At 54.2% G+C, this 57,671-nt stretch carries 50 protein-coding genes and 1 tRNA gene (1 of these 51 running past the window's edge); 28 read left to right on the top strand and 23 right to left on the bottom strand.

The window, feature by feature from the left end:
• The 5 genes from VGM55_RS03935 to ompC all read right to left on the bottom strand — a co-directional run.
• A partial coding sequence (locus VGM55_RS03935) for a pertactin-like passenger domain-containing protein (RefSeq protein WP_331634636.1) occupies positions 1–1,834 on the bottom strand: 1,834 nt, incomplete at its 3' end.
• Between the two features lie 422 nt (positions 1,835–2,256).
• Positions 2,257–2,445, bottom strand: coding sequence for a hypothetical protein (locus VGM55_RS03940; protein WP_331634637.1), 189 nt, complete (start codon positions 2,443–2,445; stop codon positions 2,257–2,259).
• A complete protein-coding gene (locus tag VGM55_RS03945; RefSeq protein ID WP_154188626.1) occupies positions 2,445–2,831 on the bottom strand; it encodes a hypothetical protein in 387 nt (128 codons plus the stop codon). The genes VGM55_RS03940 and VGM55_RS03945 overlap by 1 nt, the downstream gene beginning before the upstream one ends.
• 281 nt (positions 2,832–3,112) lie before the next feature.
• Positions 3,113–3,562, bottom strand: coding sequence for a GFA family protein (locus tag VGM55_RS03950; RefSeq protein ID WP_331634639.1), 450 nt, complete (start codon positions 3,560–3,562; stop codon positions 3,113–3,115).
• A gap of 127 nt (positions 3,563–3,689) precedes the next feature.
• Positions 3,690–4,781, bottom strand: a complete 1,092-nt coding sequence (gene ompC / locus VGM55_RS03955) for a porin OmpC (RefSeq protein ID WP_154188628.1) — start codon at positions 4,779–4,781, stop codon at positions 3,690–3,692.
• 832 nt (positions 4,782–5,613) lie between these two features.
• Between ompC and VGM55_RS03960 the strand changes: the two genes are divergently transcribed.
• From VGM55_RS03960 to VGM55_RS03985, 6 genes are all read left to right on the top strand, one after another.
• On the top strand, positions 5,614–6,750 hold the full coding sequence (locus VGM55_RS03960) for an SGNH/GDSL hydrolase family protein (RefSeq protein ID WP_331634641.1): 1,137 nt from the start codon (positions 5,614–5,616) through the stop codon (positions 6,748–6,750).
• Positions 6,747–6,869 carry a hypothetical protein gene (locus tag VGM55_RS03965; protein WP_331634642.1) on the top strand — a complete coding sequence of 41 codons (123 nt, stop codon included), beginning with the start codon at positions 6,747–6,749 and terminating at the stop codon, positions 6,867–6,869. The genes VGM55_RS03960 and VGM55_RS03965 overlap by 4 nt, the downstream gene beginning before the upstream one ends.
• 10 nt (positions 6,870–6,879) lie before the next feature.
• On the top strand, positions 6,880–7,998 hold the full coding sequence (locus VGM55_RS03970) for a membrane-bound O-acyltransferase (RefSeq protein WP_331634673.1): 1,119 nt from the start codon (positions 6,880–6,882) through the stop codon (positions 7,996–7,998).
• Complete coding sequence (locus VGM55_RS03975) at positions 7,995–9,428, top strand: AMP-binding protein (protein WP_154188630.1); 1,434 nt, start codon at positions 7,995–7,997, stop codon at positions 9,426–9,428. Before VGM55_RS03970 ends, VGM55_RS03975 begins: the two co-directional genes overlap by 4 nt.
• Before the next feature lie 18 nt (positions 9,429–9,446).
• Positions 9,447–9,668, top strand: coding sequence for an acyl carrier protein (locus VGM55_RS03980; protein ID WP_154188701.1), 222 nt, complete (start codon positions 9,447–9,449; stop codon positions 9,666–9,668).
• 122 nt (positions 9,669–9,790) lie between these two features.
• Positions 9,791–10,048, top strand: coding sequence for a hypothetical protein (locus VGM55_RS03985; protein ID WP_154188631.1), 258 nt, complete (start codon positions 9,791–9,793; stop codon positions 10,046–10,048).
• A 49-nt stretch (positions 10,049–10,097) separates the two neighbouring features.
• Here the strand turns inward: VGM55_RS03985 and VGM55_RS03990 are convergent, their stop codons facing one another.
• Genes VGM55_RS03990 through VGM55_RS04000 form a run of 3 tightly spaced genes read right to left on the bottom strand, consistent with a single transcriptional unit; the run spans position 10,098 to position 12,545 of the window.
• Complete coding sequence (locus tag VGM55_RS03990; protein ID WP_331634643.1) at positions 10,098–10,493, bottom strand: hypothetical protein; 396 nt, start codon at positions 10,491–10,493, stop codon at positions 10,098–10,100.
• 57 nt (positions 10,494–10,550) lie between these two features.
• Complete coding sequence (locus tag VGM55_RS03995; RefSeq protein WP_331634645.1) at positions 10,551–12,044, bottom strand: carbohydrate-binding protein; 1,494 nt, start codon at positions 12,042–12,044, stop codon at positions 10,551–10,553.
• Between the two features lie 3 nt (positions 12,045–12,047).
• A complete protein-coding gene (locus tag VGM55_RS04000) occupies positions 12,048–12,545 on the bottom strand; it encodes a hypothetical protein (protein ID WP_331634646.1) in 498 nt (165 codons plus the stop codon).
• 113 nt (positions 12,546–12,658) lie between these two features.
• Here VGM55_RS04000 and gspG point away from each other — a divergent pair, with 113 nt between their 5' ends.
• Genes gspG through VGM55_RS04060 form a run of 12 tightly spaced genes read left to right on the top strand, consistent with a single transcriptional unit; the run spans position 12,659 to position 21,745 of the window.
• Positions 12,659–13,078 carry a type II secretion system major pseudopilin GspG gene (gene gspG / locus VGM55_RS04005; RefSeq protein WP_331634647.1) on the top strand — a complete coding sequence of 140 codons (420 nt, stop codon included), beginning with the start codon at positions 12,659–12,661 and terminating at the stop codon, positions 13,076–13,078.
• 2 nt (positions 13,079–13,080) lie between these two features.
• Entirely contained in the window at positions 13,081–13,548 is a 468-nt protein-coding gene (locus tag VGM55_RS04010; protein WP_154188702.1) for a lytic transglycosylase domain-containing protein, read from the top strand.
• On the top strand, positions 13,545–14,714 hold the full coding sequence (locus tag VGM55_RS04015; RefSeq protein ID WP_154188635.1) for a type II secretion system F family protein: 1,170 nt from the start codon (positions 13,545–13,547) through the stop codon (positions 14,712–14,714). Before VGM55_RS04010 ends, VGM55_RS04015 begins: the two co-directional genes overlap by 4 nt.
• Positions 14,714–16,345 carry a GspE/PulE family protein gene (locus tag VGM55_RS04020; protein WP_154188636.1) on the top strand — a complete coding sequence of 544 codons (1,632 nt, stop codon included), beginning with the start codon at positions 14,714–14,716 and terminating at the stop codon, positions 16,343–16,345. Before VGM55_RS04015 ends, VGM55_RS04020 begins: the two co-directional genes overlap by 1 nt.
• Positions 16,329–17,036 (top strand): hypothetical protein, encoded by a 708-nt coding sequence (locus VGM55_RS04025; protein WP_154188637.1) that lies wholly within the window; start codon positions 16,329–16,331, stop codon positions 17,034–17,036. The genes VGM55_RS04020 and VGM55_RS04025 overlap by 17 nt, the downstream gene beginning before the upstream one ends.
• Positions 17,033–17,548: a hypothetical protein gene (locus tag VGM55_RS04030; protein ID WP_154188638.1), complete on the top strand. Its 516-nt coding sequence runs from the start codon at positions 17,033–17,035 to the stop codon at positions 17,546–17,548. The genes VGM55_RS04025 and VGM55_RS04030 overlap by 4 nt, the downstream gene beginning before the upstream one ends.
• The gene (locus tag VGM55_RS04035) at positions 17,532–18,050 is read left to right on the top strand and encodes a hypothetical protein (protein ID WP_154188639.1); all 519 of its coding nucleotides are present in this window, start codon (positions 17,532–17,534) and stop codon (positions 18,048–18,050) included. Before VGM55_RS04030 ends, VGM55_RS04035 begins: the two co-directional genes overlap by 17 nt.
• Positions 18,047–18,559: a hypothetical protein gene (locus VGM55_RS04040; RefSeq protein WP_154188640.1), complete on the top strand. Its 513-nt coding sequence runs from the start codon at positions 18,047–18,049 to the stop codon at positions 18,557–18,559. The genes VGM55_RS04035 and VGM55_RS04040 overlap by 4 nt, the downstream gene beginning before the upstream one ends.
• A gap of 2 nt (positions 18,560–18,561) precedes the next feature.
• Complete coding sequence (locus VGM55_RS04045; protein WP_331634650.1) at positions 18,562–20,445, top strand: secretin N-terminal domain-containing protein; 1,884 nt, start codon at positions 18,562–18,564, stop codon at positions 20,443–20,445.
• On the top strand, positions 20,445–20,921 hold the full coding sequence (locus VGM55_RS04050; protein ID WP_154188642.1) for a prepilin-type N-terminal cleavage/methylation domain-containing protein: 477 nt from the start codon (positions 20,445–20,447) through the stop codon (positions 20,919–20,921). The genes VGM55_RS04045 and VGM55_RS04050 overlap by 1 nt, the downstream gene beginning before the upstream one ends.
• Positions 20,908–21,270 (top strand): type II secretion system protein, encoded by a 363-nt coding sequence (locus VGM55_RS04055; protein WP_331634651.1) that lies wholly within the window; start codon positions 20,908–20,910, stop codon positions 21,268–21,270. Before VGM55_RS04050 ends, VGM55_RS04055 begins: the two co-directional genes overlap by 14 nt.
• Positions 21,257–21,745: a type II secretion system protein gene (locus tag VGM55_RS04060; protein WP_154188644.1), complete on the top strand. Its 489-nt coding sequence runs from the start codon at positions 21,257–21,259 to the stop codon at positions 21,743–21,745. The genes VGM55_RS04055 and VGM55_RS04060 overlap by 14 nt, the downstream gene beginning before the upstream one ends.
• A gap of 70 nt (positions 21,746–21,815) precedes the next feature.
• Here VGM55_RS04060 and VGM55_RS04065 read toward each other — a convergent pair whose 3' ends face one another.
• Complete coding sequence (locus VGM55_RS04065) at positions 21,816–27,917, bottom strand: Ig-like domain-containing protein (RefSeq protein ID WP_331634652.1); 6,102 nt, start codon at positions 27,915–27,917, stop codon at positions 21,816–21,818.
• 601 nt (positions 27,918–28,518) lie between these two features.
• On the opposite strand from VGM55_RS04065, the gene VGM55_RS04070 reads away from it, so the two are divergent.
• Both VGM55_RS04070 and VGM55_RS04075 read left to right on the top strand, forming a co-directional pair.
• Positions 28,519–30,477 carry a S8 family serine peptidase gene (locus tag VGM55_RS04070; RefSeq protein WP_154188646.1) on the top strand — a complete coding sequence of 653 codons (1,959 nt, stop codon included), beginning with the start codon at positions 28,519–28,521 and terminating at the stop codon, positions 30,475–30,477.
• Between the two features lie 201 nt (positions 30,478–30,678).
• Complete coding sequence (locus tag VGM55_RS04075; protein ID WP_331634653.1) at positions 30,679–32,571, top strand: lytic polysaccharide monooxygenase; 1,893 nt, start codon at positions 30,679–30,681, stop codon at positions 32,569–32,571.
• A 100-nt stretch (positions 32,572–32,671) separates the two neighbouring features.
• Here the strand turns inward: VGM55_RS04075 and VGM55_RS04080 are convergent, their stop codons facing one another.
• Complete coding sequence (locus tag VGM55_RS04080; protein ID WP_154188648.1) at positions 32,672–33,412, bottom strand: prepilin peptidase; 741 nt, start codon at positions 33,410–33,412, stop codon at positions 32,672–32,674.
• Between the two features lie 146 nt (positions 33,413–33,558).
• Between VGM55_RS04080 and VGM55_RS04085 the strand changes: the two genes are divergently transcribed.
• Positions 33,559–34,812 (top strand): MASE1 domain-containing protein, encoded by a 1,254-nt coding sequence (locus VGM55_RS04085; RefSeq protein WP_154188649.1) that lies wholly within the window; start codon positions 33,559–33,561, stop codon positions 34,810–34,812.
• A gap of 12 nt (positions 34,813–34,824) precedes the next feature.
• Here VGM55_RS04085 and VGM55_RS04090 read toward each other — a convergent pair whose 3' ends face one another.
• The 4 genes from VGM55_RS04090 to VGM55_RS04105 all read right to left on the bottom strand — a co-directional run bounded on the left by VGM55_RS04090 (position 34,825) and on the right by VGM55_RS04105 (position 38,355).
• On the bottom strand, positions 34,825–35,352 hold the full coding sequence (locus tag VGM55_RS04090; RefSeq protein WP_154188650.1) for a cytochrome b: 528 nt from the start codon (positions 35,350–35,352) through the stop codon (positions 34,825–34,827).
• Between the two features lie 74 nt (positions 35,353–35,426).
• Positions 35,427–37,019, bottom strand: a complete 1,593-nt coding sequence (locus VGM55_RS04095; RefSeq protein ID WP_331634654.1) for a glycosyl hydrolase family 18 protein — start codon at positions 37,017–37,019, stop codon at positions 35,427–35,429.
• A gap of 140 nt (positions 37,020–37,159) precedes the next feature.
• On the bottom strand, positions 37,160–37,639 hold the full coding sequence (locus tag VGM55_RS04100) for a hypothetical protein (RefSeq protein ID WP_154188651.1): 480 nt from the start codon (positions 37,637–37,639) through the stop codon (positions 37,160–37,162).
• Entirely contained in the window at positions 37,609–38,355 is a 747-nt protein-coding gene (locus tag VGM55_RS04105; protein WP_154188652.1) for a winged helix-turn-helix domain-containing protein, read from the bottom strand. Before VGM55_RS04105 ends, VGM55_RS04100 begins: the two co-directional genes overlap by 31 nt.
• A 495-nt stretch (positions 38,356–38,850) precedes the next feature.
• On the opposite strand from VGM55_RS04105, the gene VGM55_RS04110 reads away from it, so the two are divergent.
• From VGM55_RS04110 to VGM55_RS04125, 4 genes are all read left to right on the top strand, one after another.
• Positions 38,851–39,384 carry a response regulator transcription factor gene (locus tag VGM55_RS04110; RefSeq protein WP_154188653.1) on the top strand — a complete coding sequence of 178 codons (534 nt, stop codon included), beginning with the start codon at positions 38,851–38,853 and terminating at the stop codon, positions 39,382–39,384.
• A gap of 120 nt (positions 39,385–39,504) precedes the next feature.
• Entirely contained in the window at positions 39,505–40,101 is a 597-nt protein-coding gene (locus VGM55_RS04115) for a response regulator (protein WP_154188654.1), read from the top strand.
• A 1-nt stretch (position 40,102) separates the two neighbouring features.
• Entirely contained in the window at positions 40,103–43,456 is a 3,354-nt protein-coding gene (locus VGM55_RS04120; RefSeq protein WP_331634655.1) for an ATP-binding protein, read from the top strand.
• 84 nt (positions 43,457–43,540) lie between these two features.
• The gene (locus VGM55_RS04125) at positions 43,541–44,227 is read left to right on the top strand and encodes a LuxR C-terminal-related transcriptional regulator (RefSeq protein ID WP_154188656.1); all 687 of its coding nucleotides are present in this window, start codon (positions 43,541–43,543) and stop codon (positions 44,225–44,227) included.
• A gap of 122 nt (positions 44,228–44,349) precedes the next feature.
• Here the strand turns inward: VGM55_RS04125 and VGM55_RS04130 are convergent, their stop codons facing one another.
• Positions 44,350–46,296: a TonB-dependent copper receptor gene (locus VGM55_RS04130; RefSeq protein WP_154188657.1), complete on the bottom strand. Its 1,947-nt coding sequence runs from the start codon at positions 46,294–46,296 to the stop codon at positions 44,350–44,352.
• Between the two features lie 643 nt (positions 46,297–46,939).
• Here VGM55_RS04130 and VGM55_RS04135 point away from each other — a divergent pair.
• Entirely contained in the window at positions 46,940–47,515 is a 576-nt protein-coding gene (locus VGM55_RS04135) for a hypothetical protein (protein WP_154188658.1), read from the top strand.
• 642 nt (positions 47,516–48,157) lie between these two features.
• Here the strand turns inward: VGM55_RS04135 and VGM55_RS04140 are convergent.
• The 4 genes from VGM55_RS04140 to proB form a co-directional block, all read right to left on the bottom strand.
• A complete protein-coding gene (locus tag VGM55_RS04140; RefSeq protein WP_331634656.1) occupies positions 48,158–48,634 on the bottom strand; it encodes a WbuC family cupin fold metalloprotein in 477 nt (158 codons plus the stop codon).
• Positions 48,635–49,007: 373 nt separating this feature from the next.
• Positions 49,008–49,083 (bottom strand) — tRNA-Thr (locus VGM55_RS04145).
• 110 nt (positions 49,084–49,193) lie between these two features.
• Positions 49,194–50,447, bottom strand: coding sequence for a glutamate-5-semialdehyde dehydrogenase (proA, locus tag VGM55_RS04150; RefSeq protein ID WP_154188660.1), 1,254 nt, complete (start codon positions 50,445–50,447; stop codon positions 49,194–49,196).
• Between the two features lie 11 nt (positions 50,448–50,458).
• On the bottom strand, positions 50,459–51,562 hold the full coding sequence (proB, locus tag VGM55_RS04155; RefSeq protein ID WP_039290547.1) for a glutamate 5-kinase: 1,104 nt from the start codon (positions 51,560–51,562) through the stop codon (positions 50,459–50,461).
• Between the two features lie 299 nt (positions 51,563–51,861).
• Between proB and VGM55_RS04160 the strand changes: the two genes are divergently transcribed.
• Positions 51,862–52,959 carry a porin gene (locus tag VGM55_RS04160; RefSeq protein WP_154188661.1) on the top strand — a complete coding sequence of 366 codons (1,098 nt, stop codon included), beginning with the start codon at positions 51,862–51,864 and terminating at the stop codon, positions 52,957–52,959.
• A gap of 54 nt (positions 52,960–53,013) precedes the next feature.
• On the opposite strand, the gene crl is transcribed toward VGM55_RS04160, so the two are convergent.
• From crl to gpt, 3 genes are all read right to left on the bottom strand, one after another.
• Positions 53,014–53,415, bottom strand: a complete 402-nt coding sequence (gene crl, locus VGM55_RS04165) for a sigma factor-binding protein Crl (RefSeq protein WP_154188662.1) — start codon at positions 53,413–53,415, stop codon at positions 53,014–53,016.
• A gap of 57 nt (positions 53,416–53,472) precedes the next feature.
• Entirely contained in the window at positions 53,473–54,720 is a 1,248-nt protein-coding gene (gene frsA / locus VGM55_RS04170; RefSeq protein ID WP_154188663.1) for an esterase FrsA, read from the bottom strand.
• Positions 54,721–54,998: 278 nt separating this feature from the next.
• Positions 54,999–55,457, bottom strand: a complete 459-nt coding sequence (gpt, locus tag VGM55_RS04175; RefSeq protein WP_008457349.1) for a xanthine phosphoribosyltransferase — start codon at positions 55,455–55,457, stop codon at positions 54,999–55,001.
• A 255-nt stretch (positions 55,458–55,712) separates the two neighbouring features.
• On the opposite strand from gpt, the gene pepD reads away from it, so the two are divergent.
• Positions 55,713–57,170, top strand: a complete 1,458-nt coding sequence (pepD, locus tag VGM55_RS04180) for a beta-Ala-His dipeptidase (RefSeq protein WP_331634658.1) — start codon at positions 55,713–55,715, stop codon at positions 57,168–57,170.
• A 127-nt stretch (positions 57,171–57,297) separates the two neighbouring features.
• On the opposite strand, the gene dinB is transcribed toward pepD, so the two are convergent.
• Positions 57,298–57,671, bottom strand: the 3' end of a protein-coding gene (dinB, locus tag VGM55_RS04185; protein WP_154188665.1) for a DNA polymerase IV. The gene runs 682 nt beyond the window's last position; 374 of the gene's 1,056 nt are visible here — the last part of the coding sequence; the start codon falls outside the window, past its right edge — the gene reads right to left on this strand; its stop codon occupies positions 57,298–57,300.

Here is a 57,671-nt window from a genome sequence, read left to right on the forward strand (position 1 = left end):
AGGTCGCGGTAAACAGTGTGCCACGTGCTTTACCGTCTGCAGTTTCAACCACCGTCAGGACTTCATGACCGGTTGTATTGAGGTCGCCGCGATTGAGCACCGTTAATAAATGGTTTCCGGAACTGGCTCCTGTCACCACCAATTTGTCACCGGCGTTATTAACGCCGTTACCTTCACCGACAATATCGGTACGTAAAACAAAAGTACCCGCCCCACTGAGCGTACCCACCTGTAGAGTATAATAATCATCAGTCAGCGCGGCGCTCGAAAAATCAACGGTACTGTTGTTAAGCGCCAGATTGTCCAGGTTAGAAGCGCTCACGAGATTCCACCGGCTGTCATTCATCGAGAGATTTAGTGCGCCGCCATTAACATTGTCGCTAAAGGCGTTTCCGGTCCACACCGAGCCTGAGGCCATATCGATATTGATAAGCCCCCCTTTTGACTCAATACCACCGTTTATCGCCATCTTTCCGCTGGCATTAATGCGGCTTGCCGCAGATCCCTCACTGTGTTCGGTCGCGATAGCGGTCTGCCTGGCGTCAGCCATGGCTATCGCAAGCGTGCCGGTCAGGTCGACCTGACTTCCAGTCTCGGCATAAATACCTCGAGTGCCCTGCGCGCCATTGATCGCAATATTCTCACCGGTAATCATGGCTGAACTCTGTGCCCATAGCGCGGTCGATAATTCCCCCTGGCTGTCGACGGTAATATCGGTGTTTTTGAGGTTGATGTTAGCGTCTTTCCCTCTGGCCAAAGCCCCCCATGCTCCTCCGGAAAAGAGGCTATTGCGGTTATCCTGCGTGCCGAAATAGTTAAGGGTGACGTTAGTCACAGGATTACCGGCACCCAACGACTCCGTATTGGCAACCAGGGCACCTGCCGACTCCGAGCTGACGTGACTCCCGGCACCGATACGGGCGGTTCCGTCCAGAATTTCAATCCCGTGAGAACCCTTACCCCGGGTGAATACAGTCAATGCATCGGCGTTGACATCGCCAAAGCTCCAGATGCCAAATGCATATTCACCGTCTGTTGTTATCTGGCTGCCCTGGCCCAAATCGACGATGGAGTTTTCCTGGATATTCATGCCATAAGCACTGTTTCCCTGAGTATCAATGGTTAGCCGATCGGCCGTAAAAACTGCCGGACCGTAGGCGCTGTTACCGTTGAGTCCTCCCACATAAACGCCAAAGCTGATGCGCCCGTTCGTTTTAATCGTACTGCCGCTGCCCAAATTAGCCTGACTGCCGTAGTCATCTATCCTCAGGCCTATGCCATTTTCACCCTGTGTTTCTATCGAGAGGCGGTCGGCACGTAATGTGGAGCCCGCATGGAGTTGAATGCCGGTCGCTCGTCCTGAATTCGCCTCACCGGTTCCTGTCACCTTAATCTGGCTGCCGCTCCCCAGGTCAGCCTGTGCCTTATCTCCAGATAACACCAGGCCGACAGCCCTTTCACTCTCAGCGTTAACGGTGAGACGATTAGCCGTTAATTTGCTTTCATCACCGAGAATAAGTACGCCTTGTGCGTTACCTGTCGGGGCAGCGGCGGTCACCGTGACGTCATTACCCAGATCCACCGTTCCGGTATTAAAATCAGGATTCAGCACGCCATACAAAATGCCATTGGCGTCGGTAGTATCAGCGATGATGCGATCGCCATTGTTAACCTTGATGGCATTTCCTTGTTGACTGCCCAGGTTAGCAGCCAGAACAGGCTGTAGAAAACAGACTGCGCCGAGCCCCAGAATACCTGCTTGCTGAAATACACGCTTTATTGGATTAAAAAGAAAATGTCCCTGAGATCCCTGATTATAAAACTTAATATCCATAAATACCCTTTAATATTCCTGTCTACTGTCCAGAAAACCGTAATCTCTATTAATGCCACGCCGATTACGACAGGTAAACCGCAGCCAGTAACGCTCCCACGCCCACCCGGTGCCCACTCATTGTTTTATCACATCAAAATATTCTGATAAGACAACAATACCAATGCGGAATGCCTCGCACTAAAAAAAGACGAGACAATAAATACATTAATATTATTATAGCGATAGAATCCCGACGACCTCTTCCCCGGCACCACTCAGACAAAAAACCTGAGTAATTAATGAGTATCTGCAAAGCAAGGACGGGCGAAAGCAGAGACGAAATTTACCTGATATAAATCACACCAGTAAAATATGATATTTATTGATACATTGCATTTTCGGAAAGCGCCGCTGAATATTCAACAACCCATAAAAGCATTTTAGTCTTTCAGATGCTCGCGACTCTGTTTTCTGTGCAACGGTTTATGCTGTACCCATTCGTGATAGCGATGCCCAATACGGCGGCTTAAGCGCCCGCTGTTCCCCGACGCATGGCGATGCTGGAGGAAGACGGTGTTGCAGCAGATGATTCCTGGGTTCAGTGCAACACAGCCTTCTGATTTCTCCATCACGTCTGATGGCATTGTGTGGCCAGTAGGCCCGGAAAAATTTTTTTCGCCACCTGTTTATCAACCATAATACGTATACTTTCTGTGTTTAATTCAGCACGGATAGTTGCTGTATTGATTTTTATACCATTGATATACGTGTTCAGGCTTTGATTCATATAATTGCGTGAAACCTGCGTCAGTTGAATGCGGGCTGCTGGCTGTAATTTAATATTCAGTTCGACGTAATCAGAATTAACGTCGCCTTCCCCTCGGATATTCACCGTCAATTCTTTAAAATCACAGGATGAGTTAAAATGAATTTCAGCGCCCTGCATGGTGGCCATACTCTGAAACGTCAGCAGCAGTGCCCCCACCAGGGTTGAGAGACGGGTAAATAACGACATAATAAACTCCTTTTACGTCAAACTAAGCAATACTTCACGTTCCGGCGCAGTTCGCCACCGGTGATACATGACGGCACACCGCCCGCCCGGTTATACCATGCTCCCTGCACAAAATACCAGCCGGGCCTATGTCTTCCCCATTGCCACCATCGTCGTCTTGCCTTCCCATAATATCTTCAGGCAATTGAGAAGATCTGGGCTATCTTCAAATTTTCCGGGAAATAGTCTTTATAAAGATAATACCCAAAGCCGCGATAAATGCGGCATCTTCAGGGGTTACTCTACGTATTGTCAGGCTTTTCCCATGTGCTCATCAGTTTGGTTTCAAGAAAATCCTGACCCGTTAAGCGAGTATATTGCCCCGTCAGCCCACAAAATGGGGGTTTATTTTCGATATATACCTCCGCAGCCAGCAGCAACTGGCTGGCCTGATTTTTGGAGAGCAGCAGGCTGGGGTAACTGATTAAAAAACGTTTTTTGTCAACGATATGGTAATAGAGTGAGCCACCGCAGGCCGGACAGAACGCTCGCCGCTCGGTATGAGAATACGTGAATATGGCAGGTTTAGATTCGCCGCAGAAATCAGGCTCATCTGCTGACGCAATATAAAGTGCAATGCCGCCACTCCATTTCTGGCAAGCGTTACCGTGGCAGGCAATCACGTCCAGCGCAGGGAATAAAATATTAAATTTTATTTTTCCACACAGACAAGAACCTTTGCATTCCAACATTGGCATTTTCCAGTTAGCCAGAATAAATTCTTTCCCCCTTTGGTGAGTAAGCACAGCGGCGGGAAAAGCGAGAGTGTCGTAATAAAAAAGCCCGGTTAAATTAACCGGGCTTTGGCAGCTATGGAGATTAGAACTGATAGGTCAGGCCAACGGCAACCACGTCGCCGGTATGGATCCCGGACGCACGGTGGAAACGGTTATCGTCCAGCAGATTGATTTTATAATCCGCATAGGTCGACATATTTTTGTTGAAGTAATAGGTCGCACCGAGTGAGACATACTCCACCAGCTCTTGATCGTGACGGGTACCGAGATCTTTGCCGGTAGATTTCAGGTAAGCGATGGATGGACGCAGACCGAAGTCAAATTGGTACTGCGCAACGGCTTCGAAGTTTTGGGTCTCATTAGCAATGATGTCGTTCTTACCGTAGGCGGTCATATTGCGGGTTTCGGCATAGGTTGTTGCCAGGTAAATGTTGTTGGCATCATATTTAAGACCGACAGCCCATACTTCAGCTTTTTCACCTTCGGCATTAACACCTCTGGAGGTGCGGCCAGCCGCAACCTGAGCATCGGTACGATCGGAGGCCGCGTAAGCGGCACTAATACCAAAGCCTTCATATTCGTAGCTAGAAGAAATACCCCATCCATCGCCATGTTGTTTATGAAGATCACGAGAGCTGGCATCTTCTTTTCCCTGGTACTGAACGGCAAAATTCAAGCCATCGATCAGGCCAAAGAAACCGGTATTACGGTAAGTTGCAACACCGGTTGTACGTGCGGTGGCGAACACGTCAGTTTGCGTCCAGGTATCACCGCCGAATTCTGGCAGCATATCGGTCCACGCACCCACATCGTAGGCTACGCCGTAGTTACGCCCATAGTCCAAAGAACCGTAATCAGCGAATTTTAAACCTGCAAAGGCCAGGCGCGTTTTGTTCCCTTTCGCCCCATCAGATTCCGCGTTATTAGCACTGAAATTATACTCCCACTGGCCATATCCAGTGAGCTGATCGGCAATCTGGGTTTCACCTTTAAAACCTAAACGGGCATAAGTTTTATCGCCATCTTCACCGGTATCATTAGTGAAATAGTGAAGCGCAGTTACTTTTCCATAAAGGTCCAACTTATTACCGTCTTTATTATACACGCCTGCTGCATTTAACGTGCCTGCCGCTAATAAAGATGAGACGGCCACAGCTACCAGTTTTAAGTTCATATTATTCGTCCCTAATGATTAAAAAAACACTTCAACTCACTGAAGTGCAATCATTATTAATAACGAAAATGCTGGTTACAAACAAAAGTTCTCAAATAACCATCTATTTTTACTTATCGTGATCGCCGTCGTCGTTGTTAAATGATAAATATCAATTTATAAGGCCTACATTTTACAACTCACTAAAAAACAACAAAAACACCTCATACAACAGAAATTAAAACCCACCAACCACGCCAATGAAAAAATAAAAAACCAACCAATACATACAACACATGTTTTTGAAAATCAAATAAAATATAAAAAACACACTAAAATACAAATGTAATACCAAAAAACATTCACTGAAATTATCAATTTATAGATAAAAACACAATAAAATAAAAATCAAAACTCATTGAAAACATAATGAAAACATTCATCCCCACCTCACAGTGCGGCGGAGATGGCCCTGGCAATACAAGTAATGACACTCGATTTACCGAACACCAGGATAAAGATTAAGACTATTCTCGTGAAATAAAGTTATTTAGTCACCCTCTGTTTTAGCGAAAAGCGGATTTGCTTAGTGAAAAAGATACGGTGTTAGCGGGAAGACTGGCTGACATAAACCGCAATGAGAAGCGCTACTCGGCTAGCCGAGGTTTACTCAACTCGGGGATGGCGGCTTGTTATTACGGTGCGTCGTTCATTGTACATACCGTTACACAGCAACGCTCATCATCGAAGGGGAGCCTGGTATATAGTGCTGCTATACACAGGGATGATTTGTTGTAGTGATAAAAACTAACAAATTTTAAACAAATGGCCGTCATGTAACCTTACTTTTATAATGAAAATCAAAAATACTCTCTGCCTACATATCCTGATGGCCTTGCTTGCCATCCTGTTCCTATGCGTTCCTCCCCTGGTGACGAGCTTCGATCCGCCGCTAACGTTTCAGCCGTTGATTAAAACAATGGAGGGAACACCAAAAGATCAAAAAGAGAAAATAGCGACAATTTCCCATGCATTACAAGGTAATGCGCTGTTCTTCCTCGGGGCATCTGAGGTTTCCACATCTGAAGATGAACATTACGCTGTATATAATTACTTTAATAAGCAATTACATCAGCCGGTGGTGGCCTATGGTGATAGTTATGTTGATAACATCACTCAGTTCCTGCTGCTTTCGCGTTTTAAAAATGACCTTAACGCAAACAGCAGAATTGTCCTGTTGTTTGCGCCAGATAGCTTTTATTTCGACAGCATTCCTCCGGCCATTTTTGCCGACCATTTCCCATCCGCTATTTTTAATCCACTGATGGCAGATGAAAAAACACGTCCCTTCCTTGTCAATTACTTACACCACATTAATGAAGAGGATATAAGCCATTTAACCTTCGGCGAAATGAATGTTTATGGCTGGCATCCGCAGGTGATTTGGCAGGAAGTTAATTATGAGTTTGCTAACTTCTGCACGATGGTAAAAAACGACTGGCTGGCAAGGCTGCATATTGTTCCTGAGTCACCTCGCCCCTGGCCGCATCCTGCAACAAAAAGCATTGCGCCGGACTGGAATCAACAGCTGGCTCAGGCTCAGGTGCTGAACCAATCCCGCCACGAAAGCGCAGCCACACTGTGGATGGATAAAAGTGTCTTTAACGACGAAAAAACGCCGGAAGAGTGGTACGAAACCCCTGCGGTAAGCCGCCAAATGCAGGCTTTCCAGGCCACGATCGAACTGCTGAAAGCGCGCCATGCTCAGTTTGTTGTGATTGTCGACCCGCTAAACCCCTGGGCGCTGAAAAACACGCAAAAATTCCGGCCGATCGACAGCCAAATCAGGGCGTATCTCGAGCAAAACCAGGTGCGCTATTTCGATATGTACGCGCAGCCCTATCAGAATGGCTGGAACTGGGACCGGCTGCACCCAACGGAACTGGCATGGGTCGCCATGGACCGCTTTATTGCTGAGAGCTTTAGATGATGAAAACCGCAGTTCGTCTTTTTGTTCTTTACCTGCTGCTGGCGGTCACCATCGTTGCGTGGTCTTCGGTTGACGACAGCATGAATTTAAAAGTGCATTTTGAATATCAAAAATTTTGAAGGATGAATGATGTACAGTTCCGGAACATTTTTTTTCTTTCTGTTTTCATCAGCACTGCTGTTCGCTCTGGTTAACCGGGTATTACATTACCGGCTAACCTATTTAGCGGCTTTTTCTGTGTTAGCGGCGTTAGGCTGGGGATATATCTTCCAGGGCGACTATATTGTTCCGGTGGCGGTATTCTTTGCTTTTTATATTCTTGTCACATTAAAAGAGAAAGGCTGGTTAAAAACGTGGCAGGCGGTGAGCCTGACACTGCTGCCGTTATTGCTGGTGAAATTACACCTCAATAACCATTGGGGCATGATTGGCCTTTCCTTTATGACCTTCCGTGCTATTGACGTGCTGCTGTACCGCAGCAAAAAAGATGGGCGGAACTTCCTGCATTACTTCTGCTATCTCTTTATGCCCTTTATTATCCTGGCCGGCCCAATGTACCGCTGGAAAACCTGGGTTAACGATATCAACAAACCGGTATTCAGGCTTGAGCGCGCACAATTTCTGCTGGCCGTGGATCAAATCGTGACCGGCGTTGTGCAGAAGTTCTTATTCGCGATGCTGATCGACAACCTGGTGATTGAGTCCTGGAGCCATCGGCCGTTTACCTTAACCGTTGGCGTGGTGATGTCTCTGGCTTATAGCGCCTACCTCTATTTTGATTTTGCCGGTTACAGCAACATGGCTATCGGCGCCGGCCGCCTGTTTGGCCTGAACATACCGGCCAACTTCAATATGCCGATTCTGGCTAAAAATCCGCAAGATTTCTGGCGCCGTTTCCACATCAGCCTGTCCGAGTGGCTGCGCGACGTTGTCTTTATGCCGATTTACATGAATCTGATGAAGCTCGACTTTTTCCGTCAAAACAAAACGCTGGCACAGAACGTAGGGATCTTTTGCACGCTCTTTTGCATGGGGGCATGGAACGGGCTTGAACGACATTACGTCATCAGCGGCGCGCTGTTCGGCGCCATTTCCGTTGCTCACAACATGCTGCAGTGGTCAGCCAAACGCAGCCCGGCACTGGGCAACTGGCTACGTTATCCGATTATTGTGTTTTTTGGACGAATTCTGACGCTGGCAAGCGCCGCGGCCTCCCTTTACATCTTTAGTGGAATGTCTCCTCTATGAACCTTCACCCCGAGCTTCAGGAACTGCAGGATTTTCTGCGTACGGCATTACTCAGCCCCGCGCGCCCACATCAGTTAGCCATTAGCGGCAGCGATGACGCACTCACCTGGCTGCAGCTTTCCGTCGCGGCTACGGACTGGGCGCAGCGCTATCAACAATGCCAGCAGCCCGCCGGAACACCGGTCGTGTTATACGGGCACCAGCAGGCTGAGTTCGCCGTTGCCATCTACAGTTGCATGCTACATAACATCCCGTATGTTCCGGTGGACTGCATCTATCCTAAAGAACGGCTGAAAGAGATCTGTCAGTTGGCTAACGCCCCCTACTATTATGATGTCGTCACCAGACAATTCATCGCTACCGGCGAAGCGGGAAGCGTGCTGGACGAGCCGAACCTGGCTTACATCATGTTCACGTCTGGCAGTACCGGAAAGCCTAAAGGCGTGCAGATTGGTCGTGAAAGCCTGTGGCACTTTATGAAGTGGGTGCGCGAAGACTTTTCATTGCCTGATATCCCTGTACTGATGAACCATGCGGTCTTCAGTTTCGATCTTTCGCTGATCCCCTTGCTGGCGAACCTGGCTACCGGCGGCCATATTGTGCTCAACGCGAAAGAGGATATCGCGGCGGAAAACTGGCTTGAGCGCCTGAAAAACAACGGCGTTTCCGCCTGGGTTTCCACCCCTTCATTCGCCTACCAAAAGCTGCTCTCCCCTCAGTTCAGCAGTGATTATTTGCCCGAACTGAGCGTGTTTGTGTTCATCGGTGAAGTGCTGAATAAAGCGCTGGTAAAACAGCTGCGTCGTCGTTTCCCTCAGGCCAAAATCCTTAACTCCTATGGCCCAACGGAAGCGACCATCGCCACGACAGTGATTGAAATCACCGATGAGATCCTGCACAGCGAAAACGACCTGCTGCCGGTCGGTACCATGATGCCTGAGTCGAGAATGGAGATTACCGCTGAAGGCGAGCTAATTATCTGGGGTAAAAACGTCATGCGTGGCTACCTCGGGCTGCCGCAGGAAAACGCCGAAAAACTGCTGAGCCATGAAAATGAGGCCTACCGCGGCTACCGAACCGGCGACCTCGGTTACGAAGACGGGCTGCTTTACTGCCAGGGCCGCAACGACAGCCAAATCAAGCTCAACGGCTACCGCATTGAAATCAACGAAATTGAAAACCGCCTGCTGGCAATGTCCGGCATTAGTGAAGCCGTAGTCCTGCCCCTGATGAAATCCGGTGGGGGCGTGCTGCGTATTGCGGCGTTCTGCGTAACGGGTTTAGCCCCGGAAACCATCAAGACTTCGCTTTCAAAGGTGATCCCGCCTTATATGGTGCCGTCTCAGATCATTATTAAAGATACGTTACCGCTTAACCCTAACGGCAAAATCGACCGCAAGCTGCTGGATACCCAGGCTCGCACGAACTAATTACCCCAGGAAAAAATGATGGAACAAGATATTCTCGCCCTGTTTGAAAAAGTGTTATCCCGCAAAGTGGGTTTTAACGATGAACTGATTGAGTCTGATATTCTCGACTCGATTCTGGCCGTAGATTTGGTGCTGGAAGTCCAGGATATTTACGGCTGTACAATCCCACCGACTGAAGTGGCAAATGTCCTGAAAACGCCTGCGGAGCTAGCCCGCTACATTGAAGAAAACCGCGGGTAAACCTTAACGAGGCCCGGTTTAAAGACCCTGGATGCTCATGCCTCCGGGGTCTTTTTGTTTCAATGCCGCATCGCCGATGATTCATTAATAACTCGTGGGAACAGGCAGATGATAAGAAGTAAATGCGTGTAGAAGAACGCCTCAGGGCTGACGACGACTCGCCAGCGACACAGCGCGACACGCAAACGACGATGCAAAAAGACCTTGTCTACCGAACCTGCTCACTGAAAACCGTTCAGCTTGCGCAGGACAAAGGGTTAGAAGAAGAGCATCACGACTACAGCCACTATCCGGATAAGCTCGCGTTTACGCTCAAAACGAGCGCGCAAATTTATAAAAGCACTGGATTCGGGGGTAATTTCACTTCGCGGCACCTTTAATTCAATCACGGGGCTCCCGTGATTGAATTGATTGGGGCGCGCTTAGAAGCTACTCGCTTGCATGATGAATCGGCAGCACCTGTGGCTGGCTGCTTTTTCCCGCTGGGGTAACGACGACTTCATTTTGTCGCGGCAGGTGCTCAGGGCAGGCACCGTATACCTGCATTGTTTCCCCCGGCTGAAGCGTCGTCTTTACTAACGTTAACGGCATCTCATCAGGCATGAGCTTTACGTCGCGCTCAAGATCAATCGCTGATTTACCGGTGTTGGTTACCGTTAGTTCGTTTCCCTTCGCTTTCCAGGCCAGCGAGCGCAATGTCTCAGGCTGATGTGCAGAAGCACTTTGCTGCGTGTCTTTCGCCATCACCCCGGTGGCCTGTGCCAGAGAGCAGGAAAAAAACAGGATCAGCGGCAAAGCGGGAAGTATCCTTAGGGCGTTGTTCATCGTCATCTTTCTCGTTATGGCCTCTGCACGGAGGCAGAGGCCAGCGGGTTTACAGCGTTAGCGAACAAGCTGCCAGAGTGCCGGTACTTCGGCCGGAGACCAGTGCGCCATTGACGGGTGGCCCTGCAGGCAACGGTACTCTTTGCCTTTATAGGTCACCACATCGCCCGGCTTATAGTTCACGCCGGTTTTCCATTCACCTTCCGGCTCAGGCGTAACAATGCTGTCCTGGGTTTTGGCCTTCAACACTGCGCTTGCCAGTGAGGTTTGTCCTTTAGCGTTTTCAGCCACAACCGTGTAGCTGTAGGTCGTCGCAGCCGTCAGGCCACTGTCGCTAAACTGAGTCCCCGTCACCGTATTAACCTTCACCCCGTCACGCAGAACATGGTATTTCACAGCGCCAGTGACGCCGTTCCACTTAATGTTCAGGTTCTTTTCCCCGGCGGAAACCAGGCTAAGACCCGTTGGGGCTGCCGGTGCGCTTTCAGACACTTCAGCCGTTTTCACCTCTACCGTATTACTGGCATCAGACAGGTTGCCTGCCGCATCTTGTGCTTTCACGGTATAGCGGTAAATCACGCCGCCCAGCTCCACGTTGGAATCCGTCCAGCGGGTATCGCTTGCAGAGCCGACAGGCACGCCGTTACGCAAAATGGAATAGCCCGTCACACCCACGTTATCGCTCGAAGGCTGCCATGCCAGCGTGATGGTTTGAGCGTTTTCCATTACCTTCAGGCCAGCGGGTGCGGTAGGTGCAACGTCATCGACGTCCGGGCGATCGCCAGACATCTGGTCAGCCCGCTGCTTCATCTCGTTAAAGTAGTCCACCTGCTGAGAAAGGGACTGCTGCTGATCGTTGGCGCCGAGCGTCCAGATAAAGAAGCCGCCGTAGCCCTTTTCAGCCTGCCAGCCCGCACGGTTAACGTTAGTCTGGCGGCTCTCCACGAAGCGCCCTTCTGGTCCCCACTGGGAGTTAATGGTCTGGCCCATTACGATTTTGCTCTTATCACCAACGGCGCGAGCGTAGTTGGCCATCGCCACGTCGTACTTAAAGCGCGGGCCAGCGTCATAGGCCATGACGTTAAAGAAATCGAAAACATCTTTACCTTTGGTCAGCAACGGCAGCACTTCACCGTGGTGGCCAGAGCGTGCGGCCTCAACAAAGGAGCAGTTTTCCGTCACCAGGTTTGACTGGCAGGCTTCCGGATCCGCACCCACGTGGTAAGTGGTCAGGCTGATAAGCTTTTTACTTCCGGAGGCGTCCAGCAGCTCGCGCACGCGTTTTGCCACCGCCAGTACGTTGTCATTCTCCTCCGGCGTCAGGCGCGCCACTTTTTCAAAATCAAAGTCGATACCATCAAGCTGCACTTTGCCCGCAAGCTGGTTAACGCCCATATCGCACTTGCCTTCCCAGTTGGTGTGCAAGCACTCACCTACCATCTCTTCCGGCTTCAGGTTCTTTTTATAAACCGGGAAGTCGGTATGCAGCAGTTTGACCAGGTTCTGCGCCAGATTTTCACGCGTTTGTGGCGTTGCCAGGTAAGCCCACATGGACTAATAGGTTTCACCGCCGAAGGCAACCATCATTTTTTTACCCGGCTGAGCCAGCTTTAACTGGCTCCATGCGCTGTAGGCGGATGCCTGGATGTACCACGGATCGTAAGTCGGCATGGCCACAATATTGTCGGAGCTGGAAATTTTACCGCTCGCATCCCAGCCGCCGAATGAAAGCAGAAGCGTATTGGCCGTGACGTCTTTTAGGGTCTCAACTGAGTCGGCAGTAATTCCGCCCCAGGAGGTAAAATAGGAGACTGCACGCTGGGTTTCAGCTGCGAAAGCCGACTGCGCCAGCAGGGCTCCACTAATCAACAAAGGTAAAGTTAGTTTTTTCATTGCGTATCCTTGTAAGTTATTTTTAAAACAACATCCGTTGCTGTTTTCATTATTCTCTTTTCCTGTCAGCAAAGCTTTGGGGATAATGACATTGGCTTTCAGGAACGCCCCTTCATCAATAAGAAATATCTTTGGATAACGCAGCGAGATATTTCTCAACGCAACGTCCCTCGTTCGCAAACAATAAAAGAGCCAACGCCTGTCTCATCAACATGATTTCAGGAAAAATTCATCACTTTCACATGACATTTCTCTGATGAAGGAGGCTTTTAATGAAAAATCACGCACGGATGATGCGCACCCAAGGTGGCTTCACCTTACTCGAACTGCTGGTAGTGCTGATGATCATCGCGCTTCTGGCGGGCTTTGTCGGGCCAAAGGTCTTTTCCAACGTCGACTCGGCAAAAGAGAAAACCGCGCTGCGCCAGATGCGCTCTCTTGCCGACGCTATGGCGCAGTATCGCCTCGATGTTGGCCACTACCCTAATGAATCCGAGGGGTTAAAAGCGTTGACGGAAAAACCATCTTCGGCACAGAACTGGAATGGCCCGTATCTCAGTCAGCAGGTACCAATGGATCCCTGGGGCAATGCTTATCAGTGGCATAATCCGACCAGAGAAAAAGATTCTATTAATGAAGTGGGTATTACCTCCAGCGGCAAAGAGGGTAAGACCATTATTTATGGTTTCTGATGATGTTACGCGCCTTATTATTATTTTCGCTCACGCTTCCGTTATTTTCAGCCCAGGCTAACTGCTGGCTGGATGCGGGAGCACGCTACGGAATTGAACCTGAATTATTACAGGCCATCGCCATCGTAGAGTCGAATGGCAATACCGCCGCCATGAATAAAAACCGTGACGGCTCTTTCGATGTTGGCCTGATGCAAATCAACAGTAGCCACTTTGGCGCTCTGCGCAAATTTCGTATTAGTCAAAAAGATCTGCTTAACGACCCCTGCCAAAGTGTCATGACCGGCGCGTGGATCCTGGCAGGTCAGATCCAACAGTTCGGGTATACCTGGGACGCGGTCGGTGCCTACAACGCCGGAACGGCAAATACGCCTAAACGCCGCGCGCTTCGTCAACAATACATAAAAAAAGTGGCCCCCCAGTATGCCCGTCTTAAGAGGCATCGGGGCCACATACAGTCGCCGCAATGAAATCTTATACCGTTACCACCCTCATGGAGGGTAAACGCGTCAACCAGACGGTGCTTGCCACCTCGGCTGACGATGCCGCACTCCGCGTCACCGCCCTGGGCGGAATTGCGATGCAGGTGCGTGAACGCCCTGCACGTCGGGATAAACGCTTTCCCTTAAATTTATTCTTACAGGAACTCATCGCCCTGCTCGAAGCCGGGCTTGTGGTGGTAGAAGCCATCGAAGCGCTACGTGAAAGCAGCCGCGATAACACCGCAACGCTGGTACTGGAGACGCTGGTTAGCCGCCTGTACGAAGGCGCTCAGCTTTCTCAAGCCATGTCGGCGCTGCCTGCCCTGTTCCCACCGCTGCTTATCAATACCGTCGCGTCGTCAGAACAAACCGGTCATCTGCCGGTAGCCCTGGCTCGCTTCCAGTATTACGAGTCCCGGATGGAGGCGCTGCGCAAACGCATCAAAGCAACGATGCTTTATCCCACCATCGTCATCTCCGCCGGGGGAGCGATCCTGGTGTTTTTGCTGGGATTCATCATTCCCCGCTTCTCCGTGGTGTTCGAAGGAATGAAGAACCCTTCCTCCAGCGCCCAACTGATCCTCTGGTGGGGAAAACTGACACAAAACCACGGTCTGCTGCTGCTTACCGGCTGTGCCGCAGCCGTTGCGGGGATTGTGATGGCAGTACGAAGCCCACGCCTGCGCCAGCGTTTACTTGGCATGCTGCTGAGACTTCCACAGCTGCGCCAGCAGCATCAGCTGGCGGTGCTGGTTCGATTCTACCGAACCCTCGGCCTACTGTTGCAGGGCGGACTGCCTGCCCCCCAGGCGCTCACCCTCAGCCGGGATGTCCTCCCGGCGAGCCACCGCCCGCAAATCGAGCAGGTCATCCGCGACGTTGCGGCGGGGGAATCACTTTCCCGCATGCTGGAAGCCCAGCAACTCACCACCCCGGTCGCCACTCGCTTGCTGCAGGTAGGCGAACGCAGCGGTGAGCTACCGGCCATGTGCGAGCGCATTGCCGCGTTCTATGACGAGTCGCTGGAACGGGCCATCGAAACCTTCAGCAAAATTTTTGAACCGGTTCTGATGATGATCGTGGGTGGCATCGTCGGGCTGGTGGTCTTTTTACTCTATATGCCCATCTTCGAGCTGGCAGGAGGACTGCAATAATGACCCATTTACCTACGTTCACAGGCAGCGTCGACACGCTCATTACGCTGCCTGAAGAAGCGCGTTGTCAGGCGCTGGCTGAACTCCTGGACAGTTTTCCCGATAGCCTCCACGATGCCGCCGAAGCGCTTGGGCTGATCCCTCTGCCGGAGGGCAGTTTCACCGAAGAAGACGAGGACTTCACCCATCTTCCCCTGACCGAAGCCCTCAGCCAGCGGGCGCTGCCACTGTATCTTGGTGAAACGCTCCACGTTGCGCTGGCCGATCCGTTCTCACTGTCCCAGCGCCAGTGGGCGTACGGCATGAATGCCCTCCCCGCCCTGGCTCCGCTTTCCAGGTTGAATACCCGTCTGGGCGAACTGGGTCGGCAGCAGCGTACGCTCGATCAACTCGAACAGCAAAGCAACGACGAAAGCAGCGAAACGCAGTGGCTGGAAATTACGCCTGCAGCCATCGCCAGCGAGCCACATGCGGTGATCAAGCTGGTGAATGCTACCCTGTTTGACGCCCTACAAAGCCGTGCCAGCGACATTCATCTTAGCGCCGTTGCCGACGGGTTAATGGTCAAATACCGTATTGACGGTGTACTGCACGCCATTCGCCATTGCGCGGGCGTACAACAGGCCGAACAGGTTATCTCGCGCCTGAAAGTACTGAGCTGCATGGATATTTCCGAACGACGAATTCCCCAGGATGGCCGCTTCAAAGCGTTGATACTCCAGCGCCCGGTAGATTTTCGCGTGTCTATTGTCCCCGGTATTCACGGCGAAGATGCTGTGCTGCGCGTACTCGACAAATCCCACGACCAGAACCTTCGCCTTGAAACCCTTGGATTCGACGAACACACCCTCAGCGCTATCCGCCAGTTGACTCATCTTCCTCACGGCATGGTACTGGTTACCGGCCCTACAGGCAGCGGCAAGTCCACCACGCTTTACTCCGCGCTAAGCGAACTGAACGGCGGCGAAAGCAAAATTATCACCATCGAAGATCCGGTGGAGTACCAGCTAAACGGGGTTCTGCAAATCCCGGTCAATGACAAAAAAGGGCTGACCTTTGCCAGAGGCCTGCGCGCCATTCTGCGTCACGATCCGGACATCATCCTGGTCGGTGAGATCCGCGATGGTGAAACAGCGGGCATTGCCGTTCAGGCCTCGCTCACCGGCCACGTTGTGCTCTCTTCGGTGCATGCCAACGATGTCTTCAGCGTGCTGGAGCGCTTTCTTTATATGCAGGTTGAACCTGCCAGCCTGATAGCCGCCCTGAACGGTGTTGTCGCCCAGCGGCTGGTCCGCCAGATCTGCCCGGAATGCGGTGAAGACGCGCCGCAGCCGGAGGCAATGCCTGCGGCCTGGCAGTCTGAACAATTGAGTTCGATAGCGCCCCGCTGGCGCCGAGGGCGAGGCTGCGAGGCCTGCCGTCACAGCGGCTATCGCGGCAGGCTGGCGCTGGCGGAAGTTCTGCATTTTAGCGATGGAATCAAAGAAGCGATGCTTGCCCGAGCGCCGCTTCGTCGCCTGCGGCAGGTCGCGCTGGATGACGGTTTTGTCCCGCTGACTACCATTGCCCTGCGTGCCGTTGCAGAAGGGAAAACCAGCCTTGAGGAGGTGAACCGTGTTATCGCTCACTAACGCCTGGGAATGCGACATCTGGCCCCATGCGCTGCGCCTGCGCCTGGGTAATCAGACAATCGTCAGACATGAACGCACGGCCGGTGAAACGCTGGACTCCGCCCTCGTCGCGCTGCTGCGCCTGCGTTCGGCTTCATTCCCATGGCGCGATAGCGTGGCGTTTCATCTTGATACTGACGATTTGACGCTGATGGTTCAGCCCTGGCTGCCCGGCGTGACAACGCCGCAGGAGCTATTGCGGCTGGCACATCTTCAGGTCACCCGGCACGACAACGGCGCGCGTCGGGGCGCCGGCTGGCAGGTACGTTTTGAATCCGCTGACTGGCAGCAATCGGCGCTGGTTGCAGGGCTACAGCAGCCCTGCTGGGAGATGCTGCGTACGTTAGCTAAACGTGAACGCCTGCGCTTTCGCGGCGTTGCCACGCCCTTTCAACCGCTGCTGAAGCACTGCGGGCGGACGCTGCCGGAAAACGCGCTGTTTGTCACCATCAGCCCACACCACAGCCGCATCGCCAGCCGACTGAATCACGCCTGGCATGAGGTCAGTACCCTTTCCTTGCCTTCGCAAGAAACGCACGCCCAGCTGCGCGTTATTGCGCGGTTAAGCGGCATGGCCGACTGCCCTCGCTATGTCATGAACACGGAAGAGGGCCAACCGCAGGTCATTACGCCACAGGAGAACAGGGTATGACGCCTTTGTTTTCACCTTCTGCCCCCTGGGCGGGGCGGGCGCTGCTGTTAACCGGCCTGCTCCTTCTGCCGGTCGCCGGCGTCGTTATACGAGAAGCGCTACACCATCAGCATCTCGAGTATCAAATCTCACAGACAGAGCAGCGGTTTGCCGACCACCAGCGAACATTGCGTCGGCTGCAGGAGGCGCAGCAGCGCCGTCAGCGTCAGTCTCATCAGCTGGAGGCGATTCCACCCGCCATCCGAATGATGGATAGCGTCGGGAGCGCGCTGTCACCGGAGATTGCACTGTTAAGCATCGACATCACCCCCATGGGGCGCGACGTCCGCCTGACGGTAAATGCCACCAGCCTGAATACCCTGCTGGCTTTCAGCGAGCGTTTACAGCAATTGCCCGCCCGCGTTGTGCTGGAGAACCACCGTCCCTCGACGAACGACGATCCGGACTGGCCGTTAGTCGCCAGTCTGGATGTGCATTTCAGCGCGGAGGAACAGCATGAATCTGGAAGATAAAGGCGCGGCGCTGCGCTGGCGAGCCGCCTTGTTTGCCGGACGCACAGGCCGCCTCCCGCTGCTGCTGAGCGCCGTGCCGTGCGGGCTTTTCGCCTTTTGGCTGGGCGTAATGGTGCCGCACACAGGCGCCCGGCAGGAAAGTCTGGAGAAAATTCAGTCTCAGCTGCGTATTCCGCTGCCGCTGGATAGCCAGCAGCCCGCGCTACAAAGCCGCGTGAGCCCAAGCGAATATCAGCAGGTAGGGCTGGTGTTCGACAGGCTCAATCAGAGTGGCCTGAAGGTCGAGGCCAGCCGCTATCAGCTGGAGAAAAATGCGGAGAAACCAGCCCTGCTGCTGGATATTCCCCTGCAGGGAGAGTACCTGCCGCTGGTGGAAGCGCTTGAGTCGCTGGCCCGCACAATGCCGCTCGATATTGACCAGATAACCCTGCGTCGCACCGCGCCGGCGGAAAACCTGCTGAACGTCACTCTGCGGCTTCGCCTGCAAAAGGAGAAGTCATGAAGCTTCCCCGCTATCTGCAGGTTGCGCTTCTGGCGACGGCTGGCGCTGTAGTCTGGAGCCAACTTAGCGATGACGAACCCGCATCCGTTGTACCTCAGGTGATGGAATCCGCGCCACTGCGCCCGGCAAAGCCTAAAGAGGCCCCACCTGGTGCGCCTCGCCCCGCGCGTCCCAATCTGTTTCCGCAGCCGTTGGCTGACACCGGAGCCGAGCAGACTGAGGCAGAGCAGCACGTGGAAGCTGAGCCGGTCACACCCGAGCTGCCGCTTCAGGCGCTGGGGGCGTGGTGGAGCCAGCACCAGCGCGTCATTTTACTGACCGACGGCGTCGAGACCTGGCCCGTCTGCAGTAAGTGCAAGGCGGAAGGCAAAATCTGGATCGGTAACGAACCGGTCAGCGGCTGGCAATTAAAAGCGGTGGAAAAAGACCACCTCCTGTTTGAATGGCGGCTCACCCATACCCAGCGCAGGCTGGAGCTGGGTGAACTGCAATCGGAACCCACACGATAATCATGAAAATTAATATTACTCTCGCTTTCATCCTGCTGTGTTCACTGCTGAGCGGCTGTGCGCAGAAGACGCCAACACCGACCAGGCCGTCCATCACCGCCCCACCCGGCGTTTTGATCCAGCGTCTTAAAGAGATTGATCGCCAGCGCATTGCCGCGCCGCAGGATGTCTCCCTGCGTGCTGAACAGGCGGATATCACTAAAAAACTGGTCAATGACTACCTGAAAGCCGCCGATTTAGCCGTACGGCAAAACAACTACACCCTGGCTTCACAGCAGTGGCGCGATGCCCTGAACTACGAGCCGGGTAACCTGCGCGCCCTGCAGGGGCTGCGTAAAACCAACGCCCGCCGTGCGCTGGACAGCCTCTACAAGGAGGCCAGCAGCAGCAGCAGCCGCGATCCAGAGCGGGCTTTGCAAAAGATCCAGCAGGTGCTGGAAGAAGATCCCAACTGGCCGCAGGCACGGGCGCTACGCGACCACCTGCTGCGCGAGGTTGCGCGGATTAATCAGCCGGAAAATCGGCTCAATCGGGAGCTACAAAAGCCCGTTTCGCTGAAGTTTCGCGAGCACAACCTTATCTCCATCTTCAACACCATCAGCCAAATGACCGGAGTGAATATCATCTTTGATAAAGATGTCCCTCCCGGCACAACGGCCAGCCTGATTGCCAAACGTACGACGGCGGATGACGCGATTAACGTACTGCTGCTTTCTAACGGTCTGCGCAAGAAAGTGCTGAACAGCCATACGCTGCTGATTTACCCCGCGACACCGCAAAAAGAGAAGATCTATCGCGATATTGTGGTGAAAACTATCTTCCTTGGGTACGCCAAAGCCAAAGAAGTCAACGTCGCGCTGCGCAACATGGTGAAGCTCAAGGACGTTCACGTCGATGAGCGTACCAACTCCGTCACCCTACGCGGTTCGAAAGAGAGCGTGGAGAAAGCCGAACGCCTGCTGGTCACCCTCGACCGCCCGGAGGCCGAAGTCACGCTTGCCGTTGAGGTACTGGAAGTTAACTCCAACGACATTGAAGCACTGGGTATCAACCTGCCGCAAAAAATCAGCGCCGGTTTCGGTAAGAACGAAGGGGAAAAGGGTGAAGCCAGCGGCTTACCGATTAAAGACATCAACGGGGGTAATGTCCGGGTCAATATCGACAACATGTCCATCGACCTGAAAAAAGTGCTGGGTAACGCCCGGGTACTGGCTAACCCACGCATTCGGGTCAAAAACAACAAGAAGGCGCAGATTGATATCGGCGAAACCATCCCGGTTCTGACCAGTAATGTGAATGAAGGCATTTCCCAACAGAAAGTCGAGTATCAGGACGTCGGGCTGAAGCTTGAAGTGACGCCGGACATCAGCATGGACGACAACATCTCCATGGACGTGAAATTTACCCTCAGCAGCCTGGGTACGTCAGAGAAAGGCGAGAACGGCGCGGTCTACTACCGCACCAACAAACGCGAAGCAAACACCACGTTAAGCAGCCTGAACGGTGAGACGCAAATGCTGGCGGGGCTGATTAAACAGGACGAAACCGATTCCGACAGCGGCACACCGCTGCTGAGTGACATTCCCGGCCTCGGCAGGCTGTTTGGCAGCAAATCGCACAACAAGCAGCGAACCGAAGTGGTCCTGCTGATAACGCCGACCATCGATCGCAATCTGGACCTGCCGGGCAGCCACATCAGCACCATTGAAATGGGGAGTGACGATCTAACCGGTGACAGCATCCAGCTGCGCGGCCTGACGCAGCCGGACAGTGAGCCAGGTTTCAGCGCGCCGGATCTTGCGCCACCTGCGCACTTCCCGCCTCGTACCGCAACCTTGCCGCCTCCGATACTGGATGACACGCTACCGCTAAACGGAGCACCGTAATGCACGGCCAGCGGGGTTTTACTCTGATAGAGATGATGGTGACTCTGGCGATTCTCGGCACCTTAGCCGCTGCCGCAACGCCGCTGGTACGTCACTACCACCAACAGCAGCAGGAGATGGAGCTACGAGAGTCGCTGCGTAGCCTGCGCAACGCGATTGACGCCTATCACCAGGCTGGCCTGGACGGGAAGATTGAGAAGAAAGCCCGCGAGTCGGGCTATCCCCCGACGCTTAAACAGCTGATTGAGGGCGTGACTGATACCGCTAACCCTAACGGCGGATTAATTTATTTTCTGCGCCGTATTCCCAGGGATCCGATGTGCGACTGCCCGGGACGCAGCGACGAGGAAACCTGGCGTCTACGGGCGTCAACCCAGCCACCAGGCGACTTTAGCGGCGGGGGTAAAGATGTTTTTGACGTCAGCAGCAGCAGCACCGCCAACGGCCTGAATGGAGTGCCCTATGCGAAATGGTGAAAAGGGTTTTACCCTGATTGAACTGCTGGTGGTGATGGCGATCATCGCCACGCTGATGACGCTGGTCGCACCGCGTTTCTTTCAGCATGCCGACCAGGCCAAAGTGGTGGTGCGCGATCACAACCTGAACACGCTGCGAAGCGCTATCGACCATTTCCGTCGCGACCGTATTGTGGGCCCCTACAGCCTGGACGAGCTTATCGAGGCAGGTTATCTGCGCGAAATGCCGCTGGATCCGGTCACTAACCGCCGCGATATCTGGGAGGCAAAAACCGACGATGACGGGCAGATTGTTGATATTGAAGCGCCACAAACGTTCCCCCGGCAGCCATTTCATGCGCCTGACTGAACGGCAGGGCGGCTTTACCTATCTGCTACTGTTGGTCGCCCTGTCTGCCTTAGCGCTGTCGCTGCTGAAAAGCCAGGACAGCGTGCAGATGAGGTATTGGGAGCAACAGGAGGCAGAACTGTTGTTTCGCGGCGAGCAATACCGTGCGGCTATTGCCGCCTATCGGGCCGTGGGCAACGGCTGCTTTCCCGTGCGTGTTGAACAGCTGACGCTCGACAAACGCGGGCCAACGCCGCGCTATCATCTGCGCCAGGCCTGGGTCGACCCGCTGACAAACGATAAAACCTGGGGAGCTATCTACGATCCGCAGGGGCGCTGGATCGGCGTGCGCAGCCTGGGCAAAGGCAAACCCCGCCGTAAAGTGGGATTCAGCCACGATATAGAGACGTTTTCAAAAGCGAAAAGCTATTACGACTGGACGTTTAAAGTGGAGGGCGATCCGCAGGCTCCCATGCCAGCGGCTTGTGGGCGATAAAAAATGAGCCCTGCCTCGTGTAAACGCAGCAGGGCTCATTAACGATCGGCTCATCAGGACCTTAATAAGGTTAGTTCTGGTTTACCGTCGTTCTCCAGTCTGAAGGTGCGTCGTACCAGTCTTTGTTACCGTCACCCATATAAACAGAGGTGCCAGGCATTTTACCCGTGGAGCAGATCCAGGCCCTGAGATGCAGTTTTTGCGTCCCGGTTCCGGTCACTTTCTCGTACCCCGTCACGCCATCACTGCCGGTTGTTTTACGGAAATCGGCCTGTGACGGTGGGATAGGCATGCCATCCGGTGTTGGGATCGAGCCACGGTAAACCTTGAAGCAAACTTCTACACCAGAAACAGGGTTTCCTTTATTGTTTTCCACTTTGACCGCCGGTTCATAAACCCATGGGGCAACAAAGTTATAGAAGTAATAATGCTTAACCCGAGTAATGCTATAAGTCACGGGATCCTGAACACGCTCCGACTGATTAGAGCTATTACTTCCCGATCGCCCCGTACTCGGGCTAGTGGCTTGCAGCGTTAATGAAAGACCATATCCGGTGTCTCCGGACTGAATACGATATTGACTCGAGGTCGCCCCGGAAATCGCCGATCCATTACGCTTCCATTGGTAAGACCAATTGGTTGCTCCGCCGCCATTCTGGTTTACACGGGTATTGGACGAATCAATACTTATCGTCATGCCCGGTTTAAGGTTCGACATTGGCGTAATAGCAACATATTCCACAATTGGCGCCCCTTTAAGCGAAACCGTACTGGAGTCCTGATAACCATTAACGCTGGCATAAACCTGCAGATTCCCACCCGTTTCACGCGTCGTCAACGTATAGGTTCCTTGCCCCTGGGCATTCGTGACCGTTGATTTCGCTCCTGCGGTAACCAGGGCTGGTGTGTTGATAGACCAGACGATCCCCTCTCCCGGCACCACAACGTTATTTTTATCGTATGCCGTCACGGTATACGTTACGGTGCTGTTGCTGTCCGCATTGACCGAGCTTTTATCCGCTGTAACCGCTACACGACTGACCTTACCAATTACTTTGGCCGTTTTAACGGAGGACGCATCCCCTGTCTTGCCCGCGGAGTTTCTCACAGTCACATAGGCATAAATGCTGTTTCCCGCATCAGCGTCAGTCAAGGTATAGGAGTCTTTATTGGCCCCACCAATGCCTCCTGAAACCGTCCCTGAATCTCTCCCCCATTGATAGGCTTTAGTGACGCTTCCTCCGCCACGCTCATCGACATCAACCCGGGTAACCCTCACGGTGTCACCGACTTTCAACCCGCTGGTTTTATCTAAGGTCACGCCTGTGACCACAGGGATACCGTTAATCTGAACACCCTCACTCCCGTTTTTTCCTCCCGCCGTTGCGGTTACCGTAATGGCACCGCCCGTTTGAGTGGTCGTAACGGTCATCGTTCCTTCACCTTGATTATTTGTCGTGCTGCTCGTTGCTCCCTGAGTCACTAACGAAGGTTTATCAATAGACCAACCGATCGCTTCGTTTGGAACGGCCACATTTCTCTTGTCCGTCGCTTTTGCTGTGAAGATCAGTTTACTGTTGCCGTTGGCATCCACAACATCAGCACTGGCGGTAACCAGAATATTCGCAACAGTCCCAATGACCGCATCGGTTTTATCAGAATGTCCATACCCTGAATTCCCCGCGGCGTTGGTCGCGTAAACGTCAACGAAGATCATCATCCCGGTATCAGCATCCGTCAGTGTATAGGTTGCTCCCGTTGCACCACTAATTCCTCCTGATACTGAGCCACTATCACGTCCCCATTGATAGGTATAGGTTACGTTACCGCCGCCATTTTGATTAACGATCAGATCGTTAATACTGAGCGTTTCACCGACTTTCAGCCCTGAAGTTTTATTCAACGTGACGCGCTCAATGGTTGGGATCCCCTTCAGCGTCACGGCTTTTGTATCCTGCTTAGCACCAATAGTTGCGGTAGCCATGACAACACCGCCCATATTCAGCGCTGAAATCGCCATTGTCCCTTTCCCCTGGGCATCGGTTTCTGCCTCCGCCTCGCCCTGAGTGACCAGCGCCGGTTTATCGATGCTCCAGTGAATAGCCGACCGGGGAACGGCAACACCGTTCTTATCTTTCGCCTCTGCAGTAAAGATCACACTACTGCTGCCATCGGCGTTTATGGCATCAACATTGGGCGTTACGGATACCGTCGACACCACGCCAATCACAGACTGTGTTTTCTCCGAACCGAGAGAACCGGTATTTTTAACCGCGTTGGTTGCCGTGACGTAGACAAAAATCTGTGCACCGGTATCGGCCTCGGTCAGCGTATAGCTCGGGGCTTTTGCCCCAGAAATACCGCCGGAAACGCTGCCGGTATCACGCCCCCACTGGTAGCTGTAGGTCACTGCACCACCGCCGTTTTCTTCGACCGCAATATCCGACACGCTCACGGTATCACCCACTTTAAGCCCGCTGGTTTTATTCAGCGCAACGCGGGTGATAACCGGAATGCCTTTCAGCGTGGCGTCATAGCCGCCGGTTTTGCCGCCAATGGCTGCCGTTACGAGGAAATCGCCGCCGGTGTGTCGGGCTATCAGCTCAAGCTTACCTTTCCCCTCAGCGCTGGTTTCGGTGTCGCTCTCTTTTTGCGTTACCAGCGACGGTTTATCTACCGTCCAGCCGATCGTTTCTCCGGGAACGGCCACGCCTTTTTTATCCAGCGCCAGCGCCGTAAAGGTCAACGTACTGCTGCCGTCGGCGTTCACGCTGCTGGTGTCAGACGTCACGATGACCTGATTCACAAGACCAATAACCTTGTCGGTTTTGTCCGAGGCTTTCCCCCCTTTGTTACCCGCATTGTTGGTCGCCCAGGCGAGAACGGCGAGCTGCGTGCCGGTATCCGCCTCCGCTAACGTGTAGCTGTCGCCGTTGGCTCCGCTAATAAGATTGCCGTCGCGGGTCCACTGCCAGCTCATCTCTACGGCACCGCTGCCGTTTTCTTCTACCTGATAATCTGCAACGCGAACGGTCTCCCCCACTTTGAGGGTTTTCGTTCTGTCGAGCGTCACGCTTGTCACAACCGGGATGCCGTTCAGCGTCAGATCGGCCCGATCGCTTTTCCCCTCGATCTCTGCCGTGACTTTTGCCGTACCGCCGAGCGTAGCGGTAGTCAATATCGCCGTCGCGTTACCGTCCCGATCGGTAGTGTTGACCTGATGGCTCAGCGTGCCCAAATCAGGCGTTTGCGTTGACCACACGACGGCCGCATTTTGCACCACGTTGTTATGCGCATCCCGCGCCGTAGCCGTCAGGGTTGCGGTATTACTTCCGTTCGCGTTGAGCGTATCTGGCGAGCTGGTAAGCTCAACGCTGTCCACCTTACCGACGACGATCTGCATCGTTTTCGATGCCTTCCCTGCGCTGACTTCAACGCTGGACGGTGCCGTTTTTGGAATGGTCACTTTTGCACTCACCCTGCCCCCGGCGTCGCTGTCGCCGCTGGCCGGACCGCTGAAATCGCTCCCCGAGATCTGCCAGTCAATGGCCTGTTTACGGAGCGTCACGGGATTGTCAAAGCGATCGAAAAGCCCGGCGCTGACTTCAGCATCGCTGCTGCCAGCTACCGCGCTGTCCGGCACATCAAGATCGACCCGCGCGACGGCGCCCGCCTCAAGCGCAATCGCAGGAGCAGAGGCCTTCGCGTCGCCAACGTCTACGCTAACATCCCAGCCATCCGCGACTTTTTGCGGCGCGGTCAGGGTCATCGAAGCGTGCCCCTGATCGTCGGTCATACCGCTGTGGATTTCTCCGTTGCTTTTCCAGGTTACCGCCGTCGGAACAATCATCGGGGCGCCATCCTGATCGGTTACGTCGAGGATAAACTCCTGGTCTGTGGCAACTTCAGCCTGTTTCGGTGAGCGGGAGAAGTGAATAGACAGCGCGCGTGAGAAGTCTACATTGAGCTTCATCGTCTCTTGCTGAGACGAATTATCCCCGGCGGCGGCGCTGCTGAACTCTGCAACCGGCGACATCAAAGAGGCCACTATCTGATCCTGGCCGTCGTCCATGATCCCGGTTATCTTCACCAGCGCCTGGCCATGGGCATCCGTGCGAACACTATTCTGTGACAGCACACCGAGCACATTCTGGCTTTGCCAGTACACGCGCTGGTCCTCAAGAGGGGTACCTTTGCCGTCGGTCACCTGCGCCAGCAGCAATAATGCGCCATCGTTTTCGGCGAAGAATTTCACGCTGCCGTCCTGGCGAATTTCCCCCGGAGTCAACAGGTGATCGATACGCAGCAAGGCGATCTCGGCACTGCCGGTCACTTCCGCCGCACCCGGCTCACCCGCAACGCCTTTTTTATTAACCGGCGTCACCTGGAAGATAAGCGTTTTGCTCATATCTTCCGCACTGACCTGCCAGCTGGCGCTGCCTTCTTTAAGTAACTTACCGCTGGCTTTATCAAACCAACGCAGCTGCGTTTGGGTCTCGTCTTCATCCTCCCCTTCGTTGCTGACGTAGGTGTAACTCCCCGTCAGCGTTTTACCCGGCGACATTTCACCGTCGATAGTCACCCCGGTTACGGAAGGTGCAAAATCACCCGGCATCACGGTGAGATGGTAACTGGCAGAGCTAAATACCCGCTCGCTGTCCGTTGGAGCCGTTTCGGTCGCGGTGATGATGACATCGCCACGCTGCTTCGGATTGACCTGGCCGCTCGCTTCATCCACGGAAGCCACCGCGGCGTTCGACGAAGCATAACGAACGACGCCCCCTTGCCCCCCCTTCACCGCATGCAGCAGCGGAACGCCAACCTGGGTAGCCCGCTCCGTCGGCACGAAGTACAGACGCCAGTCTTTTTCTTTCTGTTTGTAGGCCAGCACGATATTGTTATTTCGGGTGACAAACTCGGTGCGGGATTGCATCAACGACGGCATTGCCGTGGCATTTTCAGCCGCCAGCATCTCTGATAATTTGCGCCCAAACTCCCAGTGGAAATTAACACCCACGGCAAAGTTATCGCTCTGACCACTGATAAAGTGTTGCTCGGCGCTTATGCCAAGCAGCGGCACGGGTTGCCAGTTCAGGCCAAGATTCAGGCCGTGTGGGTTGCGGCTGGCTTCGCTGCGGCTGCCGTTAACGTCGACTTTCTCACCGTACCACTGGAACCAGCCAACGTTTGCGGAGACGTGCTGAGACAGCGCAGTTTCAACATTGATGTCCCAGCCACGGGCCGCACGCTCGTAGAGTTCATAGCGTGCGGGGTCGTCATTAAAGACGTTGTCGTTCGAATGACGCCAGCCGCTTAGCGGGACATAGTAGTTTGCCGACGCGCGCATTCTGTCGCTCCACAGCTCGCCCCCCAGTCCCAGCCGGTTATGATGACGGGTAATATCCTGGTCAAAAAAGACGTTGCCGCCCGCCAGCAGGTGCGGCGTAAAGGTATGCCGCCAGCCGATGCCGAGATTGAGCATGTTGCGATCGTTCCAGCGATGGGAACTCATCTGGGTAAACAGAATGTCGTCCTGCCAGATTTTTACCGGCCAGAGGAAATCCAGGCCAAAATCACGGCCGTCGTTTCCGGCCAGGCCAACATCCGCCGTTACCCGGGCTTTGCCGCCCGTCTGTTTCAGCCAGTTCTCGACCTCCTGAGTTAACGCAGCGTTTACCGTACTGTTGGCGGTGGCGCGCAGCGCATTGCCCGCGCCGTTTTGCTGAGCGTTCCCCCATGTCGAGGCCATCCGGTCACGCAGTCCGCTCTCATCATTACCGGCTGCCGCGGCGTCGGACGTGCGTGTATCGTGATCCTGAGGCACAATTATCCACTGGCCTGCCAGGGTTTTAAGCTGCTCCGGGGTTTTTACCCGGCCATTCAGCGCCTGTAGCGCGTCAAGGGAGATGTGATAATGGAAGGCAACATTCGTGATGTCCTCATCTTCTCCGACGTTCACCAGCTTCACCGCCGGATAACGCCGGGTCTGCGGGCCGGTATCCGGCAGCAACAGCCATTCGTTAAGGGTGAGCCCATACTGCTGCGCCAGCTGTTGTTGTTGTTGCTCAAGATTGTCGATTTGCGGGGCGATTTCCTGCTGGATTTGCTGCCAGCTTTTATGCGCCGTGTTATGATAAAGGATGTAATTTTGTGTGTGTGTTTCGGGTAGCATTTGCGCCCGAACGCCTTGAGGAATAGTAAAAAGACATAACGAAAAAATATAGTGCGATAATATTATCCAGACGGAAAAACGCTGGCGCACAGAATATTGTTGTGTGCTGGTCATAATTTTCTACCTTGAAATGACATCTGCGTTTTAGTAACGCTTTCAGGCAGGAGTAGACACGTAACGTCTCGCGGACTCTATAGCGTTTTAAGGAGTTATTCCTGAATATTCACGTAAGCCTCAGCTTTTCCAGATCATGATTTTTAATTACGTAAAATATCTCACACCATAAAAATCAGTGCCTGTCATATCAACGACTTCGCGAGAGTTAAAACGCTGCCTACTGCAAATGAGAATAAATTCCTTCTCGCCACTGGCCTGCAACGCACTCCGCCACCCCGAAGCGAATGTCTGTAACGCCTCAGGAAACTCACAACAACTGTCTGAACTTCATCCCGCCGTGTATTTTCAGAGCAGGTAACTCCAGGCCTCGACCGAGTCTTTTCTTATTCTGTGAAGGGGGTTTCTTATTCTTTTATTTTGACCATTCAGGCTAGGGTATCCACGAAAGTTAGCATTATGGATATTTAACTACGGATGGAATTTCATGAATAAAACGGCATTAGCATTACTTATTTGCGCCTCATTCAACTTTTCAGCGCTGGCGGAAAGTCATGCCGAGTATGAAAAAGCGTGGGCCGGCACCTCTTATATCTCGGTAATAGTGAAATTAAAACCCAATAATAACCTACAGATTAAATCAGCCTTTCCTGAATTACGGAATAATACCTTAGCGATTTCCCCACTGTTTAACGCCTCCGGGCTGCGGGGGGCGCAGCTGAGCGAAATGACGACGCTGAACGAACGTTATGGTTTTGACCGCTATCTGCGGGTCGAGCTGCCAGAAAGCAAACAGCATGATGTCGACTACATCAACGGCATCATCGGTAAACTTGCGCAGCAGGACAACGTTGAGCTGGTCTACCCTGAGTCCATTCCTGTATCGCTTGAGCGTGGGCTTGAAAACGCTGAGCGCCCGCAGGAAAGCGGGCTAAGTTACGCATTAAGCACCAGCCCGAAGGCCAGCGTACCAGACTTTCGATCCCAGCAGGACTATGCCAACGCGCCGGGTGAAAAACGGCCAAACTACGCGATGGGCGGCGTGAACCGTGCAAGCGTGAGTCAATATGCCGGGCATGACGGCAGCGGCGTGTCGCTGGTTTCGATGGAAAACAACCCGTGGAACAGCAGCCACGTCAATCTGCCGGAAGTGAGCTTCCATGAAGGCGACAAAACCTACACCGGGGAAGATCACGACACCAGCTCGGTCGGTATTATGGCCGCCAAAGATATCGGCACCGGCATACGTGGCCTGAGCTGGAATGTCCGCATGGGCTATTCGAAGTGGCAGGCCAATAACCTCTACAACATGATCCCACGCCTCAGCGCGGGCGATGTGGTGCAGATAGGGATGCAAACCGGCGGCGGGGATATCACCGGCTGCACCTCCAGCTGTTACGTCCCGCAGGAAAATGCCGCCGCCTACTACGACGTGATTAAGGCGCTAACCGACAAAGGCGTGCATGTCATTCAGGCCGCAGGCAACGGTAACATTAACCTCGATCACGCGGCGTTTAACGGCAAGTTTGACGTGAAAAAGCGTGATTCCGGGGCAATTATTGCGGGTGCATTTTGCGCGAACAACGGTAAAAAAGCCTCCTTCAGCACCTGGGGAGCCCGCGTCACCAGCGCCAGCTGGGGCTGTTGGGATGTGGTAACCACCGGCTACGGCGGTCTGCACAACGCCAAAAATGCGGAATACACCGGCTCGTTCTCCGGCACCTCTTCGGCAAACCCGATTATTGCAGGCGTGGTCGCCAGCCTGTCGGGCATCGCTAAAGCCCACGGCATCACCGTTTCACCGGTTCAAATGCGCCAGATCCTCCAGGAAACCGGAACCGCTCTTGTCGCCGGAGACTCCGCTAAAGTCGGCACACACCCGAACATGGCCAGGGCGGTTGAGAAAATCATGGAGCTTAAAGATGACGGCGGTCAGGACAAACCTGTTGCGGTTGCCGGGCAGAATTTTAGCGTTACAGCCACCAGCGACGCCTCACGTGCTTACGCGCTTGATGCCAGCGCCAGTCAGAATGCCGTCTCGTACCGCTGGACCATCAGCAAAGGTGCAGGCACATTCTGGCTGCAGGAAAAGCACGCCGGAGCCTGGGTTCGCCAGGTTGACGGGCCAACCGCACGCGCGCTGATCCCGGCTAATACTGAGGGGGAGGTCACTTATCGCTTAACCGTCAAAGGTAAAGACGGCAGTGAAGACACCAGCGAAATCACCGTAACGGTAAATAAAGCCACCATTCCGGATATCCCGGAGGAAGATGCCGATGCCTATAATCCGCGCATTGCCTACCCGGTGAAATGTACGCGCGTCAGCCACAACGGCCAGACATGGTTCAACCAATGGTACGTAAATGCGGGCCAGGAAGAGCCGGGTAAAGGCGGTATGTGGGGCGCATGGCGCAGCGCAGACGCGGCAAATAACAGCTGTAAATAAGCAATTAAACCTCGCCCGGCAAATGCCGGGCTTTGGCCTTTTAACAGCAGAAATTTCTTAGTTAACCTCAATTATAAACAAACCATTTTGCGAAAAAGAATTTTCTCAACCTCTTATGCTGCAATCTCATACCGCTTTGCCCCCGGGATCGTTAACGTTACTGCGTCATTTTCGATGCACTTTGAACAAGGATAAACGTTCATGATCTTACCTCAGAAAAAAATCCTGGCTGTCGTCATCGGTAGCCTTGCCATGTCCTCCCTCTCCGGCCCGGCCTTCGGCCACGGCGCCATGGAGAACCCTAAAGCCCGTCAGTGGGAATGTCATACCCAGGGCGGCCACTGGAACCCTGGTTCAATGAAGAGCGCCGCCTGTAAAGCCGCGCTTGAAAACAGCCCGTCGGCTCAGGCAGCCTTCGACAACTGGAACGGCTTTACCGGTTTTGCCAAAGCCCCTCACACCGTGGAGCAGACCGATGTCCGTGATGGCATGCTGTGCAGCGGCAGCAATCTGGGCTTCGCGGGCTTTAACCTGCCGCGTTCAGACTGGACCACCACCACCGTTCAGCCGGACGCGCATGGCCAGGTCGGCATGACCTACTACTACACCGCGAAGCACACTCCGTCCTTCATTGAATTCTATATCAACAAGAAAAACGTGGACCCAAGCAAAAAAGCGCTGGGCTGGAATGACGTAGAGCTGCTGAAGAAATTTGATATCGCCTCTGGCGATCCAAGCGTTCGCCACACGGTGAATGTGACCATCCCGGAAGACCGCGTCGGCAAAGCCGTGATCTTTACCCGCTGGCAACGTATTGATGCGGTAGGTGAAGGTTTCTATAACTGTAGCGACGTGAACATCAAATCACGTGACGGATCAGAAATTCCTGGCGGCGGCGGTGAAGAGGAAGAAGGCGGCGAAAGCGGCTGGACGCAAAAAGGTGACTTCATCACCAACGCCCACAAACCGGCCGTTGGCGAAAAAGTACGCTTCCGCCTGATGGGCGGCACCCGCGGCGATAACCTGATCGATGTCAGCCTGGCGATCACCGCGCAGAACATCAACAACAACCAGTGGGTTATTGAGCTGGGTAAACAGCTTAACCGTGACCACAGCAATGAGCTGCAGATTGGTCAAAAGCAGTCTGACGGCAACATTAGCTTTAACGAACAGATGCCGCGCAACAACCAGGTCTTCGTGAGCAATAGCAGCTACGGCTATGCCATTGAAATCGTCGCTAACGCGGAAACGCCAGTGATTAGCCTTGACCGCTACACCCTGGATCCGATTGCTACCGCCAGCGCCACTTACAGCTATGCCGTCACCGGCAGCAGCGACAAGTCCGGCGTAACCTGGCAGTGGAAGCAGGTTGCAGGCGATACCCGCATCACCGCAAGCCCGGCAAACCAAGCGAAAACCCAGATCCGTGTACCTGGCGGCGTGAACGGCGGCGCAACGGCGACCTTCGAACTGACCGGCACCAGCGCCAATGGCCCTTCCGGAAAAGCCACGCTGAAAGTCAGCGTGCTTGCTCCGCAGGTGTCACCAACCGGCCCGGCAAGCATTGCTGCGGATAAAGGTGGCAAATTCACCGCCAAAGCCAACTTTGACTACAACCAGGGCAGCGTGAGCTACCGCTGGTCCCTGCTCAAAAATGGCACTGAAGTCACCGGCATCGACCAGAGCGGCAATGTGAAGAGCGGCCTGGCTGCGGGCGATTATCAGGTGAAAGTGACCGCTGAACTGGATAACGGCGAACGTAAAGCCACGGGGACCGTCAACCTGAAAGTCACGGCAAAAGATGAGCCTGGTACCGGCGACTACGCCACCTGGGTTGCCGGTGACACCTATACCGCAGGCAATACCGTCAGCTGGAAAGGGACCAACTACATCGCCCGTAACTGGACAACTGCCGAACCAGGCAAAGGTGCCGACTGGAAGCTGCACAACAACGCTAACCCGGTAGCGTGGCTTTCCACGATGGTTTACGACGGCGGCAACGTGGTCAGCCATGCAGGCAAAACCTGGAAAGCCAGCCAGTGGATCTCCCAGAACAATGTCCCGGGCCAGAGCGGTCTGTGGAAACAACAGTAACCCACCAAACACCGCCCGCATGACGGGCGGAAAATAAAACCTTGCTACCCTTTGACACCGGCTGCGCCCCTTGAGCCGGTGTCTTTTTTTGCCTGACGTTTTAGCGCCCCATCAGAAGCCAGGCCAGCGCGGCAATAATGGGATAAGGGCCAAAGGGAAACGGCTCACCAGGCTTCACCCGCAGCAGAACCAGCGCCGCGCCAAGCGCCAAAAGCGTCGATGCAGCAACAACATCCAACAGCGCCTGCGGCCCCAGCCAGGCACCTAATGCAGCCAGGAGTTTCATGTCTCCCCTTCCCATCCCCTCATGCCCACGCAGCAGGTGAAATAACAAAGAGAGTACCCACGGCACACCAAACCCCAGTCCGGCCGCAAGCAGCGCCGAAGGCAGCGTCACGGCACCGTAGCCGCTGGCGGCAAGCAACAGGGCCGCAACGAGCAGCGGCAGCGTGAGTCGGTCCGGCAGTAGCATGGTTTGCAGGTCGATAAAGAAAAGCGGTACCAGCAGCGTCACCACCAACAGGTCAACGCCGCTTTGTGGCGTTAAGCCCTGCTGCCAAACGATGGCCCCGTAAAGGAATGCCAGCAGCGCCTCCACCAGCGGGTAGCGCAGTGAAATGGGCTGCCCACACCCGGCACAACGGCCTCGCAGTAGCAGCCAGCCGAAAAGGGGAATATTGTGGCGCACCTTAATCGGCTTTTTGCAGTGTGGGCAATGGGAAGCGGGCCAAGACAGCGAGAGCGCCGTTTCGCCGTAGAGCATGCGCGGCAGGCGGTAAATAACAACGTTACAAAAGCTGCCGAGAATGGCACCTGATAAGATAAAAAAACTGACCAGCATAGGTTCCTCTGAACGCACGATTGCAGGATGGTTGAATAATCTTTGCTGATAATGCCCGCGGAAAATCACGCTCCGCTCCGGGGCTTCCCCCCGGGCATTATCAACTACCCTATAAATGAGATAGCAACGGCAGGAGAACGACGCTGATGACCCGCACCATTATCCGCTGGGTGCTTTTTTCAGGCCTGTACAGCCTGCTAGCGCTGCAGAGCTTCCACAGCCGGGACGCCTGGAGTCTTTCAACAACGCTGTGGTTTCCCGCCTCGCTGCTGTTTGCCGTACTTTGGTTAACGCCGGTTCGCGACTGGCCGCTATGGCTGCTCACCGCCGGGCTATTGCATATTTTTGCGGGCGTATGGATAGGCCGCCCACTCTCGCTCGCAAGCCTGTTCGCCGTGTTCGATGTTGTGGTGTTCCCGCTTGCTGTCATCACTTTTCGCTCCAGTGCACCGCTGCTATGGGCCCCCTCGGCCCAGCACCCTATTGCCCGTGAACTGGCGTGGGTATCACTGCTGATCCTGTGCACCTTCTGCGGAAGTGCTCTGCTCAGCGCCTGCCTGCTATTGGCGGGTTACCCGGTCGCCCCGCTGCATCTGCTGTCCTGGGCGCTGGGCGCCCTCACGGGGGTGCTGGTCATGCTGCCGTTTCTGCGCGAACACAGTGAATCACACCTTTCGCTTCGCCAGTCGCTGGGAAACCGGCAGACGCTGGTGGTGATTGCCGCTAATGCAGCATTACAACTCGCGCTATTTTTAACGCCACTCGGGCATCTGCTGATGGGGCTTAACTCTCTGTTTATTCAGCTTACCCTGCTGCTATTGAGCGTTTTTACGCTTTCCGGTCGCGGCCTTGGCGTATTGCTGGTGGTGCAATACCTGATCGTGGTGCTGGCCACTCAGCAGCGTGAAGGGATCTTTTTCGCACTGACGCCGGCGGTGCTACCGGCTATCTGGCAGGCACAGTGGTACCTGGTCTTTTCAGCCATGCTTGCCGGCTGCCTGCATCAGTACCAGCGCTGGATACGCCGCCAGCAGCGGCAGGCGAAAAGTACCGATACCCTGCTGGCCCGCTTTGCCCTTACCGGCAGCGGAATACTGTTCCGCCTGGAGATGTCGCAGAGAACGCTGCACTGGCAGAGTAATACCGAAGTCCTTTTTCCCGGTGAAAGCCAGAGCATCAGTACGCTTGAGCTGCTGGAGGCCCATTGCGATGAACCCTTTATGTCAGCATTTCTCCACTGGCACGCCGGGAGTGAGGAGCCGATGTTCGAACAAGTCCTCACGGTACAACGGCTTAATGGCCAACAGGCGCGTTGCCTGTTGGCCATTCTACGGATCCCCGGCGAGCCGCATCTTACGGGTGGAATAAGCCCGTTTTACCCGTCGCTTCCTCACCGGTAAGTCACGGCCGGTTTACAGCATGCGCCGCAGGATCTCCGGCTTGCCGCTAAAGGTATATTTCAGTACCGCAGCGACATGCATCACCAGGATAGCGCCCAGCAAAATGCAGCTATAACGATGGATAACGAAGAAGAAGTGGTTGATTACCGGAACATCGATAGGACGCGTGACGGGCAGTAAACCAAACAGGTGGTAATCCTTTTGCAGCATCAGGAATCCGCTCACCAGCACCACCATGATGGTCAGGTAGAACACTTCATGAATAAAAACCACCATCTGCTTTTTGCGCTGAGAAATGCTGTCAGGCCAGGCCACAGAGGGCCGGAAAAAGCGCCAGGCAAAACGCACCAGCATAATAGGCGTAGCAATAGTGCCCAGGGACATATTCAGTACGGAGAAAAAGGTGAACCACCGCGTGCCTTCCAGCGCGTGCAGAATGTACCCCATGCACATCGCGTAGATAATGACCGTCGCGACAACCCAGTGAAGGATACGTGTGAAACGATCGTAGCGTAGGGCAGTTGCCGAATGAGATTGCATACTCTGTAACCTTGTAAAAATTGGCGTAATCAACAAAACGGCCCCGTTATCAGGGGCCGGACGTCGTGCGAGACTTACTCAGCGACCCACAGGCTCAGAGCCTGATCCGGCGCCCAGTGGCTGGCAGCGGTATGGGCGCTTCGACAGCGATAAACTTTACCGCCGTACAGTACCTTGTCGTCCACCGCATAGGCTTTGCCCGGCGTAAAGGCCGCTACGCCACTTTCCTGTTCGTCGTCATCGTTATCGTCCCAGTCCCCCGGTAGCGTCACAATGACGGGCTGGCTCGGTGCCGCAAAATTATTGGCCGCATCATAAGCAATAACCGTATAGCGATAGGTTGCTCCTGGTTCACCCTTCGCATCACGCCAGTGCGTATCCCGGGTATCTGCGATTTGCTCCAAATCGCGCCAGACGGTATAGCCTGCCACACCAACGTTATCCTGAGTAGGCTGCCAATCCAGCGCCACCGTGCTGCCCGTTAACGTCGCTTTCACGCCCTGGACCTGATCCGGGGATTCGGTGTCTTCTTTTTCATCCGGCAGCGAGCCATCGAGAATGCTCTGATAGCGGTTCAGGAACTCATAGCCATAGTGCTGCCCGCTTTTGGTGGTGCCGTTATCCCAGTTCACTGACCAGGTCATCAGCCCCTTCACCGGCTCATTGGCCGCTTCCAGCCTTGCCAGCGCGTTGTAGACGCTATGGGCGTCCTTCACATATCCGGAGCCTGCCGCATCGGCATTGGCCGGCAGACCAATCACCAGTTTACTGGCCGGAATTTTTACATAGCCACGGCTGCCGTTTGCCAGGCTGTCGGTCAGATAGTAGAGGAACAGCTCTTTCTGCCGGGCATTTGACCCCCCCTGCACGTCCTGTGGCAGCCACCAGCCGCCGACTTCCGCCACCTCTTCAGGGGTGCTCATGTTTACGCCGTCACCGGCCTGGTTGTAATACTGCGGGGCGATAAAGTCGTAGGCACCGGCCAGATTCTGCAAATAGGCCTTATAATTCACGCCGCGATCGGCCTGAAGATAAGGAAACTCAGGTGCCATACTGATAATGAAGTGCTTACCCTGCTGCTGATAGTGAGCGCGAACCTTTTTCAGCGCCGCCGGGATGACGCTGCTGTTGTCTGCCGCGGTGATGGCCGACTGTTCCAGGTCAATATCCAGCCCGTCAAAGCCGTAGGTTTCAACAAGGCGAATAATTTCGTCCGCCAGGGCTTGCTCCTGCCCCTTGTGCAGCTCGATGTGCGCATCCGCACCGCCGAGTGAAATCAATACCGCCCGCCCCTGAGCATTGAGCTCGGCGACTTCGGCGCGAAACGCCTCATCGCTGGCGTTATAAGGCTTAAACGTTGGGATATTGCCGCTCTGCCCGGCCATCACCTTCATAAACGACACGTTCACCACGTTAAAGCCTTTCGGCACTTCACGCAGGCTCATATCCGAAGGCAGACCACCCTGGTAGCCACGCGCCTTGTCTATTTCTTCCGGGTTAGTTCCCCAGTTATGCCAGTAGCCCACGAGGATTTTTTTTTGGCTGATATCAGGCATTTGAGACGCGGCGTCTGGTGCAGCGGCAAAGCTCATTGCGCTCGCCAGCAGCCCGCTTAATACCAGTCCAAGGGTAATGGCATTTAAGCGGCTGTTTTTTTTCTTCAACATAATCGTCCTGTAATGTTGTTAATGAATATTCTCCCTGAGGGTATGAAATTCATCTATAGCAAAACAGGAGAATGGCTGAGACCTTCCGCAGATATTAAACGTATTCACCTGGAAAGGTCTTATCACCACAGGCCGGAAACTTATTTGTACTCACACATCATGACCCAATTATCATTAATCATCATCAGCCAGCGCCCCTGATTAATAGGTTTAAATAACAACGCCAGATCTTGATTACTTTCACTTATCAAAAACATTTTCTTAGGTAACTGATCGCCAGGTGCAATATTTAGTTCAGCGACGCGTCCGTGCACCACACTTCCTTTTCGCTTCACCCCTTGTAGCACCAGTGAACGATTGAAAACCTTGTCCCCCGCGGTGTCTGACTTGATACCAAACAACGTTAATCGGGACAGTTTTGGCCACCAGGTAATCACGCCATTAAAACGGTAGTGCTCAAGATTTTCATCAATAAAACGTCCATCATGAATGACGCTGCTGCACGGTTCAGTCGGTGTTCTTTGGGCATCAAAATAGCCCCAACTCATATAAGCCAGAGCCCCACCAATACACAGAGCAAACCCCGCTATCAGTACGAAGAATAGTATTCGTAGCTGCATTTTCCCTCCTTCGTCAATTCCCCCTCACACTGAGCAACAAAGACTTTTGGCCCGTTAGAGGCAATGTAGACGTTATTAATTCCCTCAGGTAACGCGTGCCGCTTCTGTACCAGCACAGCACGGTCAACGCTGCGCCGGGACGAGAAATGAAAGGTTACGCCGTCAAGAAAGACTTGCTCCTGAAACGCCCGGGGCTTCTCCATCAAAAACGGCACGATAACCGGCGGGAGGAGAATCAACGCGACACAAAAGACCGCCAACACCCGGGAGTAAAAAGGGCTAAACGGCGGAAGCAGCGCACGCGTCCCGGTGGCAGGCATGCTTACTGGCTCCTCGCCGAGGCAGTCATCTACGCATTCGACTTCACACGCCACGACATCGTCATCAATGACCTCCGGCGGTGATTCACAGGGCACCAGCACAATCCCATAACGTGGGATCGTTTTAATGATACTCCCCGGTAGCCCCGCATACTGTAGCTTGCGGCGCAGCATTTTTATCAGCTGGTGATAGCTGGATTCACTGACGATGGTTCCCTGGCTATGCCATATCTCCTCGAATATGGTTTCCTTTTTGCATTTACCGCTGATAATCAGCTCCAGCAGGCGTCGCTCATTGGGCGTAAGATGAATATCGCCATATTCCCGGCTGGCCAGGCATGATTTCTCCGGTACGAACGTCACGGTAGCTGAAAGAGATATTTCTTCGCGATTCACGGGAAAGGTCCTGGATAATTATCGGGCTAACGGTTTTATTGCGAATACCTGAATTCGTTCAGCCTGAATAAGACATAATTTGTCTGAGTACCGCATTTTTTCTCTCTACGGCTCTGGTGTGAATATTGATGACGTACCGTAACAATATCCCCACATAAATGATAGAGCCTTTATCCTCACCCCCATTTCCATCAATGAGTTTCCTGAGAATACCTGGTCTTCACCCTGATTTTATTATCAGTATTTCATGAGTAATACCTGATTATAATCCTGTTCCTACAAGAATTAATGAATTTCAATGAAGAAATATCTCAGTCCGTCCTGCGAGTTCTCGCTCTGCCACGAGACATTCCCCATGCTCAGATAAAAATCCGTCTGGCATAGTGTGAGAATAGCGTCGCCCCGCCTGCAGCAAGTTATATCTATGTTATGTTTATGCACGAATGAAATATTGCCACGCGTTTAATATTCCAAACTAAGGATGATTGGGGTTCTATGGCTATTTATCTTTTTTCAGACGACAACTATTTTGCCGTCGGCCTGAATGGGCTCATCCGCAAAGAGAACATGACCCTGTGCGCGTACGGCTGGGAAAAGTGGGAACCGCATTTTGTCTATCGCCAGATATTCCCCGGCGATATATTGTTGCTCGATGGCAGCAGTGAAAAATTCATCAAAAAGAGCCTCTGCTTTCCGTTGAACCAGCAGCTTGCCAAAATCTTCATTTTTTACGACAACCGCAAAAAACTCATCCCCGCATTTAGCTGCTGGTCACACGGCGCCAGGAGCATGAATCTGGAAAGTCTGGGCATAACGCTTGACCGGCTCCACCAGCAAGCAACGCTGCAAAGCTACCATCCAGGGCTGTTGACCCGAAGAGAAAGCCAGATTATCGGCCTCATTTGCCGGAGCTTTCCTATCTACCGCATCGCCCAGGAGCTGTCGGTCTCGATAAAAACCATCAGTAATCATAAAAACAATGCATTGAGGAAACTCGGCGTTGGCAGTATTAATGAACTGCTCATCTGAGCAAGCCATCTGTACAGCGGCTTCCCCGTCGGTCTAAACTGTAGTGAATAACGCACCTGACCCTGTTCAGGATCAGCCTTTTATCATTAAGGCACTTGCCTCTTTCCCGGATCGGATGTGATGCAAAAAACCGTTCTGATTGCCGACGATCACCCCGTTTATTTACTGGGCTTACGCACGCTTCTGCAAACGCGCAGCGACCGCTATCGCATTGTCCATGAAGCACTCAACGCTGATGAGGTGATGGATAAACTGGCGCAATCCCCCGTGGATATCATCATCACGGATTTAAGTATGCCCGGAGAGCACTACCCGGACGGGTTAACGATGATCCAAACCCTCGCCCGTCGCTATCCGGAAAGCATGATTGTCGTGGTAACCATGATAACCAACCCTGAACTACTCGCTTCGCTGCGCCGCTGCGGGGTGCACGCCGTTCTCAGCAAAAATAGTCTGTCGACTAACCTGGTACAGACCCTGCACAGCACGCGCCAGGGACATGTGGCGCCGGTAAAACCAGAAGTCCAGCTCACCCAGCGGGAAACCGAAGTTCTGCGCCTGCTGCTGCGCGGCCTGACGGTGAACCAAATTAGCGAGCAGCTTAACCGCACCAAACAAACCATTAGCACGCAGAAAAACAGCGCCATGCGCAAGCTCGGGGCTTCCAGCGACTTTGAGCTGTTCCAGTGTGCTCAAAGCCTTGGGCTGGACAGTTAATATGCGTAAAGGAGGGCCGATCGCGCTGCTGCTCGTACTCCTGATAAACACGCAGGCCGTGGCGGCCGCGCTGAGAATCGGCCTGCTGCACGCGGCGCCTCCGTTTGTCTCGCAAAACGGCACGCCGGGTATCCTTGATGACGAACTAAGCATTCTGTTCAGCAACGCCCCCGAACCGGAGATCCATCGCTTTGCCTCTGCATCTGAAGGCACCGAAGCCCTTAACCGGCGGCAGATTGACGTACTGATAGCGGACCACTCCCCGGCGGAATATCTGCACCCCAGTGAGCCGATGCTTACTTTTCCGCTGGCCTCTCTGACCATGAAAAACGGTGCCGGCGGAACCCTGTGCTTTCCCGAACTACCGGTTAATTTAACGCCACCCTGTACGCTGGCGGCATCCGCCGCCACCGGGGATAACATCCAGCGGCTGATACTTGGGGAGGCCAGACGCTTTATCGCGCCGGAATTTATCCTGCGAACCTGGATTACTCGCGCCCCCGCGACCACGCTGCTGCTGGAACCACAAGAAAACCTGGCGCCGCTTCACTTCCGCGGCTGGGCGCTGCCCGACCGCACCGACGCGCTGGCTGAACTCAACGCCTATATTCGCACCCTGAACCCGGAAGATGCCCACTGGCTTGAGGAGAAATGGCTTTTACCCGCGGGCAGCGTATTCAGCGCAAGGAACCCACCCGCCAGCGAAAATGCGCCTCGTCTTGCTTTACAGGTTCTGCTTCCTCCTGCGCCCGCACCGCTGATGCAGCTGACGGCTGACGGGCATATTCACGGTGTCTGGTACGATCTTCTGCTTAGCCTATTTCCCGCCAATCACTTTAGCCTCTCTTTTGGGGTCGACCCGCCTTTAACCGGCCTGCCTGCTAAAGGCGAGCGGACACGATTAAAGATTGTTGCCAGCCAGACCTCACCGGCACCGGGCGCGATTGCATTTGACGCGCTGAGCTGGGGGCTGGTTAGCCCGCTGGATAAAGCGCTTCCCGGAGCCTTACCGGCGCTGCGTAGCCGGCGCATTGCGGTGATTCGCCATTCTCCACTGGCCCCTCTACTGGCCCAGCAAATACCGGCAGAAAACCTGGTTCTGGTGAAAGATCTTTCTCAGGGCTTTGAGCTGATGCGCGCGGGCGGCGCCGACGGACTGGCGGGTGATGCTTATGCGCTGAACTATGCCCTGCGCCAGCGCGGGAATACCGCGTTGCAGCTCACGCCGCTGGGCCTGCCGGACACGCCTCTGTGGTTTGAGCCGGACATTTCAAACCTGGCCGATGCCAGGCGGGTGAGCGCGATACTGGCCTCCGTGACCAAGGCCGATATTTTTAGCCACCGGGCAAAACCACTGGCGGTACTTAACGAACAGGTGCCTACGCCGGACCGCTCTCTGTGGCTTATTATGCTGGCCGTCGTCTCCTTCTGTGCGGCGCTGATTGCACTGGTTGCCTGGAGTACCGCACAGCGACAGCGCCGCCAGCGGGAACAGGACACTTCGGCGCTGCACAACGCCCTGTCGCTCTGGCAAACACTGATGAATAATGCGCCGGTACCGCTGTTTGTCTGCGATCCTTCTGGCCGCCTCACTCGCTATAACGATGCTTTTATTCATTCCCCGTTGCTGGTGAACACGCCGGAAGAAGGAAGCCCGTTTGCCCGCCTGCCGCTTGGCGAACTCGCCGATAATCTGGTCCTTCCACAGCGGCTTACGCTGCTTAACGCCAGTGAGCCCCTTACGGGGGAAACCCGCATTTCCGCTGCTGACACCACGCTTTACTGGTGGCTATGCCGCTATACCGACAATCTTGGACGGCCGCAGGGGATTGTCGGCGGCTGGGTGGACATTAGCGAGAAAGCCGCGCTCACCGCAGCCCTGAACGAGGCGCTTGCGCAGGCCGAACGCGCAAGCCGCGAGAAATCTGACTTTCTTGCCCGCATGAGCCACGATATTCGTACGCCGCTTAACTCGGTGCTTGGGCTACTGGAACTGGAAAAAGACCGCAGCGATAGCCTCGCCATCGCCTGGCAGAGCGCAGGCTTACTGCGGGATCTGATCGGCGATATCCTCGACCTTTCTCGTATAGAAGCCGGGGAGCTGCGGCTGGAGCAGGCGCCGCATCCCCTTTGGCAAACTCTGCACGCCAGCGAGGAGATCTTCGCGCGTAGCGCCGCCGCCAAAGCGCTGCGCTGGCAGGCCATGCTGGACGTTCCCCAAAATGGCGTGTTCTACTTCGATAAATCCCGCCTTAACCAGGTGATTGCCAACCTGCTTGGCAACGCCATCAAATACACTCCCGAGGGAGAGGTGAGGTTTTACGCAAGGCTTGAGGGCGAAGAGCTTCAGCTACGCATTACCGATACCGGGATCGGCATTCCGCCGGACGCGATGCCTTCGATAGGCCAGCCCTGGTTCCAGAGCGATCCGACCATGCCACAAAGCAGCGGACTTGGGCTCGCCATTTGCTATCAGCTGGTAGAGCTGATGAACGGCAAAATGACCCTCACCAGCGCACAGGGCAAAGGCACAGAAGTGACGGTCGTGCTGCCGCTACAGCCCGCAAGGACGCAGGATGTGATGGTCAGCACGGCGGAACCTGCCCCACTGCCCCGCCGCCGCGTCATGATTGTCGATGATTTTCCGGCTAACTTAACGGTGCTCACCCTGCAGCTGGAAAAGCTGGGCCAGGAAGTGATTGCCTGCGAAAACGCCAGCGAGGCGCTGGCACAGCTGGCAAGTAGCCCGGTGGATGTGCTGATTACCGACTGCCAGATGCCGGGAATGGACGGCTATCAGCTGGCCACGCTGCTGCTGGTGCAGGATATCGCGGGCATAGCCCCCGCCCCCGGCATCCTGCTCGGCTGCACCGCCAATGCTTTGCTGGAAGAAAACGATCGTGCCCGCCACGCGGGTATGGACGGCCTGCTGCGAAAACCCCTTACCACAGAAGAACTTCAGCAGGCGCTGGCGCAATATGCCAGCCCAATTGATGATGCCTGCGATCTCAACGGTCTCTATCAGCTGGCCGATGGCCGGCCTGAGGTGATTGCGCTTATGCGCAAGCAGATGCGTGACGCCCTCGAACAGGATCTCCGGCAACTCCAGTCTTCAGCGCCCTCCGCCGAGGCACTGAGCAAACTCGCCCACCGGCTGAAGGCTTCATGGAGCCTGTTTTCTCTGCGTGAAACGACTCGCCGCTGCCAGGCCATGGAAGCGCTACCCGATCTGCTCGGTGCGGGGCTGGTAGAACAGACACAGCTTTCCACGCTGGCGGAACGCTTTTCGGCACTCATGAACGACAGCCTGACGCGCCTGGATACGGCGCTGGAGGAATTATCTGACAAGTACTAAAGAATGCTCTCAACGGAATCGGTATCTTTCTTCGCATTCGACGACGTAATCCGCATCGTCACCCTCGTTTTCGGAGAAACTACTATGAGTGTTCGTATCGCTATTGCCGATGAGCATACTATTATTCGCCGCGGCGTCATGTCGATGATCATGAATATGCCGTCCCTGTCCAGCGACAGCCTCGCCCGCACCGAGTTTAGCGTAACGGGTGATACAGCATCCCCCTCGGCATTACTGACGCTGCTTGCTGACCAGGCGATTGATATTCTGTTTCTTGGTTTCTCGCTGGCGACCCGCCCAAGCCCGAACCCTCTCAGCGGTATGGATGGCGTGCTGCTTATTAAGTGGCTCAACCGTAAATACCCGCAGCTGAAAATGATTGTTCTCTCTCCCTATAAAAACACCCAGCTAATCCGCATGACGCTGGAAGCCGGGGCGAAGGCCTACATCAGCCGGGATACCTGTGAAAAAACCCTAAGTCGCGCCCTGAGTTCCGTGATGAACGGTGAGGTTTATATCGAGCGCGAGCTAATGAATTCGCTGTTCCAGGCCGATAAACAGGCCGGGCAGGAGCTTTCTCCGCGTGAAATCGACGTGCTGCGTATGCTGTGTAAAGGACTGAACCTGACAGAGATAGCGCAGCAGATGCACCTGAGCAATAAAACCGTCAGTGCCCATAAGCTGCGGGCGATGGAGAAACTCGGCGTCAACAGTGACTGCCAGCTGTACTGCCTGCTAGCCAAGACCCAGATGTTCGATATCGCTATCTGATACCGGGTATTGATAAAAAAAAACCGCCTGATAGCAGGCGGTGGGGGAAAATAAAACCCTAAAGTCGCTCTCTCGGTTTTTGGGGGAAATAAGAGGCAGCGTTCTCTTTGACGATAATTCACTTAAAAATGGTAATTCAGCTCCAGCCACCACGTACGGCCAGGCTCTGCAATCTGCTGCCTGGAGGCATAACCAAACTCGCTTGCCCCTGCCAGATTCAGATGCTCGCTGTAGCCTTTGTTAAGCAGGTTATCAATACCCACGCTCATCTTTAGCCTATCGCTAAAGTCATAATCCGCATTCCAGGCAAGCACGCCAAACCCTGCACTGCTGCCAAGATCCTGCCCGGTTACATTGCCTTTATTTTCTGCAACGCGATGCTGGGGAGCCACGGCTCGCCACATCAGGCCGGTACGCCATGTCGCCTGCCTGTAGTTAAGCGTTACGCGTCCTTCCAATGGCGGCATTTGCGGCAACGCCTGCCCGTCTGAACGGTTTTCTCCCCAGGCGTAGCTCAGGCTACTTTCCAGCAGCCAGTGCGGTGCAAAATGCCAGTTCGCTCCCGCTTCACCGCCCATAATGGCGGCGTTGATATTGCTCGCCTGCGACGGTGACTTACTGTAATCAAACAGGATGTAATCGGACACCCGGCCGACATAGGCGGAAGCCCAGGCGCTGACGTTCTCACCTTTAAAGATCAGGCCGTTGTCCCACTGCAGCGTTTTTTCGCTCTTTAGCTCGTGGATATTGGCCTGCCCGGCTTTGCCGGAGAACAGCTCCCAGTAGTCAGGGAAACGTTCGGTATAGCCGACGCCGCTATAGAGCATGACCGGCGCATCAGGCATTTGATGTTCATAGCGGATAAATGCCCCCGGCAGCACGCTAATGCGCGACGCCTGCTGAAGTGAGCGCTTATCGTCGGCCTGCATACGGTCCAGGCGCGCGCCAACGATCGCCTTATCGTTGTCACTCAACGTCTGGCGGAGTTCGCCGAAAATCCCCGCCTGAGTGAACTGCGCATCATCGCGCCAGCCTGCGGTACTCTTCTTGCGGTGGGTTTTACGCATAACGTCAGTCCCGGCGGTGAGCTGTGTGGACTCCGTTTCCCAGACGCCGCTCAGGCGGCTGCCCATCGTAACGCCGCCGACTTCCGTTTTACGTTTTTCTCCCATCGGCTGGCGCAGGCTGTAGTTGTCCATGATGTGGTCAGTGTCGTTGTAATAACTCTGCCAGCTGACTTTACTCAGGCGATCGCTCAGGGCGTATTTTTCAAGCTTCAGCGCGACGCTTTTGCGGGAAAAACGGCTGCCGTCCATCATTCGTCCGGCGTAGCGCGCCTTGCCATCACCGGCCCCGACGCTCAGCTCTGCCAGGGTATCTTCATCGGGCGTCAGCCCAACGGTGACGCCGCTGTTCCATTTACGCCACAGGCCCGGAACGCGGTTGCCGTGCCCGTCGCGATAGTCGTCCGCCACCGAGCGGCTGCCGTCGAGACGGACATAGCCCGAGTCGTTGCCAAAGGCGGTATTCACATTTTGATCCGAGCGGCCATTCGCCCCCTGCAGGAGGTCAACGGAGCCTTTAATACCCGGCTGGCTGAAGACTTCCGGCTGGCGTTCAAACAACAGCGTTCCCGCCGGAGCCATCGGCCCGTGCGTTACGCTTTGCGGCCCTTTGATAACCGTCAGGGTATCGAAATTTTTAGGTGTGATATAGGCGGTAGGCGTATCCATCCGCGAGCCGCAGCCCCCCTGAATGCTGGCGCCATCGGTCAGAATATTGAGTCGCGAGCCGAACATGCCGCGTAGAACCGGATCGCCATTGCTACCACCGCTACGCAGTATTGAAAAACCGGGAATGGTTTTCAGTAAATCCGCCCCATCACTGGCCGGAACAGGCTGGCGTGGTGTTTGAGTTGAGGTAACCAGCATGCCCGGATCTTCTCCCGGCGCAGTCACGGTCATCACCTGCTCTGCGCCCACCGGAAACGCAGCGGCGCAGCACAAAGCCAGCAGCAACGGGCGAGCAGTTATCCTGGTGCGGATCCCGCGCACGGGGATAATAGACATAATCAGATTCCATTTTAATCAGTGCGAAAAATTAGTCTCACTATTGTTATTAATCGCCGGGGCAGAATACACGCCGGGGGGGTACGAATATGCCCAGCCTGACGGGGGAAATATCTGTATGGGGGAAGGGATTTGATTAACGCGCGCTGCGGGAGGTTATTCCAGAATGAGGAAAACCTGTATTCCGGCCCGTTCTTTTGACTCGCCGCGGCTAACGTACTATTAAAATAATCCCCGTTAGTCAATTTTCGCCCCTTCAATATTTTTACTCAGGATGACTGATCTAATGCACCGCAAATAACTTACCTTTGCGCTGGTGATAAAGCTGTCGATGCTCGTGTTAATAGCTTGCCCGCCACCGGGCAGGAATGACGCCGGGCGTGGGGTGATGCCCCGGTCATTCGCGACAAACCAGCGCCGGTACAACGGAAGACCTGGAAGAACAGATGAGCCTACCGGTTCACCGCAGCCCGCCCCGGCAGAGTATAAAACGGGATAACGTAATTGATTCTTTAACGCAATAAATTAACCGTAACAGGCGTAATAATGTATACAGGGCGGGTACTGCACTAACTCACTTGCATAAAATAACAAATAGCGATTAGCATACAGAACGTGCAGGTAAATCACATGGAGCCACTAAATGAATATACCCCAGGAAAGATTCACGGGAATTATTTCAATAGCCATATTGGGCGTCGTCATTGTCTTAATTATGTTATTTACATTCAAAAGAATAATAAGGAAAAACACAAAAATCAGCTCTGATGATAAACTTAGTTTTATAGACTATACGTTAAATGTTGCGGGTTACCGACTTACGCCCTATGGCGTAGGTATTTCATTACTTTCGCTGAACCAGGGGTTTTCAAAGGAAGAAACCTTTTCTCATGTGGCCATGCTGTCCCTCGCGCAACACGTCACAAGAGCAGAAAATGACAGCGCCGAGCTAGCCAGAATTAATGCCAGTGGGTTATCCATTACCAACAATCTCAATCGGATGTTTAAAAATGGCCTGATTCGGGCTGAAATTTATGAGAATGACTTTGACGCCATTATCTCCGTCAGTACCCTCAATGAGGAACAGGAGCAATGTGTCGCCGACATGCTAAACAATAATGAACTATCCAATAAAGACATCATCGCGTTACCCATAAAAGAAAAAGAGGCGATTGAAGCAATGGATAAATACATTGCAGAAAGAATGAACCAGCCCTGACTGGCAGATTGCGCATTGATTCAGTAACGTTTGTGATGAAAACACAACCATTCATTTCGGATAGAAACACCCTAACAACCCGCTACTACATCCTACGTTAAATCATCAAGCATTTTTAGCATTTCCAGGGAGGAGCAAAAGGAGGGTTAGAGTATAAACCAACAGAAGGCCTGGCTGAGAGTGGTATCTCCCCCAGGGCAAGGCCACATCTCATACTGCCGGGATAGTATTTTGCATACTTAAAGCGCCGGGCATTAATTATAAAAATAGTATTAATAAGACGATGGCAAAACTCGATCAATGCTATTTAAGAAAAGAAGGTAACCGCTATTAAGAGGCATGGCTAAAGGGTTAAAGCCATACCTCACGATCTCGTCATGCACAGCCAGAACGAATTAACCTGCGGCGATCGATAAGCTTGCCCGTGAACCACCCGGTGACGGCAGCCCGGATTTAATCCGCGCAATTTATCAGGCTGAATGGGCGTGGTTGAAGGATAACAATTGATCCTGCCCCCGAAGATGATCCGGACATAATCAGGGTCAAGTTGAAAACACGAGATAAGAACGGGCTAAAGCCGTTGTATACGGCTTTACGTTTATTTCGCCAGGCCAGGAAAGAGTATGAGAGGGTGCGGTAATATTACAGGGAAAAACCGCCGTCTCCCACTTGCGCCAGGGCATACCATTTCATCAGCTCAGCCGTTCCCGCCTCGTTTTCGGCGGGTGCCCATGGGGCCATATCTTGCTCAGCTACAGGCTGGTACGCCCCATGTTTTACCTCAAAAATAACCCCACCTTTATCCATCGACAACACCGCATGCCAGGTCCCGGCCTCCGTCTCCAGCACCTTGCAGTCTTCACCTAACACAGCGCGGTGGGTCACGTTGCCCTTGTCATCAAAATGCAATACCAAAAAGCGCCCGCTAAGGGATGTCAGCAGCTCAAACGTGTGCGGGTGGCGGTGAGGGCGAACATAGGTACCCGGTTCCATAGCAATAGCCAGGCGCTGAACAGGATCGCTCAATTCAGGATGGAGATTACGATTGGCACGTAAGCGAGGAGAGCTTGCGGCTTGCTCGCTTTGTTTTTGTAGATCGCTGAACGTAATTTGTTTCATATTAACCTTTGTGAATGTAGGTCGCTCACGGCAACCAGGAACCCGGATGTCGCATGGTTTTATGCTGTCTCAACAGACGATTAGCCACTGCTTTAGCAGAACAAATCTCTGCCCGGATTATAGACGCTGCGGCTGATGCCCCATAGCCCCAGAACGGGTCTATTTACAATGCCACCGGCGTTCCAGCCGAGGCTTGCTTCAGAATGGCCATGCGCTGGCTGTCGGTAAAACGCTTTTCATGGGGATGTCCTCACGTTGGCAGTGAAGACATTGCTCACATTGGGGAGTGTTAATCAATGGGGAGCAGGTCACTGGAACGTACAGATTATAAAGGGTTTTAGTGAACTTGAGTAAACTTTGAGAGATGCTTGACTGGTGCCGATAATAGGAGTCGAACCTACGACCTTCGCATTACGAATGCGCTGCTCTACCAACTGAGCTATATCGGCTTTCAGGACGCGCCACGAGCGTGACTGCGGTGTAAAAGGGTAAGGAAGATTGGGTGATGCGTCAACCACTTATCAAACTGACTGCTGGTTTTTGCATCACCCGGCTTCAATTACGCACGAATCGTGTCGTCGCCGAAGCCGATCCACTTGTAGGTGGTTAAAGCTTCAAGCCCCATCGGGCCGCGAGCGTGCAGCTTCTGGGTGCTGACCGCCACTTCCGCGCCAAGGCCAAACTGGCCGCCGTCGGTGAAGCGAGTTGAGGCGTTGACGTATACGGCAGAGGAATCCACTTCGTTAATAAAGCGGTTCGCGTTGCGCAGCGTGCGGGTCAGGATAGCGTCCGAATGCTGAGTGCCGTGCTCGCGAATATGGGCGATGGCGTCGTCCAGGTCAGCCACCACTTTCACGTTAAGATGCAGCGACAGCCATTCGTCGTTGTAGTCAGCCTCTTTCACCGCTTCCACCGCCGCCGGGCCGTTTTGCAGCACAGGTAGCGATTTCTTGTCGGCATGCAGCGTCACGCCGGACTCGGCCATCTGCTTGCTCAGCGCAGGCAGGAAGCTGTCGGCAATTGCCTGATGCACCAGCAGCGTTTCCACCGTGTTGCAGGTGCTCGGGCGCTGGGTTTTGGCGTTAACGATGATTTTCAGCGCCGGTTCAAACTCGGCGGTGTCATCCACCACGATGTGGCAAACGCCGATGCCGCCTGTGATCACCGGGATCGTCGACTGTTCGCGGCAAAGTTTATGCAGGCCCGCGCCACCGCGTGGGATCAGCATGTCAATGTAGCGATCGAGGCGCAGCATCTCGGTCACCAGCGCACGGTCAGGGTTTTCAATCGCCTGTACCGCCGCCTTTGGCAGGCCGCACTCTTCCAGCGCCTGCTGGATCACCGCCACCGTGGCGTTGTTGGTGCGCCAGGTTTCTTTTCCACCGCGCAGAATGGCTGCGTTGCCGGTTTTCAGGCACAGCGACGCTACGTCTACGGTGACGTTCGGGCGCGCTTCATAAATCACGCCCACCACGCCGAGCGGCACGCGGCGGCGCTCGATGCGCAGCCCGCTGTCCAGCAGCCCGCCGTCGATAACCTGCCCTACCGGGTCGGCGAGGTTGCACACCTGGCGCACGTCGTCGGCGATGCCTTTCAGGCGGGCCGGAGTGAGCTGCAGGCGGTCAAGCATGGCTTCGCTGAGGCCGTTTTTACGCGCCTCGTCTACGTCCTGCTGGTTCGCGGTCAGGATCTGTTCTGCCTGCGCTTCGAGAGAGTCGGCAATTTTTTCCAGCACGCGGTTCTTCTCACGGCCGGAGAGCAGTGCCAGCTGGTAAGAGGCCTCTTTTGCCGCTTTGCCCATTTGTTCAAGCATTTACCTGCTCCTTAATTAACAATCATGTCGTCGCGATGCACGGCCACCGGGCCGTATTCATAGCCGAGGATTTCGTCGATTTGCTGGGAGTGATGCCCGGCAATACGGCGCAGCGCGTCGCTGTTGTAGCGGCAAACGCCGTGGGCGATGTCGCGCCCTTCCAGGCTACGAATGCGGATAACCTCGCCGCGGGAGAAGTTGCCGCTCACGCTTTTAATGCCTTTTGGCAGCAATGAGCTACCGCGTTCCAGAATAGCGGACAGCGCGCCGTCATCCACGGTGATCTCACCGGCAGGCGGGGCGCCAAAGATCCAGCGTTTGCGGTTTTCCAGCGGAGACTGCTGCGCGTGGAAGCGCGTACCGACGGAGTTACCGGCCATCACGTCGCCGATGACGCCAGGCTTGCTGCCTGCGGCGATGATCACGTCGATACCCGCGCGGCAGGCAACGTCCGCAGCCTGAAGTTTCGTGCCCATGCCGCCGGTGCCAAGGCCGGAGACACTGTCGCCCGCGATGGCGCGCAGCGCATCGTCAATGCCGTGCACTTCTTTGATCAATTCCGCTTCCGGGTTGTTACGCGGGTCAGCGGTGTACAGGCCCTGCTGGTCTGTTAGCAGCAGCAGCTTATCGGCCCCGGCCAGAATCGCCGCCAGCGCGGAAAGGTTGTCGTTATCGCCGACTTTGATTTCCGCCGTCGCCACGGCGTCGTTTTCATTAATGACCGGCACAATGTTGTTATCTAACAGCGCTCTGAGCGTGTCGCGGGCATTAAGGAAGCGTTCGCGGTCTTCCATATCGGCGCGGGTCAGCAGCATCTGGCCGACGTGAATGCCGTAAATAGAAAACAGCTGTTCCCAAAGCTGGATCAGACGGCTCTGCCCTACCGCGGCCAGCAGCTGCTTGGACGCGATGGTGGCGGGGAGTTCGGGGTAGCCAAGGTGTTCACGTCCGGCGGCAATCGCCCCGGAGGTCACAATCACAATACGATGCCCCGCCGCGTGCAGCTGGGCACACTGGCGAACCAGTTCAACAATATGGGCGCGGTTCAGGCGGCGGGAGCCACCGGTTAATACGCTGGTGCCTAGTTTTACCACCAGCGTCTGGCTGTCACTCATGATTCTCTGCCGTTTCAACAAAAATGGGGGAAATTAAAAAGCCAGATGACGTTGTAACAGGAGTCGCGCGGCTTGCCAACAGGCGGCGTGGGAAAAGGGCTAATAAGAGAAAAAGGATCGCTGAAAATAGCGGATATATTTTACAGTTTTATGACATTTAAACTTTATTACGTTTATTTAAACTTTCTCCTAAATTGTCATAAATCTTTAATCTGAGAACGATAAAACCCTTCCTGTTTTTAACGGGAGCCCGACTCCTGGAACAATTTTGCAAGCTTTCATCATTCTTGGGATAACAAATGAAAAAGAGCACACTGGCATTAGTGGTAATGGGCATCGTGGCGGCTTCCGCGTCTCAGGCAGCCGAAGTTTACAACAAAAACGGCAACAAGCTGGATCTGTACGGACGCGTGAAAGCTGAGCACTACATGAGCGATAACAGCAGCGTTGACGGTGACCAGTCCTACGCTCGTTTTGGCTTTAAAGGTGAAACCCAGATCAACGACCAGCTGACCGGTTTTGGTCAGTGGGAATACCAGCTGGCTGCAAACAAAGTTGAAGGTGACCCAAACACCGCGAAAACCCGTCTGGCATTTGCTGGCCTGAAGGCCGGTAACTTCGGCTCCTTTGACTACGGTCGTAACTACGGCGTGCTGTATAACGTCGCCTCTTACACCGATATGATGCCTGAGTTTGGTGATGACTCCTTCGTTAAAACCGACAACTTCATGACCGGCCGTGCTAACGGCTTAGCCACTTACCGTAACAATAACTTCTTCGGTCTGGTTGATGGCCTGAAGATGGCGCTGCAATATCAGGGCAAAAACCAGAACGACGGTCGTGACACGTCCAAGCAGAACGGCGACGGCTTCGCTTCCAGCCTGTCCTATGACATCGCTGACACCGGCCTGACCGTAGGCGCTGCGTACGCTAACTCCAACCGTACCAACAACCAGAAAGCCTCCGCGTTTGGCAAAGGCGACAAAGCTGAAGCCTGGACCACCGGCCTGAAATACGATAAAAACAACGTTTATCTGGCCGCTATCTACGCTGAAACCAGCAACATGACCGTGCTGAGCGGGACTTCCGTTATCAACGGCGTGTCCACCAAAGTGAGCGGTTTTGCTAACAAAAACCAGGCGTTCGAAGCCATCGCACAGTACCAGTTCGACTTCGGCCTGCGTCCATCCATCGGTTACGTTCAGTCGAAAGCGAAAGACATTGAAGGCGTGGGCGATGCGGATCTGGTGAAATACATCGACGTCGCGGCGACCTACTACTTCAACAAAAACATGTCCACCTTCGTTGATTACAAAATCAACCAGCTGAGCGATAACAACAAGCTGAAGCTGAACAACGACGACGTGGTTGCGGTAGGCCTGGTTTACCAGTTCTAATTCGCGAAACTACGGACAAAAAAATCCCCGCCATCGGACGGGGATTTTTTATTTTCAGGCGGAGAGTTTTAACTGTTTTTCAGCAAAGTCCTCGGCGGGGACCAGCCCAAGTTCAAGGCTGGCCAGTAAATCTTTCAGGCGTCCATGGAAACCGCGCAGCGTCTGCTCCAGTTTTTCATCCACTTCTTTGTCTTTCGCCGGCGTTGCCGTCCATTTACCGTCTTTATCAAACAGACCGAACTGCCAGGTGTAGGTAAACTGCTTTTCCTGGGCTTCCAGTATCATCCACCATCCCCAGAACTCACGCTTCTCCGGGGCAGGCTTTACGTTGACGCAAACTGCCAGGCAATCGAAGAAGAAGCGGTTATCTTCACACTGCTCTTCCCGAATATACGGGCCAAGCGCGGCGAACTTTCGAATCAGTCTACTTTTCGGGTGTCCACTCGGTAACGTCATTACGATCTCCTGTTGTGAAGCAACTGTTTTAGCAAACCGCCAAAATTTAGCAAATATTTAACGTAATCTTTGTTTCACCCAGCTGGTAATTTCTTTAAGCGCTTTGTCAAAGTTTTGATACACCGGGTTAAACGGGATCTGGAGTAATTTGCCGTCCACAGATGACGACGTGATTAAACGTGACTCTTCTTCCGGGCTGAACGGATCGTTCTCCCAGAAACCAGAAAGCATGGGCGTTGGGCAGCGGCGGCCCAGTAGGCCCTGGGTTTTCAGGGAATAGCGGTTCAGCTCCACGCTTAACGCACTGTCTGAAATACTGGTCATGCCGAGGCGGCTGGCCAGCACGTCAATGTACATTTCCGGCACGTTCGCCTGGCGCTGCGGGTCGCTCAGCAGAGCGTGAACCACCGGCCCGAGGCATGCCACGGCTTTAAGGCGCGACGCTTCGAGGTACGCCAGCCGCACCGCGACGTTGGCGCCAAAGCGGAAGCCAAACGCCGCCACGCGCGTATGGTCAACCCACGGAATATTGGGTAAGGCTTTCAGGACGTGCTGGTGCAGCAGGCTCGAATCCTGGGTCAGTTTCCACTTTGAAGAGAAACCGACAGAAGGCATGTCGATAGTTAGCATGGCGATGCCCTGCGGGGCAAAGTACTTTTCAAACAGGCTGTAATAATCGCTCTGTAAGGCATCCAGACCGCCGCACATCAGCACGGTAGGGAATGGGCCTTCGCCCTGCTTAGGCAGATGCAGGAAGCCGCTGATGGTGCCGCCGCCGGTCACCGGGAATTCAAGCTCGCGTAGCCCACCGGATAGCCGGGGCGCGGCCTCTTCATAAGCCCGGTTAGCCAGTACCTGTGCCTGTTCGGCCAGCGCATCGCCTTTCAGGTGCGGGTAAGCCGCAATGCTATAAAGGTTAGCCGCCTGCAGCCAGCATTTACCGATTTTCTCTTCGTCCGTTTCCTGGCCCGCGCGCTGCTGCCAGAGCATTGCCTGCTTAGACCATTCGTAGATCCAGTTGCCGCCGCGGTAGCCCATCACGGTATCAAACAGTTCATCGTTGGTGCGTTCGGCGTCGGTACAGGCGATACGCGCCTGAACTTCGAGGATTTCACGCGGATCAACACCGCGCCAAATCCACATCAGACGGTTGATCATACGGTACCAGTGAGGAACGTTTTTACCGTCCAGCGCGGACTGGATGGGCGGAGCCGCAGTATGCCGAGCACGACGCACCAGCGTAGAAGTCTCTGGGTGTTTGAATCTGGGCTTAAAGAGGGTTTCGCTTAGGTTGGCCTGCGACATCGTTTCACTGCCTCCATGAATACGAGAAACGTCGCTATTGTAGCCTGATACGGCCTAAATAACACAAACGCCCGGCAGTACCGGGGCCAAATAAATGACAAATCTCAAATAAGTGAAGAAGCTACAGAGGATACAAAACAATAAACAAGGAAAATCAATTTTTTTGATTTTCGCCTGATAACCACAAAGAGGGAAAAACCATGTTTTTTTCCTCTTTGTCAAAACGATTACGCCCGGCAATGCCGGGCGTAAAAGAATGCAAAACTTTGGGACGGGGATTAACGGCCAGCCAACGGCGGCACAAATACCACGCCCATATCCCACGGCTGCTCAATCCAGGTATCCTGCGGGATATCAATCACGTAATCATCCACCAGCGGCTGGCCGGCTGGTTTTGCGAAGATGGTGACGAAGTGGGCTTTCGGATACATTTCGCGAATCGCCACCGCGGTGCCACCGGTATCCACCAGGTCATCAATCACGATGAAACCTTCACCGTCACCTTCCGCACGCTTCAGCACGGTCAGCTCGCGCTGGTTGTCGTGGTCGTAGCTGGAGATGCAAACGGTATCAACATGACGAATACCCAGTTCACGTGCCAGCAGCGCGCCCGGCACCAGGCCACCACGGCTAACGGCAATAATGCCTTTCCACTGTTCAGCTGGCAGCAGGCGCTGAGCCAGTTTGCGGGCGTGAATCTGCAACATGTCCCAGGTGACGACGTATTTTTCGCTCATGTGAAGTATCCCGGCCTGTAAATAACGGCTTAAAAAGTATTCGAAGGGGTTTTGGTTGCGCGAGATTATAGAGATCTGACGCACTAAAAACCAGTGTTGCGGGCCGCTGGCAGCCGATTTTGCTTGTATTCAGCCTTCACGCAACAAAAGAAAGTGGTATTCTCAGGACATCGCGCAAGCCGTGCTTGTGGTGTAAATGAACCCGGTCAAAATCGTGGCCGGTAAGCCAAAAAAATGACTCCAGGGAGACTCAACGTGTCTGAATTGTCTCAATTATCTCCGCAGCCGCTGTGGGATATTTTTGCCAAAATCTGTTCTATTCCGCACCCGTCCTATCATGAAGAAGCGCTGGCGGAACACATCCTGTCCTGGGCAAAAGAAAAAGGCCTGCACGTAGAGCGCGACCAGGTCGGCAACATCCTGATGCGTAAACCTGCAACCGCGGGTATGGAAAACCGCAAACCTGTGGTTCTGCAGGCACACCTCGACATGGTGCCGCAGAAAAACAACGACACCGTTCACGACTTCACGAAAGACCCCATCCAGCCGTACATCGACGGTGAATGGGTTAAAGCGCGCGGCACCACCCTGGGCGCAGATAACGGCATCGGCATGGCTTCTGCCCTGGCGGTACTGGCTGACGACAGCGTAGTTCACGGCCCGCTGGAAGTGCTGCTGACCATGACGGAAGAAGCCGGTATGGACGGCGCGTTCGGCCTGCAAGCAGGCTGGCTGCAGGCGGATATTCTGATCAACACCGACTCCGAAACGGAAGGTGAGATCTATATGGGCTGCGCCGGTGGTATCGATTTCATCACCACGCTGCCGCTGCAGCGTGAAGCGGTTCCAGCCGGGTTTGATACCTTAAAGCTGACCATTAAAGGGTTGAAAGGCGGCCACTCCGGCGCGGATATCCACCTGGGCCTGGGCAACGCCAACAAACTGCTGGCTCGCTTCCTGCTGGCTCATGCAGCAGAGCTTGATGCTCGCCTGCTGGATCTGAACGGCGGCACCCTGCGTAACGCTATCCCGCGTGAAGCCTTCGCTACGCTAGCCGTACCGGCAGCGAAAGCGGCAGAGCTGAAGTCTCTGGCTAACGACTACCTCGCGGTCCTGAAAAACGAGCTGTCTGCGGTAGAGAAAAACATCACCGTGCTGGTCGAAGCCACAGGCTCCGACAAACAGGCGCTGACCGCGAAAACTCGCGATACCTTCCTGCATCTGCTGAACGCCACGCCTAACGGCGTGATCCGCAACTCTGACGCGGTGAAAGGCGTGGTAGAAACCTCCCTGAATGCTGGCGTCGTGACCATGAGCGACGACAGTGCGGAAATCATCTGCCTGATTCGTTCCCTGATCGACTCCGGTAAAGACTACGTGGTTAGCGTGCTGGAGTCGCTGGGCGCGCTTGCTGGCGCGAAAACCGTAGCCAAAGGTAGCTACCCTGGCTGGCAGCCGGACGCTCACTCTCCGGTTATGGGCCTGGTGCGTGAAACCTACCAGAAACTGTTCAACACCACGCCGAACATTATGGTTATCCACGCGGGTCTGGAATGTGGTCTGTTCAAAAAACCGTACCCGGAGATGGACATGGTTTCCATCGGGCCAACCATTACCGGCCCACACTCTCCGGACGAGCAGGTTCACATTGAAAGCGTCGGCCATTACTGGACGCTGCTGACCGAGCTGCTGAAAGCCATTCCGGCGAAGTAAGTTTTACCCTCACCCTAACCCTCTCCCTAAAAAGGAGAGGGGATTTTCTTTGTCTGCCTTACTTTCTGTGACGGTCCTATTTTTCCCCTTACCCCTTCCAGGGAGAAGGCCGGGATAAGAGTCGTGTTTACAGCCCCAGCAGCAGCTGCCTTTCGAGCTGTGGATCGAGCAAAGTCACGTGCAGCCCCACCAGCCTGACCCCACGTCCCCCTCTTCGCTCTTCCCAGGTTTTACGCGCGGTAGCAATCAGATCGGCTTTATTTAGCGTTGGCCAGACGTGTTCCTGCGTCGTCAACTGGAAATCATTAAATTTGAGCTTGATACCCTGGCGGGCAATGCGCAGATCTGCACGCTCTTTAGCCAACCTTCTCTCCAACTCCGGGTAGAGCCGCTCGATAATTTCCTCGCATTCATGCCATTCATGAATGTCTTCAGCCAGCGTACGTTCCACGCCAACCGACTTTCTTTGCCGCTCGCTGCTTATCTGCCGTTCATCGATGC

Source organism: Cedecea sp. (assembly GCF_036500665.1).
GTDB lineage: Bacteria > Pseudomonadota > Gammaproteobacteria > Enterobacterales > Enterobacteriaceae > Cedecea.

Bases quoted from the DNA above. Each gene is read 5' to 3' on its own strand.
- VGM55_RS04110 (WP_154188653.1), top strand. From the start codon at position 38,851: ATGGCTATTTATCTTTTTTCAGACGACAACTATTTTGCCGTCGGCCTG.
- VGM55_RS04035 (WP_154188639.1), top strand. From the start codon at position 17,532: ATGAATCTGGAAGATAAAGGCGCGGCGCTGCGCTGGCGAGCCGCCTTG.
- VGM55_RS03960 (WP_331634641.1), top strand. From the start codon at position 5,614: ATGAAAATCAAAAATACTCTCTGCCTACATATCCTGATGGCCTTGCTT.
- VGM55_RS04075 (WP_331634653.1), top strand. From the start codon at position 30,679: ATGATCTTACCTCAGAAAAAAATCCTGGCTGTCGTCATCGGTAGCCTT.
- gpt (WP_008457349.1), bottom strand. From the start codon at position 55,457: ATGAGCGAAAAATACGTCGTCACCTGGGACATGTTGCAGATTCACGCC.
- VGM55_RS04015 (WP_154188635.1), top strand. From the start codon at position 13,545: ATGAAATCTTATACCGTTACCACCCTCATGGAGGGTAAACGCGTCAAC.
- VGM55_RS04095 (WP_331634654.1), bottom strand. From the start codon at position 37,019: ATGTTGAAGAAAAAAAACAGCCGCTTAAATGCCATTACCCTTGGACTG.
- VGM55_RS04125 (WP_154188656.1), top strand. From the start codon at position 43,541: ATGAGTGTTCGTATCGCTATTGCCGATGAGCATACTATTATTCGCCGC.
- VGM55_RS04090 (WP_154188650.1), bottom strand. From the start codon at position 35,352: ATGCAATCTCATTCGGCAACTGCCCTACGCTACGATCGTTTCACACGT.
- VGM55_RS03985 (WP_154188631.1), top strand. From the start codon at position 9,791: ATGCGTGTAGAAGAACGCCTCAGGGCTGACGACGACTCGCCAGCGACA.
- VGM55_RS03970 (WP_331634673.1), top strand. From the start codon at position 6,880: ATGTACAGTTCCGGAACATTTTTTTTCTTTCTGTTTTCATCAGCACTG.
- VGM55_RS03980 (WP_154188701.1), top strand. From the start codon at position 9,447: ATGGAACAAGATATTCTCGCCCTGTTTGAAAAAGTGTTATCCCGCAAA.
- VGM55_RS03990 (WP_331634643.1), bottom strand. From the start codon at position 10,493: ATGAACAACGCCCTAAGGATACTTCCCGCTTTGCCGCTGATCCTGTTT.
- VGM55_RS04160 (WP_154188661.1), top strand. From the start codon at position 51,862: ATGAAAAAGAGCACACTGGCATTAGTGGTAATGGGCATCGTGGCGGCT.
- VGM55_RS04040 (WP_154188640.1), top strand. From the start codon at position 18,047: ATGAAGCTTCCCCGCTATCTGCAGGTTGCGCTTCTGGCGACGGCTGGC.
- VGM55_RS04045 (WP_331634650.1), top strand. From the start codon at position 18,562: ATGAAAATTAATATTACTCTCGCTTTCATCCTGCTGTGTTCACTGCTG.
- VGM55_RS04135 (WP_154188658.1), top strand. From the start codon at position 46,940: ATGAATATACCCCAGGAAAGATTCACGGGAATTATTTCAATAGCCATA.
- VGM55_RS04030 (WP_154188638.1), top strand. From the start codon at position 17,033: ATGACGCCTTTGTTTTCACCTTCTGCCCCCTGGGCGGGGCGGGCGCTG.
- VGM55_RS03995 (WP_331634645.1), bottom strand. From the start codon at position 12,044: ATGTGGGCTTACCTGGCAACGCCACAAACGCGTGAAAATCTGGCGCAG.
- VGM55_RS03945 (WP_154188626.1), bottom strand. From the start codon at position 2,831: ATGTCGTTATTTACCCGTCTCTCAACCCTGGTGGGGGCACTGCTGCTG.
- VGM55_RS04060 (WP_154188644.1), top strand. From the start codon at position 21,257: ATGCGCCTGACTGAACGGCAGGGCGGCTTTACCTATCTGCTACTGTTG.
- crl (WP_154188662.1), bottom strand. From the start codon at position 53,415: ATGACGTTACCGAGTGGACACCCGAAAAGTAGACTGATTCGAAAGTTC.
- proA (WP_154188660.1), bottom strand. From the start codon at position 50,447: ATGCTTGAACAAATGGGCAAAGCGGCAAAAGAGGCCTCTTACCAGCTG.
- VGM55_RS03950 (WP_331634639.1), bottom strand. From the start codon at position 3,562: ATGTTGGAATGCAAAGGTTCTTGTCTGTGTGGAAAAATAAAATTTAAT.
- VGM55_RS04065 (WP_331634652.1), bottom strand. From the start codon at position 27,917: ATGCTACCCGAAACACACACACAAAATTACATCCTTTATCATAACACG.
- VGM55_RS04010 (WP_154188702.1), top strand. From the start codon at position 13,081: ATGTTACGCGCCTTATTATTATTTTCGCTCACGCTTCCGTTATTTTCA.
- VGM55_RS04055 (WP_331634651.1), top strand. From the start codon at position 20,908: ATGCGAAATGGTGAAAAGGGTTTTACCCTGATTGAACTGCTGGTGGTG.
- VGM55_RS04140 (WP_331634656.1), bottom strand. From the start codon at position 48,634: ATGAAACAAATTACGTTCAGCGATCTACAAAAACAAAGCGAGCAAGCC.
- proB (WP_039290547.1), bottom strand. From the start codon at position 51,562: ATGAGTGACAGCCAGACGCTGGTGGTAAAACTAGGCACCAGCGTATTA.
- VGM55_RS04070 (WP_154188646.1), top strand. From the start codon at position 28,519: ATGAATAAAACGGCATTAGCATTACTTATTTGCGCCTCATTCAACTTT.
- VGM55_RS03940 (WP_331634637.1), bottom strand. From the start codon at position 2,445: ATGGAGAAATCAGAAGGCTGTGTTGCACTGAACCCAGGAATCATCTGC.
- VGM55_RS04130 (WP_154188657.1), bottom strand. From the start codon at position 46,296: ATGTCTATTATCCCCGTGCGCGGGATCCGCACCAGGATAACTGCTCGC.
- VGM55_RS04020 (WP_154188636.1), top strand. From the start codon at position 14,714: ATGACCCATTTACCTACGTTCACAGGCAGCGTCGACACGCTCATTACG.
- VGM55_RS04120 (WP_331634655.1), top strand. From the start codon at position 40,103: ATGCGTAAAGGAGGGCCGATCGCGCTGCTGCTCGTACTCCTGATAAAC.
- VGM55_RS04085 (WP_154188649.1), top strand. From the start codon at position 33,559: ATGACCCGCACCATTATCCGCTGGGTGCTTTTTTCAGGCCTGTACAGC.
- VGM55_RS03975 (WP_154188630.1), top strand. From the start codon at position 7,995: ATGAACCTTCACCCCGAGCTTCAGGAACTGCAGGATTTTCTGCGTACG.
- ompC (WP_154188628.1), bottom strand. From the start codon at position 4,781: ATGAACTTAAAACTGGTAGCTGTGGCCGTCTCATCTTTATTAGCGGCA.
- VGM55_RS04100 (WP_154188651.1), bottom strand. From the start codon at position 37,639: ATGCAGCTACGAATACTATTCTTCGTACTGATAGCGGGGTTTGCTCTG.
- VGM55_RS03965 (WP_331634642.1), top strand. From the start codon at position 6,747: ATGATGAAAACCGCAGTTCGTCTTTTTGTTCTTTACCTGCTGCTGGCG.
- VGM55_RS04050 (WP_154188642.1), top strand. From the start codon at position 20,445: ATGCACGGCCAGCGGGGTTTTACTCTGATAGAGATGATGGTGACTCTG.
- frsA (WP_154188663.1), bottom strand. From the start codon at position 54,720: ATGTCGCAGGCCAACCTAAGCGAAACCCTCTTTAAGCCCAGATTCAAA.
- VGM55_RS04080 (WP_154188648.1), bottom strand. From the start codon at position 33,412: ATGCTGGTCAGTTTTTTTATCTTATCAGGTGCCATTCTCGGCAGCTTT.
- gspG (WP_331634647.1), top strand. From the start codon at position 12,659: ATGAAAAATCACGCACGGATGATGCGCACCCAAGGTGGCTTCACCTTA.
- VGM55_RS04115 (WP_154188654.1), top strand. From the start codon at position 39,505: ATGCAAAAAACCGTTCTGATTGCCGACGATCACCCCGTTTATTTACTG.